This is a genomic window from Candidatus Falkowbacteria bacterium (assembly GCA_018674305.1).
GTDB lineage: Bacteria > Patescibacteriota > Patescibacteriia > UBA11705 > JABHMO01 > JABMRF01.
Window position 1 is genome coordinate 1 of record JABHAL010000001.1, and the last position, 57,671, is coordinate 57,671.

At 36.5% G+C, this 57,671-nt stretch carries 62 protein-coding genes and 1 other annotated feature; of the genes, 1 reads left to right on the forward strand and 61 read right to left on the reverse strand.

All coding sequences use genetic code 11. From position 1 onward, the window contains the following. The 25 genes from HN643_00005 to HN643_00125 all read right to left on the reverse strand — a co-directional run. Nucleotides 1–214, reverse strand: a 214-nt coding sequence (locus tag HN643_00005) for a hypothetical protein (protein ID MBT7500038.1), incomplete at its 3' end; no start/stop codon positions are given. 191 nt (nucleotides 215–405) lie between these two features. Next, on the reverse strand, nucleotides 406–1,098 hold the full coding sequence (locus tag HN643_00010) for a hypothetical protein (protein MBT7500039.1): 693 nt from the start codon (nucleotides 1,096–1,098) through the stop codon (nucleotides 406–408). 97 nt (nucleotides 1,099–1,195) lie between these two features. Further along, nucleotides 1,196–2,461, reverse strand: coding sequence for a hypothetical protein (locus HN643_00015; GenBank protein MBT7500040.1), 1,266 nt, complete (start codon nucleotides 2,459–2,461; stop codon nucleotides 1,196–1,198). A gap of 109 nt (nucleotides 2,462–2,570) precedes the next feature. Continuing rightward, nucleotides 2,571–4,529 carry a penicillin-binding protein 2 gene (locus HN643_00020; protein MBT7500041.1) on the reverse strand — a complete coding sequence of 653 codons (1,959 nt, stop codon included), beginning with the start codon at nucleotides 4,527–4,529 and terminating at the stop codon, nucleotides 2,571–2,573. A gap of 115 nt (nucleotides 4,530–4,644) precedes the next feature. After that, nucleotides 4,645–5,403, reverse strand: a complete 759-nt coding sequence (locus tag HN643_00025) for a slipin family protein (GenBank protein ID MBT7500042.1) — start codon at nucleotides 5,401–5,403, stop codon at nucleotides 4,645–4,647. A 42-nt stretch (nucleotides 5,404–5,445) separates the two neighbouring features. Further along, entirely contained in the window at nucleotides 5,446–6,516 is a 1,071-nt protein-coding gene (locus HN643_00030; protein MBT7500043.1) for a hypothetical protein, read from the reverse strand. Between the two features lie 78 nt (nucleotides 6,517–6,594). Then, nucleotides 6,595–6,972: a four helix bundle protein gene (locus tag HN643_00035; protein MBT7500044.1), complete on the reverse strand. Its 378-nt coding sequence runs from the start codon at nucleotides 6,970–6,972 to the stop codon at nucleotides 6,595–6,597. 56 nt (nucleotides 6,973–7,028) lie between these two features. After that, entirely contained in the window at nucleotides 7,029–7,349 is a 321-nt protein-coding gene (locus HN643_00040; protein MBT7500045.1) for a hypothetical protein, read from the reverse strand. A gap of 264 nt (nucleotides 7,350–7,613) precedes the next feature. After that, a complete protein-coding gene (locus HN643_00045) occupies nucleotides 7,614–8,045 on the reverse strand; it encodes a hypothetical protein (protein MBT7500046.1) in 432 nt (143 codons plus the stop codon). A gap of 150 nt (nucleotides 8,046–8,195) precedes the next feature. Continuing rightward, complete coding sequence (tgt, locus tag HN643_00050) at nucleotides 8,196–9,314, reverse strand: tRNA guanosine(34) transglycosylase Tgt (GenBank protein ID MBT7500047.1); 1,119 nt, start codon at nucleotides 9,312–9,314, stop codon at nucleotides 8,196–8,198. A gap of 88 nt (nucleotides 9,315–9,402) precedes the next feature. Continuing rightward, nucleotides 9,403–9,735 carry a hypothetical protein gene (locus HN643_00055; GenBank protein MBT7500048.1) on the reverse strand — a complete coding sequence of 111 codons (333 nt, stop codon included), beginning with the start codon at nucleotides 9,733–9,735 and terminating at the stop codon, nucleotides 9,403–9,405. Nucleotides 9,736–9,775: 40 nt separating this feature from the next. Then, the gene (locus HN643_00060) at nucleotides 9,776–10,096 is read right to left on the reverse strand and encodes a hypothetical protein (GenBank protein MBT7500049.1); all 321 of its coding nucleotides are present in this window, start codon (nucleotides 10,094–10,096) and stop codon (nucleotides 9,776–9,778) included. A 14-nt stretch (nucleotides 10,097–10,110) separates the two neighbouring features. Continuing rightward, the gene (locus HN643_00065) at nucleotides 10,111–10,431 is read right to left on the reverse strand and encodes a hypothetical protein (GenBank protein MBT7500050.1); all 321 of its coding nucleotides are present in this window, start codon (nucleotides 10,429–10,431) and stop codon (nucleotides 10,111–10,113) included. Nucleotides 10,432–10,551: 120 nt separating this feature from the next. Beyond that, complete coding sequence (locus HN643_00070) at nucleotides 10,552–11,184, reverse strand: HD domain-containing protein (GenBank protein ID MBT7500051.1); 633 nt, start codon at nucleotides 11,182–11,184, stop codon at nucleotides 10,552–10,554. Between the two features lie 265 nt (nucleotides 11,185–11,449). Beyond that, a complete protein-coding gene (locus tag HN643_00075; protein MBT7500052.1) occupies nucleotides 11,450–11,797 on the reverse strand; it encodes a hypothetical protein in 348 nt (115 codons plus the stop codon). A 21-nt stretch (nucleotides 11,798–11,818) separates the two neighbouring features. Beyond that, nucleotides 11,819–12,724 (reverse strand): 16S rRNA (cytosine(1402)-N(4))-methyltransferase RsmH, encoded by a 906-nt coding sequence (gene rsmH, locus HN643_00080; GenBank protein MBT7500053.1) that lies wholly within the window; start codon nucleotides 12,722–12,724, stop codon nucleotides 11,819–11,821. A gap of 109 nt (nucleotides 12,725–12,833) precedes the next feature. Next, nucleotides 12,834–13,265, reverse strand: a complete 432-nt coding sequence (gene mraZ / locus HN643_00085) for a division/cell wall cluster transcriptional repressor MraZ (protein ID MBT7500054.1) — start codon at nucleotides 13,263–13,265, stop codon at nucleotides 12,834–12,836. A gap of 260 nt (nucleotides 13,266–13,525) precedes the next feature. Then, nucleotides 13,526–14,014: a hypothetical protein gene (locus HN643_00090; GenBank protein MBT7500055.1), complete on the reverse strand. Its 489-nt coding sequence runs from the start codon at nucleotides 14,012–14,014 to the stop codon at nucleotides 13,526–13,528. An 86-nt stretch (nucleotides 14,015–14,100) separates the two neighbouring features. Beyond that, nucleotides 14,101–15,540 carry a hypothetical protein gene (locus HN643_00095; protein MBT7500056.1) on the reverse strand — a complete coding sequence of 480 codons (1,440 nt, stop codon included), beginning with the start codon at nucleotides 15,538–15,540 and terminating at the stop codon, nucleotides 14,101–14,103. Between the two features lie 66 nt (nucleotides 15,541–15,606). Beyond that, a complete protein-coding gene (locus tag HN643_00100) occupies nucleotides 15,607–15,744 on the reverse strand; it encodes a hypothetical protein (protein MBT7500057.1) in 138 nt (45 codons plus the stop codon). Nucleotides 15,745–15,844: 100 nt separating this feature from the next. Next, nucleotides 15,845–16,570 (reverse strand): hypothetical protein, encoded by a 726-nt coding sequence (locus HN643_00105; GenBank protein ID MBT7500058.1) that lies wholly within the window; start codon nucleotides 16,568–16,570, stop codon nucleotides 15,845–15,847. After that, a complete protein-coding gene (locus tag HN643_00110) occupies nucleotides 16,567–17,250 on the reverse strand; it encodes a hypothetical protein (protein MBT7500059.1) in 684 nt (227 codons plus the stop codon). The genes HN643_00105 and HN643_00110 overlap by 4 nt, the downstream gene beginning before the upstream one ends. Nucleotides 17,251–17,355: 105 nt before the next feature. Next, on the reverse strand, nucleotides 17,356–18,060 hold the full coding sequence (locus tag HN643_00115) for a hypothetical protein (GenBank protein MBT7500060.1): 705 nt from the start codon (nucleotides 18,058–18,060) through the stop codon (nucleotides 17,356–17,358). Nucleotides 18,061–18,140: 80 nt separating this feature from the next. Next, nucleotides 18,141–19,532 (reverse strand): L,D-transpeptidase, encoded by a 1,392-nt coding sequence (locus HN643_00120; protein MBT7500061.1) that lies wholly within the window; start codon nucleotides 19,530–19,532, stop codon nucleotides 18,141–18,143. A 28-nt stretch (nucleotides 19,533–19,560) separates the two neighbouring features. Then, nucleotides 19,561–20,202 (reverse strand): hypothetical protein, encoded by a 642-nt coding sequence (locus HN643_00125; protein ID MBT7500062.1) that lies wholly within the window; start codon nucleotides 20,200–20,202, stop codon nucleotides 19,561–19,563. Between the two features lie 152 nt (nucleotides 20,203–20,354). On the opposite strand from HN643_00125, the gene HN643_00130 reads away from it, so the two are divergent. Then, entirely contained in the window at nucleotides 20,355–22,556 is a 2,202-nt protein-coding gene (locus tag HN643_00130; protein ID MBT7500063.1) for a hypothetical protein, read from the forward strand. A gap of 73 nt (nucleotides 22,557–22,629) precedes the next feature. On the opposite strand, the gene HN643_00135 is transcribed toward HN643_00130, so the two are convergent. The 36 genes from HN643_00135 to HN643_00310 all read right to left on the reverse strand — a co-directional run bounded on the left by HN643_00135 (nucleotide 22,630) and on the right by HN643_00310 (nucleotide 57,531). Then, entirely contained in the window at nucleotides 22,630–22,953 is a 324-nt protein-coding gene (locus tag HN643_00135; GenBank protein ID MBT7500064.1) for a hypothetical protein, read from the reverse strand. 115 nt (nucleotides 22,954–23,068) lie between these two features. Then, the gene (locus tag HN643_00140) at nucleotides 23,069–23,434 is read right to left on the reverse strand and encodes a hypothetical protein (protein ID MBT7500065.1); all 366 of its coding nucleotides are present in this window, start codon (nucleotides 23,432–23,434) and stop codon (nucleotides 23,069–23,071) included. 177 nt (nucleotides 23,435–23,611) lie between these two features. Continuing rightward, on the reverse strand, nucleotides 23,612–24,079 hold the full coding sequence (gene rplL / locus HN643_00145) for a 50S ribosomal protein L7/L12 (protein MBT7500066.1): 468 nt from the start codon (nucleotides 24,077–24,079) through the stop codon (nucleotides 23,612–23,614). Between the two features lie 72 nt (nucleotides 24,080–24,151). After that, nucleotides 24,152–24,673: a 50S ribosomal protein L10 gene (locus HN643_00150; protein ID MBT7500067.1), complete on the reverse strand. Its 522-nt coding sequence runs from the start codon at nucleotides 24,671–24,673 to the stop codon at nucleotides 24,152–24,154. Between the two features lie 91 nt (nucleotides 24,674–24,764). Then, nucleotides 24,765–24,891, reverse strand: a sequence feature (ribosomal protein L10 leader region). A 114-nt stretch (nucleotides 24,892–25,005) separates the two neighbouring features. Next, a complete protein-coding gene (locus HN643_00155) occupies nucleotides 25,006–26,325 on the reverse strand; it encodes a hypothetical protein (GenBank protein ID MBT7500068.1) in 1,320 nt (439 codons plus the stop codon). Nucleotides 26,326–26,431: 106 nt separating this feature from the next. Next, on the reverse strand, nucleotides 26,432–28,834 hold the full coding sequence (locus tag HN643_00160; protein MBT7500069.1) for an ATP-binding protein: 2,403 nt from the start codon (nucleotides 28,832–28,834) through the stop codon (nucleotides 26,432–26,434). A 15-nt stretch (nucleotides 28,835–28,849) separates the two neighbouring features. Continuing rightward, a complete protein-coding gene (locus HN643_00165; protein ID MBT7500070.1) occupies nucleotides 28,850–29,041 on the reverse strand; it encodes a hypothetical protein in 192 nt (63 codons plus the stop codon). Further along, complete coding sequence (locus HN643_00170) at nucleotides 29,016–29,240, reverse strand: hypothetical protein (GenBank protein ID MBT7500071.1); 225 nt, start codon at nucleotides 29,238–29,240, stop codon at nucleotides 29,016–29,018. Before HN643_00170 ends, HN643_00165 begins: the two co-directional genes overlap by 26 nt. Next, nucleotides 29,237–29,752, reverse strand: coding sequence for a hypothetical protein (locus tag HN643_00175; protein MBT7500072.1), 516 nt, complete (start codon nucleotides 29,750–29,752; stop codon nucleotides 29,237–29,239). Before HN643_00175 ends, HN643_00170 begins: the two co-directional genes overlap by 4 nt. A gap of 189 nt (nucleotides 29,753–29,941) precedes the next feature. Beyond that, nucleotides 29,942–30,616: a UMP kinase gene (locus HN643_00180; GenBank protein ID MBT7500073.1), complete on the reverse strand. Its 675-nt coding sequence runs from the start codon at nucleotides 30,614–30,616 to the stop codon at nucleotides 29,942–29,944. 17 nt (nucleotides 30,617–30,633) lie between these two features. Then, nucleotides 30,634–31,914: a hypothetical protein gene (locus HN643_00185; GenBank protein MBT7500074.1), complete on the reverse strand. Its 1,281-nt coding sequence runs from the start codon at nucleotides 31,912–31,914 to the stop codon at nucleotides 30,634–30,636. A gap of 1 nt (nucleotide 31,915) precedes the next feature. After that, complete coding sequence (locus HN643_00190; GenBank protein ID MBT7500075.1) at nucleotides 31,916–33,052, reverse strand: glycosyltransferase family 4 protein; 1,137 nt, start codon at nucleotides 33,050–33,052, stop codon at nucleotides 31,916–31,918. 49 nt (nucleotides 33,053–33,101) lie between these two features. After that, nucleotides 33,102–33,839, reverse strand: a complete 738-nt coding sequence (locus HN643_00195) for a polyphenol oxidase family protein (protein ID MBT7500076.1) — start codon at nucleotides 33,837–33,839, stop codon at nucleotides 33,102–33,104. Next, nucleotides 33,832–35,277, reverse strand: a complete 1,446-nt coding sequence (locus tag HN643_00200) for a flippase (GenBank protein ID MBT7500077.1) — start codon at nucleotides 35,275–35,277, stop codon at nucleotides 33,832–33,834. Before HN643_00200 ends, HN643_00195 begins: the two co-directional genes overlap by 8 nt. 135 nt (nucleotides 35,278–35,412) lie before the next feature. Beyond that, entirely contained in the window at nucleotides 35,413–35,586 is a 174-nt protein-coding gene (locus HN643_00205; protein MBT7500078.1) for a hypothetical protein, read from the reverse strand. Between the two features lie 139 nt (nucleotides 35,587–35,725). Continuing rightward, nucleotides 35,726–36,136, reverse strand: coding sequence for a 30S ribosomal protein S9 (gene rpsI / locus HN643_00210; protein MBT7500079.1), 411 nt, complete (start codon nucleotides 36,134–36,136; stop codon nucleotides 35,726–35,728). A gap of 212 nt (nucleotides 36,137–36,348) precedes the next feature. Further along, the gene (gene rplM / locus HN643_00215; GenBank protein ID MBT7500080.1) at nucleotides 36,349–36,702 is read right to left on the reverse strand and encodes a 50S ribosomal protein L13; all 354 of its coding nucleotides are present in this window, start codon (nucleotides 36,700–36,702) and stop codon (nucleotides 36,349–36,351) included. A 1-nt stretch (nucleotide 36,703) separates the two neighbouring features. Further along, on the reverse strand, nucleotides 36,704–37,054 hold the full coding sequence (gene rplQ, locus HN643_00220; protein ID MBT7500081.1) for a 50S ribosomal protein L17: 351 nt from the start codon (nucleotides 37,052–37,054) through the stop codon (nucleotides 36,704–36,706). Nucleotides 37,055–37,073: 19 nt separating this feature from the next. Next, nucleotides 37,074–37,763 (reverse strand): DNA-directed RNA polymerase subunit alpha, encoded by a 690-nt coding sequence (gene rpoA, locus HN643_00225; GenBank protein ID MBT7500082.1) that lies wholly within the window; start codon nucleotides 37,761–37,763, stop codon nucleotides 37,074–37,076. A 129-nt stretch (nucleotides 37,764–37,892) separates the two neighbouring features. Then, complete coding sequence (gene rpsD, locus HN643_00230; protein MBT7500083.1) at nucleotides 37,893–38,528, reverse strand: 30S ribosomal protein S4; 636 nt, start codon at nucleotides 38,526–38,528, stop codon at nucleotides 37,893–37,895. Nucleotides 38,529–38,539: 11 nt separating this feature from the next. Beyond that, complete coding sequence (gene rpsK, locus HN643_00235) at nucleotides 38,540–38,968, reverse strand: 30S ribosomal protein S11 (protein MBT7500084.1); 429 nt, start codon at nucleotides 38,966–38,968, stop codon at nucleotides 38,540–38,542. Nucleotides 38,969–39,106: 138 nt separating this feature from the next. After that, nucleotides 39,107–39,493, reverse strand: a complete 387-nt coding sequence (gene rpsM, locus HN643_00240; protein ID MBT7500085.1) for a 30S ribosomal protein S13 — start codon at nucleotides 39,491–39,493, stop codon at nucleotides 39,107–39,109. A gap of 89 nt (nucleotides 39,494–39,582) precedes the next feature. Next, nucleotides 39,583–39,696, reverse strand: coding sequence for a 50S ribosomal protein L36 (gene rpmJ, locus HN643_00245; GenBank protein MBT7500086.1), 114 nt, complete (start codon nucleotides 39,694–39,696; stop codon nucleotides 39,583–39,585). Between the two features lie 61 nt (nucleotides 39,697–39,757). Continuing rightward, complete coding sequence (gene infA / locus HN643_00250; protein MBT7500087.1) at nucleotides 39,758–39,973, reverse strand: translation initiation factor IF-1; 216 nt, start codon at nucleotides 39,971–39,973, stop codon at nucleotides 39,758–39,760. Between the two features lie 219 nt (nucleotides 39,974–40,192). Then, the gene (mutL, locus tag HN643_00255) at nucleotides 40,193–42,019 is read right to left on the reverse strand and encodes a DNA mismatch repair endonuclease MutL (protein ID MBT7500088.1); all 1,827 of its coding nucleotides are present in this window, start codon (nucleotides 42,017–42,019) and stop codon (nucleotides 40,193–40,195) included. A 72-nt stretch (nucleotides 42,020–42,091) separates the two neighbouring features. Continuing rightward, entirely contained in the window at nucleotides 42,092–42,535 is a 444-nt protein-coding gene (locus HN643_00260; protein ID MBT7500089.1) for a hypothetical protein, read from the reverse strand. 125 nt (nucleotides 42,536–42,660) lie between these two features. Further along, entirely contained in the window at nucleotides 42,661–43,272 is a 612-nt protein-coding gene (locus HN643_00265) for a hypothetical protein (GenBank protein MBT7500090.1), read from the reverse strand. 110 nt (nucleotides 43,273–43,382) lie between these two features. Beyond that, on the reverse strand, nucleotides 43,383–44,114 hold the full coding sequence (locus HN643_00270) for a hypothetical protein (GenBank protein MBT7500091.1): 732 nt from the start codon (nucleotides 44,112–44,114) through the stop codon (nucleotides 43,383–43,385). Nucleotides 44,115–44,152: 38 nt separating this feature from the next. Then, a complete protein-coding gene (locus tag HN643_00275; GenBank protein ID MBT7500092.1) occupies nucleotides 44,153–44,296 on the reverse strand; it encodes a hypothetical protein in 144 nt (47 codons plus the stop codon). A gap of 52 nt (nucleotides 44,297–44,348) precedes the next feature. After that, on the reverse strand, nucleotides 44,349–46,919 hold the full coding sequence (gene mutS / locus HN643_00280; GenBank protein MBT7500093.1) for a DNA mismatch repair protein MutS: 2,571 nt from the start codon (nucleotides 46,917–46,919) through the stop codon (nucleotides 44,349–44,351). Between the two features lie 163 nt (nucleotides 46,920–47,082). Then, nucleotides 47,083–47,478 (reverse strand): hypothetical protein, encoded by a 396-nt coding sequence (locus HN643_00285; protein ID MBT7500094.1) that lies wholly within the window; start codon nucleotides 47,476–47,478, stop codon nucleotides 47,083–47,085. A 114-nt stretch (nucleotides 47,479–47,592) separates the two neighbouring features. Beyond that, on the reverse strand, nucleotides 47,593–53,139 hold the full coding sequence (locus tag HN643_00290; protein ID MBT7500095.1) for a hypothetical protein: 5,547 nt from the start codon (nucleotides 53,137–53,139) through the stop codon (nucleotides 47,593–47,595). 3 nt (nucleotides 53,140–53,142) lie between these two features. Continuing rightward, nucleotides 53,143–53,676 (reverse strand): sigma-70 family RNA polymerase sigma factor, encoded by a 534-nt coding sequence (locus HN643_00295; protein ID MBT7500096.1) that lies wholly within the window; start codon nucleotides 53,674–53,676, stop codon nucleotides 53,143–53,145. Between the two features lie 58 nt (nucleotides 53,677–53,734). Then, nucleotides 53,735–55,195, reverse strand: a complete 1,461-nt coding sequence (locus HN643_00300) for a hypothetical protein (protein MBT7500097.1) — start codon at nucleotides 55,193–55,195, stop codon at nucleotides 53,735–53,737. 159 nt (nucleotides 55,196–55,354) lie between these two features. Beyond that, nucleotides 55,355–55,690, reverse strand: a complete 336-nt coding sequence (locus tag HN643_00305) for a hypothetical protein (protein MBT7500098.1) — start codon at nucleotides 55,688–55,690, stop codon at nucleotides 55,355–55,357. A gap of 11 nt (nucleotides 55,691–55,701) precedes the next feature. Further along, nucleotides 55,702–57,531 (reverse strand): alanine--tRNA ligase, encoded by a 1,830-nt coding sequence (locus HN643_00310; protein ID MBT7500099.1) that lies wholly within the window; start codon nucleotides 57,529–57,531, stop codon nucleotides 55,702–55,704. Between the last annotated feature and the right edge of the window lie 140 nt (nucleotides 57,532–57,671).

Consider the following 57,671-nt stretch of genomic DNA (forward strand, 5'->3'; position numbering starts at 1 on the left):
CCACAATTTGTTCTTTCTTCGCAATATAATCGCGCATCACTTGAAGCGCTTCTTTATCACCAGCTTCAGCTTTTACTTTAAGTTCAGCAAAGCCTAAGCCACCTGAAAGCACTTCCAACTCAGACATTAATTTATCAAAATAACGTTGCTGAACTTCAGTGAAGTTAGCGTGCAAAGATCTCTCATTTAGTTGTACCATCTCTGGAATTTTCATAAAATCTAATTTAATTTACCCCCATCTCTTTCTTCCCCCTAAGGAGGAAGACGATCCTGACTCACTATAAATATTTTTTTTATTCACAACAATCAATTCATGCCATGTATTTCCTGATTACCAATTAATGATTACCTGCCTGCCAGTGAGGTATGCAGTCAAGCGCGATATGCGATACGCGATTCACGATATTATTCTTTTCTCTCGTATTTTCTTATAAACTCCTGAAATGGCAGTCTGAGGATACCTTGAGTTTCTTCCCCCTCAAAGGCGACACGTAACACTGGATCATTTTTCCGGCGATCCCTTGGTGTAAGAACATCAAACTCAATAATAACAACTTCTTGTCTTGGGTTATCTTGACTCTTATAAAGATCGCCCCATTTGACGCCATAATATTCATTTAAATCTAGTAATCCTACACTTCCCTCGGTTATATCTAGTGATGTGTCAACTGCGGCCACTTGATCACCATTAACTATTTCAGCGCCTGCTTTTGTCCTTATTACATAACTCTCTAATTCAGTTCCCTCACCTATAATTTCCTCAATAGTCACTGCTTTCCCAAAAGACTTCCTAATAATAAATTGGGACCTACTTAAACAGATTACCACATCACCGACTTTCAACGGCTTCTCCCTTAATTTGTACTCAAATTCCCTTGTTTCAATAAACTCAACAATCTCTTCTTTTTTGGTAATGTACTCTCGCATCATCTGAAGTGCTTCTTTACTTCCCGCCTCAGCTTCTACTTTCAATTCAGCAAAACCTAAACCACCTGAAATAACTTCCAACTCAGACATTAGTTTATCGAAATGTACCTGCTGACGTTCAGTGAAGTCAGCTTCGAGCGCTTTTTCATTAATTTGTTCAAATGATTTCATATTAGAATATTAAGTATTAAGTATTAAGTATTAAGTATTAAGTATTAAGTATTGTGTATTAGGTATTTATTATGTTGTTGTTCTGGGTTAATCATATTTATTTTTCACCAAAAATCTTCGTGTTCCCATTTTTATATGTAACAACTAGTTTACCATCATTCATAACTGAAAGCGTTGAAGCTCCGTCACCAACCTTGACACATTTACTTGTTTTAACAAGCTTATTCTCAATGATAAAAAAAATCTCTACTACCCCATCTTTAGACAAGGTCAAAACTTCACCAGTTGGAGCTACTAAAATGTCTATAAATTTGTTGGAAACGTCATAAACTATCCGATTAACCTCCTTACCAGTTTGCGCATCAAGCAATACCAACCCAAAATGTTCCTCTATGCCATTTATTTTTATATCATCCAAAAAACTCCAACTTACCATTGCTACAACATGCTCTTCATTAACACAAGCCAGTCTATCAACCATTTGAATTAATTCCTTAACATCAGAAGCTTTAATTCCATCATCCGAAATAGAACTATACCATTTCTTTTCTTTTGGATTACTTTTATCAACACAAACAACATCTCCCTGATGAAGCAAGTCACTAAAAACAACTTGACTGTCGTTTAAGCGACCTGCATCTGTAACATCTGCAATTTCTAAGCCCTCGGTTACAACTGATTCCTTACCAGAGAAATCAGCAATATTGAGCCTAGAAACCTCGTTCATCTTATTACCAAAAAGTACCAAGCAATCCTGACTTATACTAACACCTTTACGATGTCTCAACTGTTTCAGCGGATCATCCCAATCTTTACCCAACCAACGAGAGCTATAACTTTTCTTTGACCAGCTTGAATAGTATAATGTAAGATCGTCCATTATTGAAAAGTACTCTTGTGGCCCAATTGGAATTATATCTTTGACAAAAGTCATGTCTGTTTCTGTAATTTCATATAATTCATTATCCTCTGGTTGAATTACACTAAATGTAGTAAGCTCGCTTTCTGAATCATGAGTTACTACGAGCATTTCTGAACTTGGTATCTTAAAAGTCCGCGCATTAGAGCCGGCTGTTCCATAATCCTTCAATTCTTTAAAACCCTCCCAATTTATTTCCTTTTCCCCGAATATTTTTTTGGTCTCAATAAATATAACGATCTGCTCTTTTTTGGCGATATAATCACGCAAAACCTGAAGTGCTTCTTTACTTCCTGCCTCAGCTTTTGCTTTAATCTCAACAAAACCAAGTCCATCTGAAATCACTTCCAACTCAGACATTAGTCTATCAAAATGTGCCTGCTGAACTTCGGTGAAGTTAGCTTTGAGTGCGTTTTCTTGTAGTTGTTGTTCTGGGTTAATCATGTAATACGAATAAACTTAGATGCGAATGATGCTAATATGCGAATAAAACACTTTGTGCTAATTCGTAGCATTCGAATATTCGCGGCATTCGCATAAGAATATATTCGTATTATTTAACCTCAGGCGGTACCTCATAATAGTTTAATATAAATTTAGCAATTTTACCAAATAGTGGCGCGGCGGAATCAGATGAAAATTGGACAGCGGTTGGTTGCTCAAGTTTAACTACCATCGCAAAACGCGGATTATTATACGGCGCAAACCCTACAAAAGTGTGAATAGTCTTGTCGCTATAACCACCTTTTTCAAAGTCTGGCACTTGAGCAGTTCCAGTTTTACCAGCAACTAAATAACCTGGCACACCTGCTTTTGTAGCATGTCCATTCTTTACAACCGAAACTAGCATGCCACCAAGTAACTTTGCTGTTTGTGGAGAAATTACCTGACTAACAACTTGCGGAGTTGTTTTCTGAACAACCTCACCTTGTTGATTTACTATCTGTTCAACAATATACGGTTTAACAAGCTTACCATCATTAGCAATTGCAGCAAAAGCGTGTACTAACTGCATCGGAGTAACTGTAATTCCTTGACCAAACGAAGCAGTGGCTAAATAAATATCATTTTTACTATCCAGAGATTTTAGATTACCACTATGCTCCTGACATAAATCAATATCAGTTTGCTTACCAAAACCAAACTCCTGCACATAATATTTAAATTGTTCCAAACCAACTTTTCGAGCCGCAAAAACTGCACCCGTGTTTAATGATTTTTCCAAAACCTGCGTCATTGTTTGCCAACCGTTAGCCTTTAAATCTGAATTTTTAATTACATGCCCGGAAATATGCAACTCGCCATTGTCCTGATAACCCGTAAAAGGATCTACCTGCCCAGAGTTTAGAGCTGCGGCCATGGTTATTGGTTTAAACACAGACCCCGGCTCATAACTTTCTGATAAAATTGGATTATTAAAAACATTAATATCTTCAACCTTGTTGTATTCATTAGGATCAAAATCAGGATTATTACACATTGCCATTACTTCACCTGTTTGTGGGTCCATAACAACTACACTACCACCAATCGCATCATATTGTTCAACTGCCTTATTAAGCTGGTCGCAAACATAATATTGCACTGATTTATCAATTGTTAAGATTAAATCACTTCCATTGTCTGCTTTTCGAAAATCCTTGCCAGCCACAGCAATCCATCGCCCAAAAGTATCCAATTCACTTCGTAGAAATCCAGACTCGCCAGCTAATTGACTATTATAACAACCCTCAATTCCGTAATAACCTTTTAGCATATTATCTTCGGCTTGCTTCCCGACAAAACCCAGCAAGCTGGAACTAATATTTTTTTCCGGATAGAACCTAGTCATTTCTGCAGTCCAATGAAATCCCTCTAACCCGTAGGCTTCTAATGCATTAATTTCCTGCTCAGAAACCAAATGTTTTAGAGGTTCGTAAGGATCATCTTTTTTATTTAATTTCATTTTCCAATTTTCAACTAATTGCTTGTTTAATTCTTCAAGCTCTGCTTTATCCAAGGCAACTGAATCTGCTGTTGTATTTAATTTTCCAGAATCATCCTCTGGATTATCTTCATCTTCAATCGTTGAATCATTTGATTCAGAGTCAAGAGACGTTTCTTGAAACGTCTCTATTTCAATATTGAAAGTTTCTTTTAATACCTGCAACGCAGCCTCAGGATCCTGTATATCTTTTGGAATAGCATATAATAAATACATGGTTTTGTTTGTGGCAACTGGATAAAAACTTTGGTCATCGCGCACCACTTCGCCCTGTTTATCTTTTACTAAAATACTACCACGTGATGGATATAAATGTTTAAAAATCTCATGTTGACCAGACGCTAAAGCAATATAATATTTATGATCAATAATTTGTAATTTGAACAAACGAAAAACTATTATTAAACTAAACACTACAAAGAAAACCATCAAAACGCCAATTCTAAAATCCCGTTTATTACGGTTCTGTTCAACATAACTACCTGAGTATATTCTAACCTTTTTCTTTTTCTTTTCTAAAATAGCCATAAAATCAAAAATAAACAGACTCCTGATCTGCAACTCTATTATAGCAAAAATTATTCAATAAAAAAACACCCGTAAAAAATTGGACTGGGGTGTTTTTTTATCTTAATATATTGATTTACTCGCCTGATTCTTTCTTCATTTTACCTGTAAATCCTTCAAAAGCTCTTAAAATTTCAATTGGCAAAGCAAAGACTACTGTATTTGACTGATCTGAACTTAAGTCATTGAGTGATTGCAAAGTCCTCAAATGAAGAGCTCCCGTTGAACCAGCTAACATTTTTGCAGCCTGAGCCATATTTGCTGACGCCTGAACTTCACCTTCGGCCTTGATAATAACTGCTCTTTTTTCTCTTTCCGCTTCAGCTTGCTTGGCAATGGTTCGTTCCATGTTTTCTGGTAAAGACACATCCTTTAGTTCCACATTTTCAACTTTTACTCCCCATGGATCGGTAGCTTTATCAACAATAACTTTAATTTTCTCAGAAATCTTATCGCGCTGACTCAATAATTCATCCAACTCAACCTCACCAACAATATTTCTCATCGTTGTTTGAGCTAATTGAGAAACAGCATAATAGAAATTTTCCACTTCCAAAATTGCCTTACCGGCATCTGTTATTTTGTAATAAATAACGGCATTAACACCAACTGAGATGTTATCCTTGGTAATTGCTTTTTGATCAGGAACGTCAACGGCTTTTGTTCGCATATCCACTTTGGTCATCTGTTGAAAGACTGGCAACACAATTCTCCAGCCAGCATTTTTTACTCCTGTAAATCGTCCCATAGTAAACATCACACCTCTTTGGAATGCATTGATCTGCCGCAAACTAATCACAATAAGAAAAATGATAACTCCAATAATATAATACATATGAATGGCAAAACTCGAATTTTAAAATTTGAGTTTTTATTATTAATTATTTATTTCTTCAAGTTGTTTTTTTAAATCTTCTAGCTGTTTTTCCAATTCAGCAGGATCAACACCTTCAATTTGCTTGAGTTGCTCTTCGAAATCAAGTGTAGCACCATCTTCACTGTCCAATCCCATCAAATCCAAATCCATACCGGGCATAAATACTTCTGCCATGTTGAAATCACGGACATTAGCAGGTTCCTTGATTTCAAATTCCTGATCATAATCTGAAAAACTTAATGAGATATCATATTTCATGGAACCACGCTCTTCAGTTTCGGTCAACCACCCTAGCTCTGCTTTGTATATTAGATAATCATCCACACCAATCCATAGATTACCAGTTACACTAGATAGAGCCTGAACTGATTCATCTAAATCAGTTTTTTCCTGAGCTGTTAAATTACGATCCTCCATGATCTCTGTAGCTTTTTGTAAAAACATTTTTAGATCCTTTTGATTCAAATTAGTTTGAAAGTTATATACTTCCTTGCCATCAAGATCCTTGATACCATTATTGGTAACAACATCAAAAAAATCTGTATTCTTGATCAATTTACGCAATTCTTTATTTTTCTTTTCATCAATCTTTTTTTGTTTACTTGATAAATCTTGTCCAAAACCAAGAGAACTAAAATCAAACTTGTACCAATTCCCTTTCAACTTAGATAAATCAGCAATTTGCAAATTAGGTACCTCTGACAATGAAAAGTATAAAGTTTCCGATAAGTAACGGATTACTCCACTGAAAGATAGTTCTGATTCATCCAACCGATATTTAATATCGCCCGCCAAATCATAAGCCAAGTCCTTGCGCACATCAATCGGCCCATTAAGTTTAACTATCAACGCGCCCGGCACTAATGCCGCATTTGTAGACCCAAGATTTTCCAACTGTGGAAACTGGCCATGTACTCCGATACTGATTTCAGTATTATATGATTGCACACCAGACATCGCCAAAACCATTTTTTTCAAAACCTTTTCTGGACTTGGAGTACAAGCAGTTACACTAACCAAGACGACCACACACATTAAAATCATCCCTCCTATTTTCATTGTTCGCTGCATATAAACAAGTTTCGAATATTACGCGAATATTACACTAATATTACACGAATATTGTATTCACATTAATTAAACATTCTCTTAAGAATCTCTAGAAGAATAAGTTGTTTTAATCCATTTATTTAACTGGTAATGGACTTGTTGTGCTCTCTCCACAAATAATTTATACTTTTCCTGAGTAATTTTTTCTCTCTTATACATTAGATCACACCAATGTTTTGACTCCATTAATGATGCCCTTGCATTATAATAAAATTTAATTCGATCAAGATAGTGAAAACGACCATAACCTTCAACAATATTTGCAGCGTTAGAATCAACTGAGCGAATAAATTGATCGCCAAGTATTTTTCTGTCTTGCCAACTTAAAAACTCATACAGCTGCCAACCCAAATCGCACAACTCTAGGGATATTTTATAAACAAAAACATCTTCAATTGGAATATACTTACTTTCCATTTTGTTATAATATTTGTTTAATATTTGCGCAATATCTGTTCAATATCTGTTCAAATTTAAAATTCTAATGAAGCTTCTTGCCAAGCGTCTTGTGAACCATTCCATTTGAAAATTTCTAAATTGTTTACAAACTCAGTGGCTGAATAATCATATTTCACGGACATATCACTACCAGATCGACTAGAATAAAAAGTTTTTTTATCCAATACTTTAGGAGTAGTTGTCCGTATTAATTTAATTCTTCCCATAGGTGAATCAAAGACCACGGTTTCGATAATGCCACTCTCAATTTCAGGATGATCCTCAGTCAATTCTTCCTCCAACTGAAAATTTTCCTTAATTTTGAGCATCGCATCTTCCCATTTTTCATCATTCATATTATTAATAGTAAAACAAGCTAAACAAGTAAAACTAGCAAGACAAGTTATGTTAACTTGTTTTACTTGCTTTCCCTGAACTTAACGAGCTTTGCGAGTTATAGTTTAGGGTCTCGCCCGCCTGCCAGAAAGCAGGCTAGTCTAGCTAGTCTTGCTCGTTCTAGTATATCAAAACAGTAGATTTTAGCAAATAATTTCCAACTAAACAAAAAACGTGACTAAAGTAGTCACGTGTAATTTTAGACAACTCACAGTTGAGTGTTGTCATTTACTTTTCTTTCCTTTGCCCTTTCTTTCCCTGGCAGCTTGTTTCCTTTTTTCGAACTCATACAATCGATGAGCTTCTTTGAGATATATTCCTCGATAATACCGGAGCATGCTCTTGGTAGTTTCAAGTGTCAACCCATATCTTTTAGCTACCTGGTCACGAACATTCGCGTTACTAGATCTATCCTTCTCAGGAACTTTGGTGTTAATATAAAGATGAAGTCGGCCTGCTGTCGGCCATAATCTCTTCCACTTGGGATCCTTTTGGCTCAAACTGTGAATAATTTCGGCCATTCGCTGACATTCAGCTTTTTGATCATGATTTTTTTGTCCGGACTTCAACCACTCACTAACGTTTCGCCTGAACACAATCAACAAAATTAGCAGAACAAGAACAACTGCCAAAAACATATAAGTGGGAGTCAACATTTAAGACCTCCAATCTTTAAATGAACTAATTGTATATTCCATATTAACTCTTTTGTAGTGCTCTGTCAAGGCTAACTTAAAAACCCTCCTTTCTAAATTCTGAACACAGTTCAGGGCAACAGAAAGGAGGGTTTTTATATTTCTATACTTTTATAATTCCGAACGAATCTTTTCCATCAAGCTTAAATAAAACTCAAGGTTATTTAACGTTGCCAACCTCTGCGCTAATGGCTCATCAGTATTAAACATATGCCGTAAATATGCCTTGGAATAATTTCTTAACTCTGCAAACTGAGACTCAGCGTTGATTGGACTTTGATCGAACTTAAATTTCTCGTTCTTTATATTTATTGTTGAATAAAACTCTTTTCCTGCCTCTAAAATATTATCTACTTGATTCTTATCACTTGAAGATTGAAACTTGTATAAACGTCCATGTCGCGCTTCCCGAGTTGGAATCACGCAATCAAACATATCAATTCCACGCTTGACTGCCTCCACAATCTGATGTGGATAGCCAACTCCCATTAAGTAACGTGGTTTGTCCTCAGGCAGGTGTGGGCAGGTCATTTCTAGAGCTGAATACATTTCTTGCTCAGACTCTCCTACTGCCAATCCACCAACTGCATAACCATCAAACCCAATTTTAATCAAATCCTTTGCACTCTTTTCTCGCAAATCAGGTTCCAAGCCACCCTGAACTATCCCGAATAATAGAGGTTGCTTGGTTAATTGGTTAATTAGGTGATTATTTAAAAAAGCTTTACACCGCTTAGCCCAAGCTGTAGTTAATTCAACTGATCTTTCCAAGTAATCACGCTCAGCTGGCAATTTCACACATTCATCTAGTACCATCATAATATCTGAACCAATGTTAATTTGGATTTTGATTGATTCTTCAGGTGTCATGAAAAACTTTTTACCATCTAGATGTGAATTGAATTCAACTCCATCTGGGGTGATCTTACTAATCTTGGACAAAGAAAAAACCTGAAAACCACCAGAATCTGTCAAGATCGGTTTTCCCCAATTCATAAATTTATGTAAACCACCCAGCTTCTTGATTTCCTCTGACCCAGGTCGGAGCATTAGATGATAAGTATTACCCAGAATAACATCTGGACCTAGCTTCTCAACCTCCTGATAACTCAAAGTTTTAATCGCACCCTTGGTAGCAATCGGCATAAAACAAGGGGTTTGGATTTTACCCTTGCGTGTAGTTAACTCACCTCGGCGAGCCTTACCTTTAGTTGTTTTTAGATTAAACATATTGTTCTAAACGATTATACTACAAAATTAAACCTTTTTCAAGACTAAAAAAGCTCCGCATAAGATGCAGAGCTTTATTTTTCACTTGCTAAATAACTGGAATCACCAGTTGCTTCAGTTCAGTTACAACATAGGCTCTGAGCTTCTCACCATGATCAAGCATTCGAATAACCATTTCTTCTTCAAGAACAAACGGGTACCAATAACTGACCAAATTGTGATGAAGGGTTGCTTTTCCAGGAACTCCTACTAAACCTTTGAATTCGTATTTCCTCAAACCGATTTTCTCTGCTGCCTGTTCCACAGACTCAGCATCCACATAACCCATCTTTTGCCTGGCATCATGACAAAAAATCGGCGTTGAGTTAGGTTTGTCCGGAATAACTTCAAAAAATTCCACAAGAAAAACTTCATTCGCCATCAGATTTCTCCTCGAGTTCAACAAAAAGAATTTTTTCTGATCAGTTCAACTGACCAGCATCTTCCAATTTCTCAACCTGTCGCAAGCGAAAGCCTTTGACAATTTCACCATTACTGAGTTTTCTCAAAACTTCACCTAGGTCATCTTCCTTGTACCAATAGGATTCAAACTGACCACGGAACCAAACTGCTTTAACTTCAGAAAAATCTAATTTCCCTAGACCGAAGAGAACTGCTGCTTGGTTGGGATCTGTGCAACCCTCAAAATCAACTACACCAAGAACATTTTCGTTCTCATCAAAAATAGGTTGTTGTGGATTGCTATCCGGGTGAATATTAAACTCACCAATCAAATATTCCATTATTCTCCTGTAAATCAGTCCTCTTCAGGGCCATCAACTTCAGTGATTTTGTATCCGTAAATAGCTGAGCCATCCTTCATTGTCACATCACAACCTAGTGTGATTACCAATTTCCCATCCACTTCTTCGACTTTAGTTCCTTCAGGCAAATAGAGCGGCTCATCAGTTAGAGGGTCAGAAATCAAAGACTCTTTTCCTAACCCATGCTTTTTGAAAATCGCATCAACTTTTTCAGCACCAATTGCACCGAAAGATGTAGAAAAAGTCCGTTCCTCAATTTTTCCGTCTTTCAGAATATACTTCTGCCTGGTAACCAAAAACCATTTTTCAGACATAATTACCTCCCATTAAATTAAAGAACAATTCAATAATTAATCCTACCTTAATTCCAACAGTTTGTCAATACAAAAAAAGACCCCGCAATTTACGGGGTCAAAGCATTTCGTAAGATCGAATTACTCGCTATACTGCTTTTTTTTATTTTCTTCGAGAGCTGCATCAATCAAGAGCCTATCTTCCGGATACTTTCCCAAAAGCATTTCACGAAGAGTCGGGCCAGCCTCGTCAGATCCATCTTTGATCTTTGTATCTCGATGAGAATATGCGTCCACAAAGTCACAAATAGAAATGATCGTGGAAATGTTCAATACCTTCTTAATAGTGGCAGGATTCCAATGCTTTGGAAAATCCTCAACTGTCAGACCATAGCCAGCCTTGTAAACTGCGTGATGCAAACCAGCGCAAAGCGCAGTAAATTCATGAAAATCTTTCAGTGCTTCTACTCCTGCGACAGCATGTCTTTTTACTTCAGCATACTCCTCGGCAGTAATATTGCGTCCGTCAAAAAGGTAATAAGGCAAGACAATCTTGCCAATGTCGTGCAGTAAGCCAGCGAAAAATGCCGCTTTTCCATCCTTGTGAAGCTTCAGGGCCACAGCTTCGCTAAGTAATGCCACGCGCTCCAGATGTACCTTTACTTCTGGATGCTGTACTCCACTCAAAGCCAGGAAGATTTTTGCAGTTTGATCCAGGCTACCTTGGGGCTGATATTTTTCAATCTTCCTCTTAACCAAGGTTGATATCTTCATCTGAACCTCCTATTATACAAAGAACTATTTAATAATTAAGCCTACCTTAATTTAAACAGTTTGTCAAGAATACCCCCGATCCTTGTCATCCCGGACACTGATCCGGGATCTAGTAAATTTCAGGGGATTCCGGATTAAATCCGGAATGACGAAAAGGGGATGAATAAAAAATCCACCTAACCTAAAGGCGGATATGTTAAGTGTTAAGTGTTAAGTAATTATAAAATAACAACCCTCGAGCTGTTATTTTTATACTTTTATATTTTTATCTTTGGGCCACCAACTGACCAGCAGAATCATAATAGGTTATACAATCAATTGGAACCATATTTAATTGGCTAACTTTTTCGGACAAATCTGTCATGGATCTCATCTCAATAGCTTGCAGTTGTAATTTTTCATTAGATTCCTGTAATGCAGTAATTTGTTTTTCAATATCACGAACTTGAAAACCCTTAGCAGCAATGTAATTGACCTCAACTAAATACACAACAATCGAACCAACAAACAAAAGACCTACCATCACCAAAAATACTGGCTTAGTCAATTTAGCCAAACGACGGTGCAAGTGGCTACTTCTTTTTGGCTTTAATGATTGTGAATATTTAGTCATAGAAATAATTAAAGGGAATAATTAGATCTTTTCAGCAACTCTGAGTTTAGCACTTCGACAACGAAAGTTCTGAATAATTTCTTCTTCTGATGGAACGATTGGTTTTTTGGTTATTATTTTGTACTGAGATCTATGTTCACAACGACAGACTGGAATCTCTTTTGGACAATGACACTGCGTTGCTTCATGACGAAAAAACTCTTTTATAATACGGTCTTCAATTGAATGAAAAGCGATTACTGCCACTCTGGCCCCTGGCTCCAACAACTGTGTAATATCTTTCAATACCATGCGAATATTGGCTAATTCATTATTAACCTCCATTCGCAAAGCCTGAAAAACTTTTGTTGCTGGATGAATTCTTGATTTTTTACGTGGTAAAGTTCTAACGATTAGACCGACCAACTCCAAAGTTGTTTTAAGTCTATCTTGTTTTCTGGTTTCACAAATAGCTGTGGCAATTTTCCTAGCTGATTCTTCCTCAGCATTTTCCCTGAAAATATTAGTTAACTTATCTAACGGATACGTATTGACAATGTGCTCGGCTGTTAAAGGATTACTTTCTGCATCATAACGCATGTCTAGCGGTTCATTAACCTGAAAAGAAAATCCACGTCCTGAATCTTGCAATTGATCTGAAGAAAGGCCAAGATCAAAAAGGATCCCGTCAATTTTATTAAATTTTTTATCATACACTGCTTGTTTTATTTCTATATAAGATTCATTTACTAAAACCAATCGGCTGGCATATTTTGCTAATCGTTCTCTGGTTCTAGTAATTGCCTGCTTGTCCCAGTCTAAGCCTAGGACTTTCCCGTTTGGTCCAGTTAGAGACAAGATCGCCTCTGCGTGCCCTCCACCTCCAATGGTACAGTCAACAAAATTTTGATTTTTATGAGGATTTAACGCCTCAATGACCTCTTTCATGAGGACCGGTTTATGTACTGTCATCACATTTTTTGGATCTATTACCAAATAAAGATTAGTTCTAAAATTTTTAATAATTGCTTAGCCATACTATTTATTTTTATTTTATTTAAACACCTAACTCACCTAATTGTTCAGCAATATCATTGCTATCCTTCTCTGTCTGATTTTTGTATGTATTCCATTTACCTTCATCCCAAATTTCCAAACGATTATAAAGACCGGTAATAACAACCTTCTTTTTTACACTTGAATACTGACGCAGATAATCTGGCAACATAATTCGGCCTTGAGAATCTAATTTAACGTCCATAGCGCCAGCTAACATAAGCCGAGAAAAAGCCCGGCTATTCGCCTGGCTAATTGGAAGGGTTGCTAATTTTTGGGCAAGAACTGTCCATTCAGTTTTGGTATACACAAAAAGACAGTTATCTAATCCCCGTGTAACGACTGCCCCTGACTTTAATGCAGCTCGAAATTTGGCAGGGATTGCTAGTCTGCCTTTGGAATCAACTGAATAATTGTATTCACCGATGAACATAATTGAACGTTTAAACAAAAATGAAGAAAAGAGTTGTGAAAGTAATTCCACAATTCCCCACTTTTCTTCACTCTGCAGTCATTATACCCCACCAAATACCATTGAGCAACACTTTTCTTGTGGATAACTTCTTGTGTAAAATTAAACAATCTAGACCTTTCCTAAATAAATTATTGCGCTGTGGATAACTATTTCTCTAAATTAAATAAAAAAACAGCCGTAGGTACAAGTCTCGACGTATCCCTACGGCTGTTTTTTTTCTACGTAATATTCGGCTCCTTACCGTAAACAGGTATTACTAATTGTTTTCTTGTTTTTTTGCTTTCTTGCCCGCCTTGACCGCCGTCAGGCGAGGCAGGCTTTCGTGCTTCTGCCCAAACTTTTTCCAACTTTTCCTTTTCAGGCAAGTCCAACCACGATTTTTTCAACTGAACTCCAACAATCGGAATATTCAAACTGTGAGCCAAAGTATTGGCCGTAACAATTCCAATTCGCAAAGCTGAAAACTGTCCCGGCCCCTGAACGACGATAATGCCCTTTAGTTGTTCTTTAATTTTTGCTCCTTGCCCCTTAACCCTTCCTTGCCCTTTGCTCCTTAACCCTTGCCCCTCAAACAATCTATCGATTGTTTTCAACAACAACTCGGACTGTTTATACGGGTTTTCAACAGTTTTTATTTTCTCAATTTTATCTTCGCCAATGGCCAAAGAAAATCGAGCATTGCTTTCAGTTGAGATTAGTAAGTACATAAATAATTAGTGATGAGTAATAAGTGGTGAGTTGCCAATCAACAAAACCAACAAGAAGACCTTGGTCTACTAATAGCTGTTCTGGATTAATCATAATAATTAATAATTTTCCCCATTACCACAACACCTTCAACATCACCTTCAAAGAAAAATCTTCCACATACTTTACCTCCAACATTATGAACGTTCCTACAGTTTTTTATTTTCCTTCCTTCAATTTCAGTTATAATTTCTCCATTAATAACTGGGTAATAATCACCAGGGAGATCCTCAAATCTGGCGCTACAATTCAGTTTACCTTCAATAACCTCCACAGATTCTGTTTGCTTAATCTTATGCCCGTCAATCTCGCGGATTACTCGCCCTTCAACTATTGGATATTCTAGTACATACCCAGCCATTTGCCCAGGTCGTTTATATGAAACTTTTGCTCTACCGTTTATAGAGTTTTCCGTATATTCAATATAATCAACATCATGTGAAACTGGATTATCATCTGGCAAATCATCAAGTTGTACTTCTTCACCACGGTTGACCACGACAACACCTTTGGATACTATTGATAGTCTTGCACAAAGTTTATTATCGATATTTTTAACATAACGACAATCAATTATTTCGTTGCCCTTAAACTCAACTATGTCCTTTCCGTCTATGACCGGAGTGTGTTTCCTTTGTTCAGTAAAACCTTTCGTGGTAATATAACCATTTAACTCACCATTAATAAATTCTAATTCCTTAATATAATTAAGAGGGTGGCCATCCACTTGGTCAACTTCTGTCATCTTACCATTTTCCACATAAACTGGAATTCTTTTTGCTCTCCATTCTTGCGTTTTCGGATCAATATATTTATCATTCATGGAAAAACCAAAACTTCCAGTTGTTTGATCAAAATGGATATCCTCTGGATGAGCATAAACAGGGTCAGCAACTTCAAATTTATTATCTCCACATGCACCGACCTGTTCTAAAATCCTACCAGAATCATCAATCACAGCAATAGTCTTCCCAGATTCTAAATTGAAATGAGCCAGAATCTTCCCATTCTGAAAGCTCATGTCATAAACACTTTTTACTGAATATTTATTGCCGTCAGCATCAACCAACTCTCTGATAATTTCTCCTTTGATTATCGGTAGCCAGACATCGTCTATACAAATACGGCCATACAACTTACCATTCATTTCAGCATAGCTGTTCCATTTATCCAACTTAACACTTAAGGCCTCTAGGTCATCTACAAAAGATTCAATCAAACCTGGATCAACCAGCTCCTTGTTAGCAAATGGTATTTTCTTAGTTTCAATAAACTCTACGATCCGCTCTTTCTTGGCGATATAATTCCTCATCACTTGCAGTGTTTCTTTATCACCTGCCTCAGCCTTTGCTTTGAGCTCAGCAAAACCCAAACCTCCCGAAATCCTTTCCAGTTCAGACATTAATCTATCAAAATGTTGCTGCTGAAATTCGGTGAAGTTAGCTTTAAGTGCGTTTTCTTGTAATTGTTTTTCTGGATTTATCATATTTAATGTGTATTATGTGTCAGATGTTACTCGTTATGTGTTACGTGTTACGTGCTACGTGCCTAGCTATTCTTTCTCAACCAACGTAAAACTCTCTTTAAATCCTGCTATTCCATTTGATAAATCAGCATATTCTTCTACGTTTTCGTAAGCTACCCTTATCTCAGCTTCCTTTGTGTTTAATTCTTTTGATCGTTTGACCAAGTTTTAGTTTTCCTTTTTCTAGTAGGAATTTGTAAAAATCTAATTAAAATTCGCCCCAAAGGGACCACTTCGTGGTAGATTCGGATTATATTGTTCAGATTTATTTCATAATTAAAGTTAAAAATCTTTTTTTTAATGATTTCGGGGTATGAATCATAGTCCTGTATAGCCCGCTTCCCAAATCAAACTCAATAGTTACATTATATCTACCAAACTTATAGTCAAAACAGATTACTTCAACAGATTCAATATCCTCAAGGCCTATTCCTGCTGGCAAATCCTTAATTGACGGTGAGGAAGCACGAAATTCCAATTTTTGGCCAATGTAAATTCCCTCATATTTATTTAAGTCCAATTCGCCAGTCGCTTTATCAATAATTCTTGCAACATGCTCATTTGTGGTAGAAACCACCTTACCATTCTTTAATTTAACATCTAAATACAAATATGATTCACCAGTTTCAGTAGAAGTATCAGACCTTTCTCCAACGTACTCTCCCTGCTTGGCTCCATCACCAAAAAAGTCCACTGCCACTAAGTCACCTACTCTAAGTTCTTTATCCCGTAATGGAATAGTATCATAGTCGATTTCAATCTCTTTCGTTTCAATAAACTCAACTATCTGTTCTTTCTTAGCAACATAATCACGCAGCACTTGAAGTGCATCTTTATCACCGGCTTCTGCTTTTACTTTCAGCTCAGTAAAACCCAAGCCACCTGAAATTTGTTCTAACTCAGACATTAACCTATCAAAATGCTCCTGCTGAACTTCAGTGAAGTTAACTTTTAATGCCCTTTCTTGTAACTGTTGTTCTGGGTTAATCATACATCCTCATATAATAGTTTAAACTCGGGTATTGATAAACAAGGGAACCTTTTTTCTCCCTCATGATCACGATACAAATACTTCACATTAACTTGATGACTGTTATCAGTCCAACCAAACTCCAAAACCGTTACTTCCTTGGAGCCTAACATTTGCTTATCTTTACATTTATATTTTTTCCCTCTTTCTAAACCACTCATAGCATTTCGAGCAATCAATTCTAAACTTGTACCACCTTCAGCTTGAGTTGTTGTGCCAACTAACTTGATAACATCACTTTGTAAAACCCTCTCATTAGAACCATACTGGCGCCTTACTAAAATTATATTACCACTTCTGGCTCTTTCAATCCTAAGCACCTCTGCAACAATTGGGAACGAAGAATGATAACGTACTACCACTTGATCCCCAACATGAATTTCTTCATCATATTTTTCAAAATGCTCAGGGTCCTTTTTCTTTTCAATAAACTCCACAATCTGCTCTTTCTTCGCAATGTAATCTCGAAGCACCTGCAACGCTTCTTTGTCACCGGTTTCAGCTTTTTCTTTAAGCTCATCAAAACCCAAGCCACCTGAAACCACTTCCAATTCAGACATTAACCTATCAAAATGCTCTTGCTGAACTTCGGTAAAGCTAGCTTTGAGTGCGTTTTCAGTTAGTTGTTCTATACTTTTCATGTTTGATATTCTTTATTAAATATTGGATACTGTGTATTAGATATTTTACTCGTTATTGTTCTCGTCCCGCATAGCGGGATCCCGTTTGCGGGAGATTTAACATAATTAAACTTTCTCATATAATTTTTCTAAATCTTTTGGTGAATATAAAACAGAGGATGCTGAGCTACCATCTTTATACAAAATATCCAAACTTATTTTTAATCCATTAAATACATGCCAAAACCCCACAACTAAAATTGAATCAATTTGCTCAATATTAAGTGGTATACCCTGAGCTTCCGGCAACGGACTTTTTATTTTTAACTTTTGACCCGTAAAAAACCCTCCGTATTTATTCAAATCCAACTTACCACTTTGTTCATTAACAATCTCTGCCACTATATGAGGCCTAACCACGTGGCGCTTATCCCCAAAATCAACAGAATAATATACGGTGCCATCGTCATATCGACTTATTGAAGCAATTACTCCTTTTGATCCAGCGGGGATACCGGGATTATAATACCGTAAAACAATCACCTCGTCACCACGCTGTAACTCTTTATTTCTAAATGGTATATCATTATAAGAAACAGGTGTTTCTTTAGTTTCAATAAAAACCACAATTTGCTCTTTTTTGACGATGTAATCCCTCATCACTTGAAGTGCTTCTTTGTCACCAGCCTCAGCCTTCTCTTTTAATTCAGCGAAGCCTAAGCCACCTGAGATCACTTCTAATTCCGACATCAGTTTATCAAAATGCGCCTGCTGAACTTCGGTGAAGCTAGCGTGGAGTGCGTTTTGTTGTAGTTGCTCTAAGTTTTTCATAGAAAAACGTTCTTGTTTAAGGGTCAAAGTATATTCTTCAATAATTACTTTTCCTTTTTACCTTTGAACTTTTAACTAATTTATTCATGTATAATCACTGGCGTGCTAATCGGTGCCCACTTGTAAAGTGCTTCTGCTGGACCAACACCAAGTCGAACGCAACCATGCGAAACTGCCTTCCCTAAATGATCTTCACCTTCTTTATAACCATTCGGCCATTCTGGCAACTCGTGTAACCCATAGCGGGGTTTAAACGACATCCACCAAGGCATATATAAACCATATGTTGCAGAATAGGCTCGTGGTGATTTTTGAAAAATTTTAAATTCGCCGAGAGGCGTGGGCATAGACTTCAATCCACTGGAAATTATATATTGGTCAACTAATTTTCCATTTTGATAATATTTTAGTTTTTGTTCTGAAATATCAATATCAATATATTTATGTAAAAACCCCTTTCCACCATCTCCAAGTTGTTGTGGCATGGTTATCAATTCTAATTGATCATCATTATTAATGTCAGAATAGTCAACGTTTACTCCCCCGCGAAAATCCTCGTCGTAGGCAAAAAAAGATGGCTTGTCTATCAATTCGCCAAATGAATCAAAGAAACGAACATGAGGACCACCACTGTAGCCAGCTCCAGTTACAATTATGTTTCGCTCCAAAGTTTTGGCAACTGAAAAATTAACACCTCCACCAAAGCCAGGATGATAAGCAAAAAACTCTTTGATCATCGAACCGTCTCGACGAAAAATTTTAACCTTAGGAGAATTACCAGACCCTAAACCGACAATTACTTCTTCAATGCCGTCACTCCCCAAATCAACAGCTTCAATTTTTACTGGCTCAAAATTATTTTCCAATTCAATTTCAATCGGCTGACCAATCTCCTCACCAAACCTAGTAAAAAATTTGATCCAACCACGAGAACCTTCTATCACGCTAACAATAATTTCTTTTTGTGAATCGCCATCCACATCACCAGCCGTCACTTCCACTCCACCGCGATAATCCTTGTTATGAGCCCAGAAACCAAATGTATATAGTGGCTGGCCCTGGCCGTTGAATATTCGTATTTGTGGCCCACCGCCCGCGCCAGGGCCAGCAATGATCTCTTCACGCCCATCTCCATCCAGATCTGCTACAGCTAATGAAATTTCACCTGTAAAACCTGGGGCATATGGTTGCCATTGATTTTGCAAGTTGCCCTCAAAATCAAAAATCTGAATTGTTGGCTGATCTTGATTACCCAAAGCAACTGCCAACTGCTTATTACCAGATCCCTGTAAATCAATAGTTTGAAACCGCAAGCTACCTGAAAAATCATTAGGCATGATGTCCAACGTCTTTTCTAGCTTCAAGTCTTGATCGTAAACCATTAAGTCCGGCAAATCGCTTGCCAAAGAAGTTTGGACAAATAAAAAAAGCCCCCCGCAAAGGACTAAAACAAAAATCACTTGACTTTTCATATATTTAAGCATGGTTCTTGGCTAATTATTAACTGATTATTTCAGTGTATTGAGAATCAATCTTTTTCTTGGCCAAATTATTAATAATAACGATATGACCATCATTATCCATTATACTCTCTAAAAAATTATCTGCAATGTCTTTCCTTAAATTATACTCTGCTAATGTCAATAAAGTATAACGAATCTCCTTGCCTAATTCTTTTTCAAATTTCCTAAAACTCTCTTTTGCTTTCACTATGTCAAAGTCTCCGATAATAACAACGTCTGTTTCATCCTTATCCTTGTCAACAAACAATCCCCCAAAAGCCATATAATGAATATCACCCAATCGCTTGATCTTTTCTACTAATTTCTTTTCCAGGAGTATCTTACCCTTGTTAAACAAATTAGTTAAATCTTGCAAAAATAGATTCTTGGTGTTCAAGGAATAAAACTTTTTTACATTCAAACCTTTTTTTAGAGGCTTTTCATTTTCTGAATTATCAACAGCTTCCTCAGCCTGAATTATCTTCAAATTTACGAGATTATCAAGCTCTCTCCGAATAGAATTAATCAAAGAATCAGTTAAACGTGTTAGTTCCCGAACAAAAAATTTCTTTTCTGGATTATCCAGAAAAACCTTTATCAACTTCACGCGCGTCTTTGAACCAAATAATTGTTCAAACATATTTTATTACCATCTTGCCATTATCCCCCTTTTGTGGCTCAAATAGTTGATTATTTCTTTGCAAGTATAGTATAATATATATGTTGTTAAAACGTCAAATTAATAAGGGCTAAAATCACAACTATCTATTAACGTTAAATCTAATTTTTCCCATGGAACCAAATCACGATATTACCATCGAGGAACTGTATATCCCTTCAAAGCACGAAAAAAACACATACTTATGTGAAGATTTTATTATTTATCCAGAAGGCAAAGAAAAAAACGGTGGCTATTTAATGGGTATTATTGAAATCAGGGCAACAAACATTGATGAAAGTGAAAAAATTGTTCAAACCATAATCAACAATCTCAAAGAGCATTATTACAATCAAATCAATTCATCACCCGAGCCACATAAACTCAATCTAGAAACAGTTTTCGAACACGCACTACAAAAGACTAATGCTGCGCTAGTAGAAATGATACAAATCGGTCATATAAATCTAGTACTGGAAAATCTTCATTATGTTATCGCTGTAGCAAAGCCAAATCAAGTCAAAAAAGAAATTGATTTTGTGTTTGCACATCAAGGGTTGATTCAAGTCTATTTATTACACAAAACCAAACAAAACAATTACAAGGTTTTAAACATAGTTGACAATACACCTCGAATCAAAGAGGAACAGTCTGACAAGCTAAAGATTTTTTCATCAACAATCAATGGAAAGATTTTTCACCACAATGCACTATACCTATGCTCAGAAATTTTCAGCAACTATATCCCTGCCCACAAAGTAAACAAAATCCTTTCCAGCAATGACTTATCAACAGCAATTGATTATTTCAAGAACCTAATCAACAATGTAAAAAACAACTCCCACCTCACCTACTGCTCACTATTCATAAAAATGGAAGAAAAACGCAGCATATCTGATCAACCAATCTCCCAACGATCAATTAACAAACTAATTGACACCAAGGACATTACTGAAAAATATTTATCACCCAATGTTGCTTTAAACATCTGGGGCACGTTGGGCAAAGTAATTGGCTGGGTCAAGAGTAAAAAAAGCAAGAAAACACTCCACTCTCCAAAAAATGAAAAGAAAATGAAATTTGGTATTCTAAAGTACATACTTAATGTAATAAAAATATTTGGCAGCTCTATTACTAAAATCGGAAAATCTATTGTAAATATATTTACTGGAAAAAGAAAACCAAAAACCGAAAAAACAGGTTCCCTAACTGCTCGCGCTGGAAAAAAATTATTCAGTTTACCAAAATTCAACAAAGCTCTTTTAATTTCTATTATTGTATTGATAGTAATATTTATATCTGGCATCTTTTGGATGAATCACAATAAACAAGTCAAAGCTGATCAAGCTGCTTATACAACTGAAATACAAAAAGCAAAAAACTTTATTAACAATGCCCAAGTTAATTTAATCTATAAAAATGAAAGCAAAAGCTTGGAGTTAATAAAACAGGCTGAGCAAATAATTCAGTACCTACCCCAAGCCTCAACTGTACAAAAAGCTAATCACACTGAACTAACACGCCAAACTGAAAATATTAAAAATAAATTACTACACATTACTACACTTACACCACAATTAATTACAGAAATAAAAAAAGACGATCAACCAGTACAACTAGCAAGCCTAAAAAAGATTGGGCAATCACTTTACACAAATAACCATAATAACAATTTATACTCAGTCAATTTGGACAACAAACAAACCACGTCCCTGAGCACCAGTACAGCTGGAGACTTTAATTTGAGCTTGCAGGAAGATGACAATCTGTACTTTATTACAAACCAAAACAAATTAATCAGATTTAATTCCGAATCTAATGACTACAACACCTTATCTATTGACTGGGGAGAAAGTACAAATATTACAGCTGTTCAACTTTACAGTAAAAATATCTACGTATTAGACAAAGCCAAAGAACAAATCATCAAATGGAAAGCTAATGGCGATGACTTTGGCACAAGTACAAACTGGATAAAAGACAAAGGTGATGCTGTTTTAACTAAAGCTACCAGCCTGACAATTGATGGTAATATCTATATTGCCACAGAGCAAGGACAAATTTATAAATTCTTCACAGGAAGCAAGCAAGACTTTAACCTAACGACCATTGAACCTAGTCTTAACGGTATCACAAAATTGTACACTTCACTTGACTTGGACCGTATTTACATCTTGGAAAGTAACAGTAAACGTATTGTGGTAATTAACAAGGAAGGTGCATTTGTAGCTCAATACTTATTTGACCTACTAGATCAAAACATTTCTGACTTTATTATCGAAGGCAAAACTCTATATTTAACTGTTGGCGGTAAACTATACCAAGCTGAATTATAGTTATAATAAAAAACAGGCTATGAAGGCGAAGATGCGTATCTTTGCCTTCATAGCCTGTTTTATTTTCAAAAAATTAAAGCAAAAACAAGAAAACAATCACAGTCAGTATCAATAACCAGCCCAGATTGTAGGCTAACTGCTTTACTGCTTGCGACCAATCCTTCTTTAGCAACAAATATACGGGCTTCCCAAACAATAAACTTCCGACAGTCGCTACTGACAGCACAAGCAACAATAAGACTGCAACAAATGTTAAATAGCCACCTTCATTACCATTACCAAACAATTCTTCACCTCGGCTCATCAACAAGGAAACTAAACCAACATACGCAACGGTACAGGCTGCATACAAAAACCCCCAGGATAGATCATTGCACTTACATTTACATTTAAACATACGAATATTTTATTTATATTTTCATTATAACAAACATAGGACAAAACATAAAACGCCCTGAATTAGATTCAGGACGTTAAGCTTATCCAATTGCCCACTCTGGGACAGCCCATCCTTACACTTCTTGACCTGAGGTCTCAACAAGCTCCACAGTTGGATTCGCACTTTTAACAAAATTCAGTTCGTATTTTCTTGGCGACGATTGAGGGGGATCAGTAAACTCAGTCAAAACTACAGTTACTTGAACTTCTAGTTCTTTATTAACTCCACATAACGCAGTCAATTTATACGTGTGGCCATTCATATCCATGCAGATTGCTACAACATAGTACTCTCCGGGAGCATCTGCTTCCCTTAATGTTACATCTGACAACAGGATCTTTCCAAAACCTGGATTAATTTCATCAGCACAAACCTCTATCCCTTCTGGCAAATACCGTAATATAGCGATTTGAGCTATATTTAAAGTAACTTCTCCCATATCTGACTCCTATTTTTTCTGTTTCAAATTTAAGAAAGACTATCTCGTCCTTTCAAAGAACTATATATAATAACAAAAAATGATACTCTTGTCAAATGACTAACCACCAGCTTAAGCTGGTGGTTTTTATCAGAACAAAAAACCCGCATTAATGCGGGTTTTCTTATTCAAGAAGTTTTATTTTAAGTTAACTGTTCCACCTGCTTCCATTAATTTCTTTTTCATTTCTTCAGCTTCTTCTTTCTTAACAGCTTCTTTGATGACCTTAGGTGCAGCATCAACTAAATCTTTGGCATCTTTTAGACCTAAACCTGTAATTTCTTTTACTACCTTGATCACAGCGATTTTGTTTTCACCACAACTAGCTAATTCAACATCAAATTCACTTTTTTCTTCAACTGCAGCTTCTGCTCCAGGAGCAGCGGCCATAGCCATCATAGGTGCAGCAGCGCTAACACCAAACTTATCTTCTAGGATCTCAACTAATTCAGCTAGATCCATAACAGTCATTTTTTCAATTTCTTCTACCAATGACTTAAATTTTGCAGGAACTGCAACTTCTTTTTTTTCCTCCACAGTTGCTGGAGCTTCAGTTGCCACGTCCTTTGTCTCCTCTACTGGAGCTGTTGTTTTTTCGTCTGCCATATTTAGTATATTGTTATATTGCTATATTGTTATATTGTTATATACAATTTAACAATTTAACAGTTTAACAGTTTATTTATTTTCTTTTATTGCATTTAATACATTAACTAAACCACGAAGGTTACCGCTCAGCACATTAACAAATCCAGTAACTGGTGCTTTGATCGAACCAACGACTTTGGCCAGTAATTCTAGTTTGCTTGGTAGATCTGCTAACTTGCCAACTTGCTCAGCTGAAACAAGTGTTCCTTCTAATACTCCGCCACAAAAAACTACCTGGCTGTGAGTCTTAGCAAAATCTTTCAGAATTTTTGCTGGAGCTACTTCATCCTCTCCACTAATCGCAATTGCTAATCCACCAGTCATAGACTTTGTATCAGCATCTTTAATACCTGCTGACTCCAATGCCAATTTCAATAATGTTTTCTTCACTGCAACAAATTCCACATTTTGTTCTTTGCATTTTTCACGCAAGACTTGTGAATCATTCACAGTTAGACCTTCATGATTGGCAATTACTAGACCTTTTGCGTCTTTAATTTTTGCAACTATTTGATCAATAGCTTCTTGTTTTTGTTGTTTTGTCTTCGCCATATATTAAAGGAGGGATAAGGAGGCTATAGGAGATAACTATGAATTATTAGATTTTAGTTATCCTCTTGCCCCTCTATATCTTCTTTATCTTATAATAATTAAAAAATCTGCGTTAAATTCCGCAGACATATCTAAAAAAGGATATATTCCTCGACAGGTAATTAAGCCCCTGATAAAATAAGGACACCCGTTGTCTACGGAGATTAATTTAATTGTTATAGATATTATAAAGTAAATTTTAGATTACGTCAACCCCACTAAATTCACCTAAAATTACTACAACGTGAGCACTTTGCGAAACAAAAAAGAGGCTCCCCTTGCCTCTTGTGTTTTTATTCCAATTGAATCATTACTTCTGGAGCAATTGGATTTTGCTTGAATTTTTCCACAAAAATCTTTTTTACAATCGATTCCCTTTCAAAAGTTAGGAGCGTCGGATCATGCAAGACTTTTGACTGTCTAAGTTCTTTTTCGACATCAAAGGATAAACCTGTTACATGTTGATCAATTGATGATTGCAATACATCAGTTCGTGCCCATTTATCCAAAGCTACATGAAACTCAATATCATCATTGATATCAAGTACATATTGGATCCTACTTTCAAATATAAAATTCTGTTCATTAGGTAAAACAGCATTCAACCGAAAATGCATTTTGAACTCTCCATTTAACCGTAGTCCGGGCTCAATGGAATAGTATAAAGGACTGACTGACGCCTCTGTCCACTGCATAAAAGTATCTGTTTCATCCTGACTTAAACGGGCTATTGGTCTATTTAGCTGTCGATCAATAACCACAAAACTTTTTTCCTGACCATTACTATCTTTATTAACATGAGTCCAATCGAAGCACCTACCAGCAGAAAACAGAACCAAGCTCGTCAAGATGAAACTTATCACCGTTATAGACAAGTGACGCCATTGCCAATGCATTTTTGTTCTTAATCCATAACTAGTATAGTGTAGAAATAAGAAACCAGTGATATACACAATCCAAATCATAGCCATCAGTGGGATTGGAAAAAACTGGTACGCATGAACAGAAAATAACACCAAAGCACCAATAGCACACACTTGGCTAAGTAAAAAAGCACTTCCGAAAACTGCTATAAAAACTAAATCACCAACAAATTCTAATTTACCGCCCCAAGATCGAACAATACCCATATATTCAACTTTAACATTACCATTGACCAAGGTTATTTTCTCCTCGGTCCTATTGTGAATTCGATTACGCAGTTGATTCCAACGGTCACTAACATCTGCACGCCACAGTTCAAACTTACTCAATCTTTTTTTAATATATTGCAAGTCTTGAGCTGAGCCTTCAAGCATGAACTTGAGCACTGGCCAGTGAATAGACTTAATTGGTCGAGTAGAATACCCATCAAATCGGAAACTTTCCTTATTGTACTCAGACTCACCCGTTAGTAAATGGTAAACAGAAACACCAAGACTCTGCAAAGATACCGACACATCGCCAACTCTGTGCATTACTTCAAACTTCACCCTACCGACACTGGAAATCATGAGCCGAGTTGGAGTGAATAATGGAAACTCTCCCTTTTTCTCACCTTTGACTACTTCCTTAAATAACACTCGAAGCAACAAAAGCACTCTGTCATCATATTGTGATGATTCTTTTTCCATGTGATATTCCTCCTAGATTTTAATGTACAATTTTCATCAGAAAAGTCATTTTCAAAATCACTACTCTGATGAAAGCAGCACTATGTTTCGTGCTGCTTGTGTTTTTTTAGTTCATTGTTGGGTCACTTGGTACCGGTGTCGAATTAGACTGACTTCCACTTCCTGGATAAACAGCAGATTTTCTACTGATTCCCAGTCTTTCTTCGGCTTCAGACAAAGTCTGCTCCCAGCCCGTTGGTCTAAAGCGCTTAGAACTACATCGAAGTGCCATCACAGTTTGCCGATCCATATCAATAGGGTCTGTTTGCATTTCCCAATCTGCAACTGCCTGGATCAAGTGTTTGGCTTCAACTATTTCCTTACCATTATCTTCTGCAATTAGATCAGCTTCACGTACCATCCAGTCGATGTCAGCCCCCGTAATATAGAGCCTGTCTTTAGCGGCTTTGGCGAACCGGGTAAAGTCTGACAGTTGAGTTGGAATATCGTATTCGTTGAACTTAACTGCAAAAATCTGAGCCATGTCTTCTACCGTAGGCAGAACAAAGGGAATAACTTCATCGGTCCGGCCTTTTCGCCGGTAAGCAGAATCCAGTAAATCCTGCCTATTGGTTAACCTAACCCAAATCACTCTACCCCGTCTCCTTGGATCAGAACAAAACTCAAACTTTTTCTTACGCATCCGGTTTGACACTCCAGCATCGCCACTTGCCGAATCGCGAGACCCCTCCGATTGATCAGCTTCATCTTCAATCACCACCACCGGCGACATGTCATCAATAATTCCTAGAATTTCATCTGTATTTTGTTCAGAGATGCCTTGCCACATGGATCGGAGTGTTCCAATACTCAAGCAGTTAAGGCCGGTCTCATGAGCAAAACACATCCAACAGGTTGTTTTGCCAGTACCTGGTGGACCAGGTGACAAAATGCCAACTGGCACGCGTCGGTAAATCCCGTTTAGCATGTAGTACTGCAACTTTTGCAAATACTCAATCAGTTCAGGTCGACCACCAAAATGATCATACCCGTATTCAGGATTTAACACATTAATTCGACCACCAAATTCATTCTGCAGTAAAGCTCTTTTTCGCTTGCGAATACTAGCTAAACTGATCCCCTGTCTTCGCACTACACTCAAACGATAAACCTCATCGATTTGCCGTAAAGACAAACCATTAGTCGCTCGACTAAGCATAGCAGGGGCTAGGCCCTCTTCCATTTCAACAGCTGTCTTGGTGGTCAAAAATCCCCAACGATCAGCTCGTTGCTCCTGCGTTGGTTTGGCAACTCGAATTGGCACAATTTCTGTATGCCCCTCGCGAATAGCCGGGTCCAACCGGGAAAGTTGCGGTGTGATCAGAAAGACTAGTGTGCCCGAATCTCTTACTCGATGATCCATTGCCCAACGCTGAAGAGTTTCTGATACAATTCGGTCTCCCCGACCTTGCCCTTGGCTAGCATTGTAAGGAAACACATTATCCGCAAAGTTAATAACTAACACCTTGGGAGATGGTTTACGCTCTTTTCTTTCCCTTTTTGAATCACCAATCAAGGCTTTTTCCAAAAGCGGGAAAACTTTTTCTGGCATAGTACCAATCAAATCCTGCAAGGGCGTATTTTGCCGACTGGTGTTAAATGCATCAGCCAACTTTTGTTCACCACCTGAACCTGATCGTCTAGATCTACCACCATGACTTTCAGGTGGCGGCTGAGCTTCAGATTTTGGCATATATAAGTCACGAAAAGTATCTTCCATTTCTTCGTCAGCAAATTGCAGACCAGCTGAAAGACAATAATACATAATCAGCTTGCGCTGACTAAATATTTCTTCCAGATACTGCTGCAAAGTCAGATAAACACCTTTTTGATTTTGCTGCAAATCAGCAACATTACCCCACAGCGCAAACACATGGCCAAACTTAGCTCGTCTTTTTTCATCAAGCTCAGTTAACCAATCAGCCATTGGAGTAAATTCATGTGTTCCTTCAACAGCAAATTCCTTAGCAGGTGATTCATTGACTTTGAGCTTTTGTTTGGCTTCTGGTGTAAAAACACTCAGTTCGCACCAAACATAGCGCTTACCATCATACTTGAACTGCTTAGGGAACCAGGGCTTTTTCTTGTCCTTATTAGAAATTTCCTGCCCATCTTTAAAGGTTGCAAACTCAACCAACAAAGCATTGGTATAAGGGTTTATTGCGCGAACAATTCCATTCAGATGTTTCGCCTTGCCACGTTGTGGTGTTACTCCATCACTTATCTTGTACAACAAGTCTGGCCGCTCAAATAAGATCAAGCCTTCCGCAGAAACTGGGGTTACCATTTTCTTTGTGGTCATGTTTTCTAACCACAGATTTTCCGTACCCTCAACTCCCTTGACTAGAAACTTGGCAATTTTTGAACGTCCCTGCTGAAAAGAAACTTGCACCACAATATCGTTCGCTCGAAACCCCCACAAAACTTTTTCTGTATCGATAGTTGAATTGCCTTCACGAAAACTTACCATTGGCTACCTCCCCTTCTATCCGCAAGGGCTGTCGGTCGTAACATCGACCCTAAAACCCGCTTTTTGAAGTAGCACTAGGAACAACTGACTTCCTTTATGACCGTCCTGGGAAAAGTCCTGCAAAACTAGTCGACCGTCGATAAAGTCAATCACAACGTCATAATGACGTCTTACTTTTGGATCAAGTTTTTTGACGTTTTTTGACATGGACTTCCTCCACTTGAGCCTCAGGACGACGACTACCCCCTTCTTCCTCAGTATCAACCCTAAATCCCATTTTACCAGCCAACACCTTAAAAAGGGCCATCTTGGCTTGACAACGTTTTCCTCCGGGATCACCAGGACAATGAACATCCATGATCAACTTACCATCTTCGACTTTAACGTCTACAATGTCCTTGCTCATGATACGCTCACCCCCTGAAAACTGATCGACTCAATTTTCCCAGTGCTCGAATTTTGTCGCGTTGACAACTCTGAAACCTCATGACCAGTTGCTCTCATCAAAGCCAACAGAGTTTCACTCAACATCAGGTTGACAAACTCTTGTTCCAGCAAATCCGCAGCCTTAGCTGTTTCACCCTCGGCGCGATAGAATTGAACCTGACCATTGTAATTATGGACACCCACGGCCAAGCCGTAAGTCAACCCACTTGGCTTAACAACTCCACGAAATTGCGTGTTGTTATAGCTTCTGATTCTTTCACCACGATCCATCAGAGCAAGCTCAACGGTTGTGTCTACTTCATCTCGATAACGATTCAAGACTCGATCAAGGCATTCCATGATCAAGTCAGCAGAATCAAAATCTCTGGCAACTACGGCTAACTGCTCATCAAGAGCAGCTAACTCTTCCATGGCTTCTTCCACAACTTGTGGCACGTCAATACAGACACCTGCAATCAACACTCTACTCATTGGAACCTCCTTCTCGTTGGGTTACACAAATGTAAAGAACACACTAACTACCTATACTTTTATTATAACTTGTCAAATTTTAAATAGCTAGCATTTGACTCTATATCTTAAAACTTTTTTTTAGTTAAATCAATAAAAAACTCATGCTATACCATTTAACATGAGTTTTAGTCAAATTTACTTATTTTTTTAGGCAATTGTGGTGCCAATAAAATCATTTCCATTTAAAAAAGCCGCAAAGTTTTCTACATTTGTACCATTCATAAAAACAACTTTAAGACCAATCTCCTCAGCCAACTTGCAGGCCAATGGATCAAGCGGAGTGTTGGCTCCAGGAATCCATTCGTCTCCAACAATGGCCTTTAAATCTGCCCAAGTCATTTTTTCAATTGGTTTAGCATCATCAAACTTGCGAGGATCTTTGTCGTACACATAATCAACATTAGTTAAAATAACTAAAGTTGAAATCTCTTGTTTTGCTGCAACCTTTACTGCCACATAGTCAGTAGAGTTACCCGGCTTCCAACCACCACCAACCACAATATTTTCTTTGACTTCAGGTAAACTGGTCGGGTCAGTGAAAATTGTTTTGCTAGCGGCTTCACCCAAAAGAGTAGCCAGGAAAAATGCATTCAAGTGTGTAACCTTAATTCCCAGCCAATCCAGAGATTCAGAACTGAGCTTAGTAACCTGCTCAGCCCGACGATTAAATTCACGACATGGCCAACCTCCGCCTACCACAATGTAGAATTTTTTGTCTTTGGCTTGTTCAATTAAAAGAGTTCTTAACTTCTGAAGAAACTCTGATTGAAAATCTTTAGGCATAACAATTGAACCACCTAAATCAATAACAAATTTTTGCATATAGAAAACCACCTTAGTTATTTAAATATTAAAAACTCAGCATATAAAACAATGGTTACAATTATAACAAATGGTACAGTCGCGATTATTCCATATTTTGTAAAATCCCACAAACTAATTTTATGTTTCTTCTTTTTAATTAAATGAAACCACATTATCCCAGCCAAAGAACCGAGAATCGTAATATTGGCACCAACATTAGAACCAATAATAATTGCATAAGCAATAATATCTTGTTCAACCGACTTTACATTATACAGAATTGAAGAAAGTAAAGCGGTTGACGGAATATTATTAAAAATTCCACAAATTAAAGTTACCAGAAACGACACAGCAAGAAAAACATAATAAGAAGCTCCAACTACTACGGAATCCAATCGCTGAATAATGTCATAAAGTAAGCCGGTACTAATGAAACCATATAAAAGGATAAACAATCCTGTAACCAAAACAACTACGTTCCAAGGTAAATCTTTCAACAGTTGTTTAATTTTTATTTGTGAAACAAAAATTGCCAACAAGGCACATATTGCAGAAACTATCCATAATTCCAATTTTATTAATGGAGCGACCGCAAAAAATAGCATTAGAACTAAAAGCATCACCACAAAAATTCGACACTGATATTTGTTTTTTATTATTTTACTAAGATCAGTTTTTTTCTCTTTGTATTTAAGGTTAAATTCTTTATAAAAAACTTTTTTCAAAATAAAATATATTGCGATTAAACCTAAAATTGTTGGCAAAAACATGTAAAGCAAATTTTCTAAAAAAGCAATGTCAAAAACCATAGACACGATAAAATTTGTGGGATTGGAAGTAATCTGTCCAATCGAGGCTGTATTAGCCACAACAAACATGGAAATCAAATATCCCCGAGCTTTTATTTTAGTGTACTTAGTAAAATATAAAATAAATGGAGTCAAAGTCAAGATAACAATATCATTTGCAGCAACATAACTAACTACAGCCGACAACACAAAAAGATATTTATACAATTTCAAGCCATCATGCTTAGCCAATTGAATAGCTTTTATTGATAGATACTCAAAAAAACCAAGTTCATCAAGGCCGGTTGATAAAATAGCAAATGTTATAAAAAATACCAAAACAGCATAAGGCTTGACTACATCAAATGATATCAAGGCTTGACCTAAATCCGTAAATCTAAGTATCCCAGTAATTAACAAAAATATTATTGCGATAAAAACATAAATACTTTCTGGAACATTCAAAGGACGAAAAAAAATTGCCAAAAATGTTACAACGATAACGATTAGAAAAATCCCCTCCAACATATTAATTTAATAACTTTATTAACTTTTTCGATTGTTCAGACCAATTAAACTTTTGTTCTACTCGCAACTTTCCTCGCTGACCCAACTCTTGTGCACGACGTGGGTTTTGCAGCAATAAAAATATAGCCTTGGCTATTTCACTCTCACTAAGTGGATTCACTAATAAGCCATTAACTCCCTCCTCGACAGCTTCAACTGCTCCACCTGCACGTCCAGCAATTACCGGCTTGCCATAACAATTAGCTTCCAAGTAAACAATTCCAAAACCCTCAATGTCACCATCGTCCAGTTGCCGGCTTGGCATTATAAAAATATCTGACAAATGATAAAACAACGGCACTTCTTTATTCATAACATCCGAAAAGAACAAGACACTTTCTCCCAAATTAGCTCCTTTTACCTGATTCTTCAATTTGTCTAATTCTGGACCTTGACCAACAATTAAATAAACCACATTGGGGAATTTTTGGATTACTCTTTGCATAGCTGCAATAACTTTATCATGTCCCTTGCGCTCAACCAATCGTCCAACCGTCAAAAGAATTTTTTTGTTATGAAGTTTAAATGATTTCTTAAATTCTTCAAGCCTGTCTGAATCAATATTTTCATAAACAAAATTTGGGCAAGGATAAACCGTACTTACTGGTTGAGAAATTGAACAAATCGAATTTAATAATTCATGTGTGTATTTACTGTTGGTCACAACACCTGAAGCATTACGACAAATTAAACGTAGTAACCATCTTTTTCGTGGACGAACTTGGGTCATAGCAACATCCAAACCATGAACAGAAATCAAATATGGAATTTTAAATATTTTTTTCATCAAATACGCTACTGTTCCAGTTGGTAAAACATGAGCTACAATTAATCGTTGAATCTTTTCTTGACGAACTAATCGCCAAGTATGCCAGAAAAGTGGTAACCATTTAGGCCACATCCACTTTAAATTTGAAATTATATTTTTCCGATATATTAGATAGTTTTGTTTAATGTCAAAATCCAAGGTGTTATTATATTCAGAAGCCAAAACGACAAAATTATCCGCAGGTAACTGCCGACATAAATTAGACCAATAATTAGCCACTCCGCCAAACATCGGAGGGAAATCAATTGTAATTAATAGTGTTCTCTTCATTTATAAACTTTATGTGTACAAACGCGATTAATCGCGTCTCTACTTTTACTTAAGATTTATCCATCAACCAAATCAAACCTAGCATTCCCCCATCACAACTTTGTTTTTCTCTTCGAAATGAGTGAAAATTTAATTCACAACAAGTACACCTCTCAGAAATTTTAATATTTATTAAATCAACGTTTCTAATAATCAACTGTCTTTTTACAATATCAGCCAAATTTATATAATGTTTACCTTGTTCAATTTTAATAGAATCCGGATAATCCTGAAATTGTTCAACCACATCTGACTGGACCTCAAAACAACATTGCTGAATATGCGGTCCTATAGCCACTTCTATATTACCAACTTCAGCGCCTTGGTCAAGCATTTTGTCAAATAAAGCTACAACCGCATTATTTTTCACCCCACGCCAACCAGCATGAACAATTCCAATTACTTGAGCTTTTGGATCAAATGCATAAATCAAAAGGCAATCTGAAGCTTCCGCTCCTAAAACAATTCCCGGAGCCTTGGTTACCAAGCCCTCAACCCCTTCTAACCAATCATTTTTCAAAGCGCCTCGCCCCTGCAAGTCATTTGTTATTACCTTGATAATTTTACCATGAACTTGCTCAGGCATCACCAGTTTATTCAAATTTAAATTTAAACTAGCAAAAAGCTTCTGTCTATGTTCCAAAACTTTTTCACCTGGCCACTTGAACGACAAATTACCCCAACTTTTGTCAGCAAAACAAGCCTGAACATTCTTGCTTTCTGGAAAATATTTTATAACCTTAGGCATGTTTTTTCTTGATTAATACTTCAATGAAATATTTTATATCTTTTTGAGTTAAACCTCTAGTGATGAACATAGTAGTGATATATACTACCCCACCGACTAAAATCAGAATAGTGAAATGTAATTGGGCCATTAAATAATAAATAACCGCGGCCATAACCAAAACACTAATAAATGATTGGAAAATAGTTTTTAAAAGTAAAAACTTACTGTATGGGATAATCTTTCTAGCTACTACCATGCTTATGAAAAATAAAAAAGTATGACTGATTAAAAAAGCAATTGCTGCGCCAGTAAAACTATATCGTGGAATTATAAAAATATTAATTATTACATTAAAAACCATGGTAATACCAACCAACACTGTATTCGCAACTTGCCGATCACAACCATTTAACAAAGAACCCAAGGGGAAATTTAGAAACACAAAAATTAATCCCAGCATCAAAATCTGCAAAGGCAAAACCGAAGGCAAGTATTCATTGCCATAGAAAAACAAAATTATTGGTCGAGCCAAAAGTGCAACTCCAATTGAAATTGGCACAACGATTATAACTAAAAATTTCATCACTCGATCAAAGGTGAATTTGAGTTGTTTTTTATCATGTAAATAATAACGAGAAAAAGCTGGAAAAATAGCTGCCGCCAAAGCTGCAGGGATGAATTGCAAAGCAAAAGGGATCTTCATCGCCACACTATACCAACCAACCGCCTTATCACCAATCAACTTGGACAACATTATTGAATCAATATAACCATAAACCCGACTAAAAATTGCAATTAATGCAAATGGAATACCTATCTTAAAAAGAAACTTCAAAACTTCCTTGCTAAGCATTACAGAAAAATCTATTTTCAAAGCTTTTCTCACACTAATTCCAGCAAACAACAAACTAAATAAACTGCCACAAATAAATGGCAGCATCAAATAAATTAATGGGAGCTTTAAATATATAACAACCACACCAACGGCCACAATAATTACCTGATTAATAGCAATGCTAATAGCTTCGTATTTTAGGTTTTGAAAACCACGAAACACACCCCAAAAGCTCGCAGTAAATTGGTCAAAGATCATAGCAATACCAGCCACATAAACTAGATTTTTGGTAACTTCTGGATAACCCATCAAATTTACCAACACAACAACCAAGGCATAAACTAAACCAGAAAATATCAATTTCATTCCCAGAACTGATGAAATAAACTCTTTGGCTTTTTCTTTTCTTTTGGCTGCCTCCCGAATTAGTGACTGAGTTAAGCCAATATCCACGAATACAGCAAATAGCGTCACATAAGACAAAGCAAATGTATATTTACCTAGATCTTCAACTCCAATGAATCTAGCGATTAAAACAAAATAAAAAAATGACAATATTTTTTGCCAAATATAGGATCCGGTTAAGTAAGTAGTGTTTTTGGTTACTGTTTCACCTTGCATAAAAGTAGTTAAATTGTAACAAAACCAAGAGAAAAAATCAATTATAACCGTTAACCTCCGACAAGCAGAACAAAACGTTAGCGGTTTAATTTTAACTACAAAAAGACCAAACTAAATTAGTTCGGTCTTTATTTTTCATCTTTCTTCTTCTGGTCGATACGGTGGATCTTTATGCACTGGCGGTAACTTACTCCGCTCTTCACGTGCCTTTTTTGCAAAGGCTTCAGCATAATCAATGTTTTTGATTGCTTCGTCAACCTGTTTTCTAAGCTCATCACCACGTGGTGGCATACCTTGTCGCTTTCCCATTGAACCCTCCCGGGGTTAAAGAATCGATTTTTATAAGTTTAACACATCAACTAAAAACCAGCAAGACAACAAAAAACCGCTCAAACAAGAGCGGTTCTTTTTATATATTGTTACGTGATATGTGTTATATGCTACGTGATTAACGCTTCTTCCATTGTGGTGCTTTTCGAGCTCGTTTCAATCCTGGTTTCTTTCTTTCCTTCTTTCTTGGATCTCGAGTTAAATAACCTGCTTTTTTTAATGGCTTTCTAAAATTAGCATTTAATAATAATAGTGCTCTGGCAATACCATGACGAACAGCTTCAGCTTGAGCAGTAGAACCACCGCCTTTGACTTTGGCTGAAACATCTAATTTATCCTGTTGGCCAACAATCTTTAATGGAGATACAACCTTTTCTGCCAAACTTGGAGTTGCACAATATTCTTTAACTGTTTTTTCATTGATTATAATCTTTCCATCTCCCTTTTTGAAAACTCTAACCTGAGCAATAGCAGTTTTACGTTTACCCACACCATACAGATATTCTGCCTTTTTCTTGCCTGCAACCATTTCACTATCTTCGACGTCTTTCACAATCGGTGTGGATTCAACAGTATCAACCTTTTTATCTGAAACTGGCTTTTTGACAGCTGTTTTTTCTACCTTAACCTTCTTAACAGTGTCTTTGTCAACTTTAGGCTTTGTTACTTTTGCAACAGTCTTTTTTGTAGCAGTTGTTGTTTTCTTTTTTTCTACCATATTGGATGAAACACTGAATTAACTTATTTTTTTATAAATCTTAACCGTTTAATCATTTCTTTACGTAATTTATTACTTGGCAACATATGAACAACTGCATTACGTAAAACAAAATGCGGCTCTTCTGCCATTTTCTTTTTTAAACCAGTTTCTTTCAAACCACCAGGATAACCTGAGTGACGGTAATACTTTTTTTGCTCCATTTTGTTGCCAGTGAATTTAAGTTTATCAACATTACTGACTTCAACTATATCACCACCGTCCACATTAGGCTGAAAAGTAACTTTGTGTTTTCCACGGATCAAAATAGCAATTTCGGTAGCTAATCGTCCCAAAACTCTATCTGTAGCATCAATTTTATGTAATTTTCTTTCCATATTATACTAATTCTATTAAGGCCATTGGTGCATTGTCACCTTTTCTTTCATTTAACTTTATAATTCTAGTGTATCCACCTTTTCGATCTTTATATTTAGGGCCAATTTTATCTATTAATTTTTTAACTGCCTTTTCGTCATAAAAATACTCTAACAATTGCCGTCTTGTAGCAAGATCACTTTTTTTACTAAGAGTAATGTATTTTTCAACAACTGGTCGCAACGCTTTAGCTCTTGTAGCAGTTGTTTTAATTTTTTCCTTCATCACAAAACTCGTTGCTAATCCTCGAAGCAATGCTTTTCGTGGGCCAACTTTCAGCCCTAATTTTGCAATTGTTTTCTTATGTCGCATAAAATATATCTAATTTACGTTATTCCTTGTTTGAAAATAAAGAAAAGTGATCAATTAAAATTTTTGATGCTTGTTCGACTGCTTCCTGTGGAGTAAATGTACCATCAGTTTCAATCTCCATAACAAGCTTATCATAGTTAGTAATATCTCCCACACGAGTAGGAACAACTTTGTAACCAACTTTTCTAACAGGTGTAAATACTGAATCAAGTAAAATTGTACCAATTTCAATATCTTCCTTTGTTCTTTCTTCTGTTGGCCAATAACCACGACCTTGCTGAACAGTAATTTCCATATTCAACTCTGCCTTTTTGTCAGTTAATTCTGTAATAACCAATGATGGATTAACAATTTCAACATCACTATTTTTTTCAAAATCTTCAGCTGTAACTGGCTTTGCGCCCTTAGTATTCAGCTTGAGTTTTACTGGTTCTTCACTATGAACCTTTAGTCTCAACTCTTTTAATTTTAAACAAATTTTCAAAATATCATCTTTTACATTTTCTAGTGCAGAAAATTCTTGATCAACACCATCAATTTTTACAGCTGTAACAGCTGCGCCTGGCAAAGATGATAGTAAAACTCTACGTAGAGCATTTCCCAAGGTTGTACCATAACCAAAATAACATGGTTCAATGGTCAATACTGCCTTGTTGGGCTCTTTGGTTTCCTCATAAGAAATGTTTGAGGGCAAAAGTAGATTTTCCATATTTTTTTGTTCTTGATCTTGAATTAATACTTAATTATTAGTTCAACACCAATCCCCTGTTGGGGTTTATACTGTCTTCGGACTTTTTTTGTCCAGCAACAGTGATTTATTATTTTAATATCCTTAAACTTATTTTGAATAAAACTCAATTATCAATTTTAGATCAAATCCAGGAGTACTCTTTTCAAGATTCGGTTCATCAATCATGGTTATTTGCATTTCTTTTGCATCAATACTTAACCATTCAGGTGCTTCAAAGTTTTTTAATTTCTCAGGTAGTGCGATAAACTCTTGCATTTTTTGACTCTTTGGTTTAACGGTAATTTTATCTTTAACTTTTACTTGAAATGATGGAATATTAACCTTTTTTCCATTTACCAAGAAATGATAATGACTGATCAATTGTCTTGCCGCATCACGACTATTACCAAAGCCAGCTTTGTAAATAACATTATCTAACCTGGTTTCTAGCAAATTGAATAAATTATCACCCGTTTCACCAGTTTTATGAATTGCTTTATCAAAATAATTTCTGAATTGTTTTTCTAAAATTCTATACATTCTCTTGGCTTTTTGTTTTTCTCTCAATTGAATTCCATAACCAGTTAAACGGCCACCACGACCAAGTTTAATACCATGTATTCCTGGAATATAGTTTCTTTTTACCATTGCACACTTTGAGCTATTACAACGCTCACCTTTAATAAAAAGTTTAACGCCTTCTCTTCTACATTGTTTACATTTTGCATTCAGATCCCTTGCCATATATATATTTTTTAAACTCTTCTTGGTTTACGTTTGCGACAACCATTATGAGGAATCGGAGTCACATCCTTAATTGCTAAAATATTTAAACCGTTAGCATTTAGCCCACGAACTGCTGATTCCCGGCCCATGCCAACACCCTTAACAAACACATTAACATCCTTTAATCCATAAGGTCGTGCTTTTTCTACTGCGTTACGAACAATAATTGTAGCTGCAAATGGAGTGGCCTTTTTAGGTCCCTTGAAACCATTAGCGCCCGCGCTAGAAAAAGATATTACATTACCAGCCTGATCAGTCAAGGTTACAATTGTATTATTATATGTAGCTTTAACGTAAGCATTACCTATTGGAACACTACGATATACTTTCTTCTTGCTTCTTTTGCCTTTTACCTTTTTTCCACCTTTCTTTTTTTGTTCTCCTGCTTCTAAAGGCATATCAGGCAATCCATCGACTGGCGCTTGTTCAACCTGAACATCGCCCTCAGTTAGATTAACCGGTTCTTCAACTTTCTTATCTTCAATTGGTTGTTTGTTTTCTTCTGCCATATGTAAATATAATGCTAATACGTAATTTTAGGTTTTTTGTGCTGCCCCTTTACGACCACTTCCCATGGTTCTCCGAGTATTACCACGCACAGTTCGACTATTAGTTTTTGATCGTTGGCCTCGAGCAGGTAATCCTTTGGAGTGACGAGTCCCTCTATAACTTTTAATTTCTTTTAGTCTTTTAATATTTGCTAACATTTCCCGTCTAAGAGTTCCTTCTACATTGTCCTTTTCAATTTCTTTACGTAAAGTATTTACTTGTTCTTCCGTTAGCTCCTTTACTCTAATTGATTTATCAATATCCAGCTGCTTTAATAGCTTTTCTGACTTGGTTATACCAATACCATAAATATAAGTTAGTGCAATTACTACTCTTTTATCTTTTGGAATGTTTACACCTGCAATTCGTGCCATAGTTTATCATGAATCATGAATCCTGTATCATGTATCACCACGAAAGATAGTGAGTGCTACATGTTACATGTTACATGCTATATGTTTATTTAACCTTGTCTTTGTTTATGTTTAGGATTTTTGCAGACAACCCAAACTCTTCGTTTACGACGAATGGTTTTACAATCTTTACAGATTTTTTTGACTGATGTTCTTACTTTCATAAGTAGTTAAACACTAGCCACTCCACTACGGAAGCGGTTATCAACAAAATTAGAAAATTAATTAATATCTATAGACTATTCTTCCCTTGGTCAAGTCATACGGAGTCATCTCTATCTTTACTTTATCTCCAACTAGAATTCTAATCCGATTCATACGCATTCTTCCTGCCAAATGCGCTCTAATAGAATGACCATTCTCAAGGGTAACCTGAAAAGATCCTGCCGGGAACAGTTCTTCAACCATGCCCGTCATTTCAATCACATCTTTTTTTCCCATGCAAAAGTTAACTTAATTATAATGATTTTAAAAAATATGTCAATATGGATGCTTTTAATATGCGATTCCTGACATACTTTTGGTAAAATTAAATAAAATTAAAACTTATATAATTTTTTAATAAATTTCAAATGGCTAAATTTAGTCATATCAATTACTTATATATACTAATGTATAATTAATATTTTGTCAAATGGTTTATTAACATATCACAAACAATTACTTCTTTCGCTTAAACAACTTTTCAAGTTCACCAAATCTATATTCCAAAAAGCAAGGTCTACCATGGACACAGGTATATTGATTTTCAAGACACTCAAGATCATTAATTAGGGCTGTCATTCCCAACTCGTTAAGCTGATCACCAAACTTGATTGCGCTTTTGCAAGCCATCATTTTTAAAATAGTGTCAACGGGTTTACTAATTTTATCCTCAACTACAACTGGTTCAATTAACTCCCCAACAATTTGAAAAACTAATTCTTTTAGATCTACCCTAGCCAAAACCTGAGGCACCGCTGAAATCGCAAAAGTATTGTTGCCAAAATTTTCAACCTCAAAACCCAGCTTATTCAAAAGTGAAAAATTACTATCCAATAGTTGCGCTTCCGCAGGAACTAATTCAATGTTTTGTGGCAATAACATTTTCTGACTAGCTAATTTACCAATTTGCCACTCACGCTTAAGTTTTTCATATTGCACACGCTCTGAAGTTGCATGTTGATCATAGATTTTCAGACTCTCCGCACATTCAACAATAATATATGAATTTTGCACTTGACCTAATATTTTAAAATCTTTATCCGGTTCACGAGATATTCCTTCTTCGCTATTGCTAAGAAGTACAGGCTCTGACTCGCCTCCTTCACGTAATCCTTCTACATCTGCGGTCTGTTGCATTATCTTATTAAAATCGGCTGAAGCCTTTTTAAATTCAGGACTTGGTTGAATAAAATCTTTTTTAATTCGAATATTACTTACCGGAAACCTTGATTGTACTGAACTTAATACTTGTTTAACTGGTATGAATTTTTTCATATCCTCAACTGGCACCTGCCGGCCAAGATCATTGTCGTCTAATGCCTTTGCAACCACTTGATAAACTGTTTTATAGATAATATGCGGCTCTGAAAATCGCACCTCAAGTTTACGAGGATGGACGTTAACATCAATTTTCTCATTTTCAATTTTTAAGTTTAAAATATAGACGGGGTGCAACTCCTTGGACAAAAGGGTTGTATATGCCTGTTTAATTTGTTTAGCCACGATATATTCATTTACCGGTCGTTGGTTAACAAACAAATATTGTAACTTTCTATTATTACGAGCGATCTGTGGTTTACCAATAAACCCTTTAACAGAAACATTATTTAATTTTAAATCAACCTCTATTAAGTTCCCTGCAACCTCGTCGCCCAAGCAATCAGCAATGCGCTGAAACTGTCTTGCTGACGGGAATTGATAAACTACTTTGTTATTATGAATAAGTTTCCAGGTAACCTCAGGGTAAGCCAAACAATAATTCAAAAACAAATCAACCACATGATTAAATTCAGTAACCGCAGTTTTTAAATACTTTTGCCGGGCAGGTACATTATAAAAAATATTTCTTATTTCCACACTGGTACCGTCTGCTGCTCCCGATTGTTCAGTTTTGACCTGTCCATTTTCAACTGTAACCTTCGTGCCCGCGACAGAATCACTGGTTTTACTAATTAAACAAAATTCACTGACCGAAGAAATACTTGCCAATGCTTCGCCACGAAAACCTAAGCTACCAATATTGAATAAATCTTCCTGGCTGCCAATTTTACTAGTGGCATGCTGAACAATACTAAGCTCGGCATCCTCTTTATTCATGCCTGAACCATCGTCTGTGATTTTAATTAAGTTGATTCCTCCATTTTCTATTTCAACCTGAACATTAGTCGCTCCAGCATCAAGCGAATTTTCCACTAACTCCTTCACAACAGAAGCTGGTCGTTCAACTACTTCTCCAGCTGCGATTTTGTTGATTAGATCTTGAGGTAAAACTTTTATATTCATAAACAAACCTTAACATATTTTATTTAAAAAACAAAAGGGTATATTCACGTTGTGAATATACCCTTGTTAAAACTACTGCAACCAACGGTAACCGTTAAATTCGTCACCATCTTCTTCGTCCTCGGCGACATCACCAAAATATGACATTCGCCGACGTACATCTTGCTTGATTCTTTCTTCCGGAATCCGAGCAAGCACTGCCTCATGAGCTCGCTCCGACAGGCGCTTCTTGTCATCTTCTGACAAAATCACTTCCGTCTCGACGACCAGGGATTCCATGAATGCCAATCGCAAGGCTTCCGCGACACGTCTGTCGACATGGTCAAATCTCGACAACCGATCTTCAATCGCCTGAATCGCGAACCTGACCAAGTCCGGTCGCTTGTCCATGAGAGTGTCTCGTACATCCCTCAATTGCTGTACAGAACCGATTTTAAACAAATGTTCATACATAGAAGTACAACCACTTCTTCGCCGACTCTCGCAATTCTCACACTTCTTTCGCATTTCGATCATCCCTTTCCTCCATCATTATAATAATTTATCAATATAGCACTATAGCACATATCCAGACTATTGTCAACATCAAGTAAAGTTAAACAAAAAAAGCACCGTATATTTACGATGCTTAGGTAATTTAACTAATGAACAAACGGTGAACCACCTCCCGAAGAACCAGGACAAGCCCCACCATCAAACATGATCTCAGCGTCACAACCTTCTCGTTTTAGGATTCTGAGTAGTTCTTCATTAACTTTTTGACCAAGCCTTCTGATAAAATCAAAAACGGCGGCGTTATACAGAACTTCAATATGCTCAGCTCTATCAGTCAAACACTTGGCAACTTCCATTCCAAGCTCAGGTCTGTCAAACTCACACAGCAACTCAATAAATGAATGCATATGCTCATAGTCTTTTTTCATCTCCACGTAGAGCTGTTCTGCATCTGCGCCAGACAAAAAAATCTTTTTCAGACGTGCCTTAACAGCAGAGCACGTTTTCGGGGTTTCAATGAACGTTTTCATTTGATACCGTAAACTGTCAAAGGCTGACGCATTACTCCTATCTGCCAAAGCTCTATCTTCAAGCGCCAGAATCGCCACCTTTTGCAAATCCGTACGCATGAGTAAAATAACCAACAAGGAACTTAGCATATCGTCAGGTTCAGCCATATTTACCACAGCCTGCAGTCTTGCCGTACAGTTTGCTCTGTCATTGCAATCTTTGCAAGATTCACTCATTTCTTCCCCCATATTAGAATGAACAAATTACAGTTTATTATATTCATCTTTTCAAAATTTGTCAATATAATTAAAAAAACGCCCCCGCATTACGAGGGCACTGAATTCAATAAAAACTTCTCTTAATATTCGCTTTCTCTAAACGCCTTGGCTTTTTCAGTCGGGCCGGAATAACGTTCCTTGATTTCATCCACGCAAACATAGCTGAGCGTCCACATTTTGGCTGCCTGTTCAACAGTATAATCCGCAAAAGACTTGTCCTCTATCAATTCTCTCGTGTCTTGCTTGAAAGTGCCAACAGATCTCAAATACACATTGACACCATTGACCGAACTGCCACATTCCTGTGTTACTGATTCCGAAACAAAACCCAACCGCAAATAATACTTTTTTCCGTCAGCCTTATCCCTAAACAGACAAAGCACGTCCGATAAATCAGTCAAGGCAGGTTGATACATCCATCCCATAAATTCAACTTTCGACCATGGAACAAATGCTGACACCAAGTTCATCTTATCTGGAACTTCAGTCCTAAGAGATTTTACTTCCTCAAGCGAAAATCCCGGCAAACAACGACGAGCAACAACAGGATCCAATTCCGAATTGTTCGCACGGTCATACGCGACCTCGAAGGTCTTGGAAGTATCAATGGCTTTCCTGTACGAAGGATTCTTTTCCTGAAGTAATTCAAGGTCCTGAACGCCTTGCTCAAAAGCAAGGACAATAGGATTCTTTTTTGTTTGTTCAACAACTACGGCTGACGGTGTATCAGCTTGTTTTTTTTCGACCAAGTCACAACCGTTAATCAAGAAAACTAAAAAGCAAGAAAATAACAAAACAATACATTTTCTCATCTTTCCCTCCATAAGAAAATAAATAACTGCTATTAATATTAACGAGAACGCCACGAATACATATTTTCGCCTCTTGCGGCTGCGCGGCGAATACGCCACCTCTTGATAATTCGCGCCATAAAAGCGACAAATAAACCAAGAAAAAATACTGGCACAAACAACCAAAAATAAGCACCAAACATTTTGACTCCTCACTAGTTGTTAAATTTCATGTTTCGGTTTATTTTAATACAATTACTTGCTACCGTCAAGTTTAACCTTCAACTCCGCAATCTTTTGAAGTGCTTCAAGCGGTGTCATTTTATTAACATCAATTTTATCTAAAGCTTTGGTGACTTTTTCTTCTTGTGGACTAATAGATAACGGCAAACTGCTTTGTTCAGCTTTTTTGCTAACTTTAATCTCAGTCTTTTTTTCCAGACCATTCAAAATATCAGTTGCCCTGCTAATCATTTCATCAGGCAAACCTGCCAACTTAGCAACTTCAATACCATAACTTTCAGATGTAGCGCCTTTTACAATTTTATGTAAGAAAACTACGTTACCCGCTTCTTCACTAACCGCCACACAATAATTTTCTGCGCGTTCTAATTTTTCAATAATATCTGTCAACTCATGGTAATGTGTAGCAAAAATTGTTTTAGCGCCAAGTTTATCGTGAATGTGTTCAATAATTGCCCAGGCAATACTAACGCCGTCGTAAGTGGAAGTACCACGTCCGAGTTCATCCAAGATTATTAATGATTTCTTAGTTGCATTATTTAAAATGTTAGCAGCTTCCTGCATTTCTGCCATAAAAGTGGAAACACCTTGAGTAATATTATCTGAAGCGCCAACTCGAGTAAAAATTCGATCAACAATACCTAACTGAGCTGAATCAACTGGTACAAAGCTACCAATTTGTGCTAATAAACAAATCAGAGCCGACTGACGCAAATAACTGGACTTACCACTCATATTCGGACCGGTCAAAAGAAGAAACTCATTTTTTTTGTGGTCCATCTGCAAATCGTTAGGAACATAACGCTCAGTTTGAATTGCCTCAATTACTGAATGCCGACCAGCCTTAATATTAATTTCACCATTGCTGGTTATTTCAGGCTGATTATAATTATTTGAATTAGCCAGTAAAGCAAAACCGGTTAACACATCCAACTTAGCAATAATCGAAGCTACACCTAACACATCAGAAAAATATTTAATAATCTTTTCAACAGTTTCCTGAAAAATCTGCAACTCCATGGTTTTGATTTTATCTTCAGCAGTTAAAATCTTTTCTTCGTATTCTTTTAGTTCAGGTGTAATGAATCGTTCAGCATTAACTAGAGTTTGCTTACGAGTATAATCTTCTGGAACTTGATTCAAATTGGAATTACTAACTTCAATATAATATCCAAACACTCGATTGAATTTTACTTTTAAAGATGAAATCTTAGTGCGTTCAACCTGCTTGGCCTGAAACTCTAATAACCAATCTTTACCACCACGTGAAATTTTTCTCAACTCATCCAAATCAGGACTATAACCATCTTTGATCATCCCACCTTCAGTAATAAGAGCAGGTGGTTCCTCAATAATTATTTTATCAATAAATTCAACTACTTCTTTTAGCGGATCCAAGTTTTTATGATATTTTTGTAACAATTCTGCTTTTTTATCTTGCAATAATAGTTTTAATTCAGGAACGATCTGTAAACTTTTTTTCAAAGAAACTAAATCACGAGCACTGCCTCGCCCACAACCCAACCGACCAATTAATCTTTCTAAATCCGCGATTTGTTTTAATTTTTCTTGAATACTTTTTATTACAGTTGTCTGTTCTTTGATTTCGGCCACAGCCTGCAGTCGACGGTTTATTTTATCTTCGTCCAAAAGTGGCAATATCAGCCAGCGCCGTAAACGTCGCCCACCCATACTGGTTACAGTTTTATCAATAACTGAAAGTAAGCTTCCCTCATATCCAGCGGTGTTGGCAGTTTGAAATAATTCCAAGTTCCGGACGGTCGCTTCGTCCAAAACCATATAATTTTGAAAACTAAATCTTTGTATACGGGTAATATGACTTAAATCACTTTTTTGAGTATCTTTTAAATAACCCAGCAACAATCCTGCCGCTTCAATACCAATTGGTAATTCTTCAACACCGAAACTTTGTAAATTTTTTACTTTAAACTGTTTAATCAAAAGTGCATATGCCTTTTGAAAAACTGACAATTGAAAAACATTAACATTGGACAAAGAACTTATAAATTCTTTATACCGAGTATCATTGAATAACTCTTGGTTAATTATTATTTCCGAAAAATCAAACCGGTAAATTTCATTCTTCAATAAACTTAAATCCAATACTTCTGCCACTCGAAATTCACCTGTAGTCAAATCTGCAATCGCCAAACCCCAAGTATTTTTCTGAAAAGTCAAAGCGGCAATAAAATTATTACTTTTATTATTTAAAGTTGAGTTAACTAAAGTCGTACCAGGTGTAACGACCTGCACAACTTCCCTCTTTACAATACCCGGTAAGCTTGCGTCACCAACTTGATCACAAATAGCCACTCGCTGACCAGCTCTTAATAATTTAGCTAAATAATTTTCTAAAGCATGATGAGGAATTCCACACATGGGCATTTCATTTGAAGAACCCTTGTGCCTAGCAGTCAAAACAATATCCAAAATAGCTGAAGCTTTTTTTGCATCCTCTCCAAACAATTCATAAAAATCACCTAACCTAAAAAACAACAACTCATTCGGATGCTTTTCTTTTATTTCATTGTATTGCCTTAACATTGGAGTTAATTCGGCCATGAGCGACTAGAAGGAAGAAGAAGGGATAAGAAGATAACAAAAATGCTAACATTATCTTTTTTCGCCTTATTTCGACCAATTCATCATTTTGTAATATTTTAACAAAGAATCACTATTATCGCAAATAAAAATACACTGATAAAAGCAGTGTATTTTAAAGTATTTAAGCTTGTTCTTTTTTTCCTTGGTCTTCCGTAGCTTCAAGCGAAGGAAGGTCTTCCTCAACAGGAGTTTCTTCAAGTGGGATAGCTTCAATCTGCTCTTCCTTTAACTCTTCAGCCCATTCTTCTTGTTTATCTTCATCCTTAGAAACCGCAGGTTCTTCAACTTTCTCTGCAGGGGCACTCTCTGCTACTGCTGATGTTGGAATAGTTGGTGCAGTTGGTCTAGCAGTCTCTTTACCACTATCAAGATCCTTGACTGATTCTTCCCCAATCTTATCTTCACATTTATTACAATAATCTGGATTTTTTGCAGATTTTTTTACTCCAGCAAGACCTGAAATCTTTGCCCAAAATCCTTCAATTGGAGCACTACAGGCTTTACATTTTTTAGACATAAACTCTTTTTTATTAGTAATTTAACTACAAATTGAATGTAGCATGAAATAAATGATTATTCAAGTAAAAACCACCCTTTTTCAAGAGCGGTTTTTACTATTAAACTTTATAAATTATTTGATCTGCACACTATCAGCCTTGGAATAATTAATTATTGATGGACTATTACTAGATTGAATAGTTACCGGCTCAGCTCGGTATTCACCAAGAGCAGCTACTCGAGCATAGTACTTAAAGTAGTTTAGACCTTTACACGGTTGCCAATTCTTATTCATACCAAACTTTATCTTCTGATCATTAATTTCGTAAGGATAACGTAGACCACACCAACTCCTAATACCAATTGAGTAAGGTCTAGTTACGCCTTTCAAACCACTTGGTAAAATATCGGTTATTTGATAATAACCATCGACCGAATCAACAGAAATCTGAGGATATAAACGAACCTCAATTATATCTCCAGCTGAAAAATGATTAACCTGCTGACCATCCACATAATATTGACGGTCAACTGACACATACTGACTAAATGCCTGATCAGTTACTTTTTCTTGATAAATACTGGTTACGCCAATATCACCTTGTACGTCCTCAATTTTTAGCCTAGCCAACTGTTCAGGTAATAAGTCTAGCTTGAAGTTTTGACCATTTTCTAATTCTTTTTTGTATTTTTTCCCATCAACGTTAACAGTGAAACTAACTGGCCCAACATTCAAGGTTGGCAGACGCTTTGTCAAATAATTAACTTCTTCTAAATTGATCAAGACATCTTTAGTCCGGTGATCTGCCAGATAAGACCAAAGCCCTTTATGATATGGGTCATTCAGACCAGCTGCCAACACAGCAGCTAAACTTGTTGCCTGCAAAACATCATCTTGATCTTTGCCAGTTTTAATTCGGACATAAGAATCTAATTCTTCAGCATTTTCTTTCATTACCTCTAGATAAAGTTTACGACCAAGTTCACGATCACCGATCTCAAATGCTGCCAATGCAATATATAATTTTTCTTTAACAGTAACATCTTCAAGTGTCGCAATATTTTGAATTGGCAAAAGCACAGGCTCTCCCAATCCAGCTAATCCGTAAAGGGAAATAATTACTTCCTCCTGACTAGACTCTTCTGAATTTAGTTTTGTGTAAAAATACTTTGACAAAGAAACTTTATCAAATTCAGCCCCTGCAATTGAAGCAACTTTGGCACTCAATTCAAAGTCACTTGAACTATAAGGCAATAAAGTCAAACCACCTTTACTCTCCTGATAAGTAGCTGAATTAAAGTTATCTACTTTGTATTCCTTACTGAAATACTGCTTAAATAACTTTTGAGCGGCAACTTTGGAAACTCTCTGGTCCAACCGATCTCCGTACTGCCAACTTAATCGAAGTAGTCGATGATAAAGCTGTCCAATACTCTCGTCCATAAAAACTAGAGTTGTTCTGTCCGTTGCCGAACCAGAAATTTCCACGCCTGACTCATACTTATAATAATCCTGCACTTCTTTGGTCAACAAACTTTCAGCCACAGCAAATTTATTTATCAAGGTATCTTCAAGTTCACCCTTTTTGGCAGTTGAACTAATTTCATACTGTCCAACGCCAACTTCCCCTAGCGCTACGCTTAAAGCATCAAAAGCTTCCGTTTGTTTAACTATTTTATTCAAGTCTAATGCTTCAGAACTAATTTCATAATCAATCACATCACCTGAAGTTAAAGTTTCACCATATGTTCGTAACTGCATAACAGGAGAATCCCCTTCCAAAAACTTATCTGGTAAAGTTGAGTTTATAAACAAAGGAAGACTAACCGGCAAGGCTGTTACCTCTCTACCAGCGTAAATATCCTTATTAATTGCCTGCGTAGTAATTCGCCATGAGGTTATATTATCAGGTAATTCAAATCTAACAGTTGCGCGACCAAATAAATCAGTCTTGGCCATTTTGAATAAAGCAGTATCCTGAAAGTCTTCTCGCGCTCCACCTTTGTCATTGTGAACAAAGAAACCTTCTGCGAAATATGTGTGATATTTTTCAATATGTAAATTATAAACATCAACCATTTGACCGAATCTCTCAATGCTCTCAATTTTAACTCTTTGACCAAATTCATCTAATAAATAATCACCTACTTTAGACTGACCAATCATCTGCCAACCATTATTAACAAATACTCTATGCTCAGGAGTAACCCGCAACTTCCCATTAATTAGGTAATAGCCATAAACTGTATGCTCAAAAGTGTTTAACACTTTAGCTCTAACTAATTTCTTCGATAGCGGATCACTAAAAGTTAAGATCTCATCACCAATCTGAATTTCTTCAATATTCTTGTATGAGCCGTCAGCCATCTTGATCTGGGTACCAGCCACAAAACAACCGCCCATACCACTCGCATCAGGCGCCAAAGACAATGCTTCATGGGAAGCATAAGTCGTTTTTAGTCCAGCACTTTCCAACTGATATACACTGGCCAAAATATCTGCCCAATCTTCGCTCAGCTGAAAAAAGGCTTCATCAACCAAACTTAAATTCAAAGTTGCTGCAACCGGATTTCCTTTTTGATTAGTAACTTTAACTTCTAATTCCACATCCTCACCTGGTGCATACTCCTCCTTATTTGAAGTAACTTCAACATTTAATTCTTTTTCTGAATAATCATATCTGATTGATGTTCCACTGCTAGAACTATACCAATTGTTACTTCCGCTCTGATGATATTTCTCACCATCAAACCAAACTCCACTAACATAAATATTTGGAATATAGCTATCCTTGAAGTTAAATTCGTAAACTGGTTCAGTTGACAATGAATAGTCAACTAGACCACGTCGCATCTTGTAGTACAAATAATCTTTCTTTTCCTGAGAAGATAAAATATCATTATTTTTTGTGAATTCCAAAATCACACTCTCGTCTACCTTAAACTTAACTTTATCACCCTTAATTGCCAACTTATAATATTCGTAATTATTGGAACTATATGGATTGCCATAATATGAAGAGCCATACATTTGAGTGGATAAATAATTATTCCCTTGCTCATCAATGGCAATCAAGCGAATTTGGTAATAACTCTTTTCTTCAGTTTCAAATTCATAAGTAAACTCACCTGCGGCATCAGTTAAACCTGACATCTCATGAATAACTTTTTCTTCTTTTTCGTACTTGTATTTTTTATTAACGACCTTATTAATATAATCATACTCTTCACCAATTTCATTCTTGTGCCAAATTATTTGGATAATTTTACCTTTAATAGCTGTATTTGGCGCCACTTCTTCCTCATCAACAACACTCCAAAGACTCCCTTTGGCCCTTTTCTCTAAATCGTATTTTTTCACTGTGGCCTTTATTTTTGCTGTTAATGAATTCTTTTCTTTTGGCGCAACTTCCATCTTGGTATAAACACGAGAGTTATAAGTATAGACATAAGCTGTTTGATTAATCTGTGCCACTTCCGGTTGCGTTGAATTCAAATTTAAGTATACTGTTTGCATGTTGGAACAATATGTTTTTTCTAAAGTACACTTAGTCGCGACTGATGGCACCTCGATACGCGCCTCACCAGCTAAGTCAACCTCGACTTCTCCTTTCACAGACTTATTACTGGAACTATAATCTAAAACTAAATCTGACACGGGAGTACCTTCAAAAAATTCCGCATTAACATCAAAAACTGCAGTTTCTCCGGACCAAATCACTTTATTCTCTGGCTCAACCTTGATTTGATATGCTGGTTTATCGTAAGTCTGAATATTAATGTACTTAGTAGACAAAATCTCATCACCAAGTCTAACGTCCACATAATAATAACCCGGGACTAACTTTTCAAGCTTCAACTCACCAGAATAAACAAAATCAGGAGACACTTCAAGTTCTTGTTCTGCCAAACTTATTTCTTCATTATAATAATTATAATAACGAGCATAACTATTTTGCCGCAAAGCAACTGTAACTTTTTCATCAATCCCCTTTGAATCCTTGGGTTTTACAAATCCCCAAAATTTAATAGTATCGTCAGGTTGAAATAAATTTCGATCAGTGTAAAAATATTTCCAATACTCTTTTTGCTCTTGTTTAGAAAAACTAACAGGAACAATAGTTACATCACCATCTTTTCGAACCCTCAAGTAGTCAGTCTCATATCGATCTTCCTCGCTAAAAACAAAAGCTGTGTCGGTATTAAATTTAGTAATTCCTTGACCGTCAGTACTTTTAGTAATTCCACTGGAAATTATTTTAACCTCAGCATTTTGAACTGACCCTTTATCCACAATACTATTAACCCAAACTAGGCTTTCACTGGTAGACACCATAGAAAATACTGCTAATTCACTAACTGAGAAAAAAGTCTGTCTTTTCACGTCCTGAACAGTTGATTCAATGACATAAAACCCCGGTTCATATACTTCTGGAAAAACTATAAACTTATTGTAATTAACTTCTCGAACTTCCAATTCATAGTCAGTTATATGACTAAGGGTATTAGTGTCAACCAAAGAAGACTCGCGATTATAGCTTGCCCAAGCAGGATAATCATATCTACTTTTCAGCGCCTCTAAATAAGCTGTATCATTGGCCAAGGAATAAACATTTAACTTAATTTTACTATCAAGTAAATTTCGTTCGTAAACTTTGAAGGCTGGCTCTCTAGTTGGAGAAAATTCTAGATAATCACCGATAATCATGAAGTAAGGTTTATTATTTGAACCTCGCTTATAATTTACCAATGGACTGGTCTCAAATTGCAGGGTGTAATCTTTTACCATTTTTTCATCTGACTCCGACAAAGGTAACTCCTTGTCTACAATTATTCTGTAAATAGTACCAGGCATTAAATTCTTGGGTACAAAAACCCAAGTTCTTTTATGCTTTTCGAAACTTCCATCAACCTTTGGTTCAATTGTAAAATGTTTAGCAAACTCTTCCACATTGTCATGACTGAAAGTAAATTCAATTCCTGTATCAAGTGGTACCCCAGAACTTTTATCACGAGGCAAAGAGCCGATAATTTTGAATTGGTCTTTAGTTTGAAACGCCCAAGAATAATCTTGTTCAAATGTTAAACCGCTTTCTGCCATAATAGAGGCCGAAATTACAACACTATAAACAACTCGTGGTTGCAATGGTTCACTTGGAATAATCTTAAACTCATGATCATTTACTTTTTTAAAACTAAACTCTAATTCAGGTTTGATCTGAATATTCTCTTCCAATAATTCTGAATCTACGACTTCTTTACTTTTAATAACAAAAGCAGTGTCCGACTCAACGCCAATACTATCACTAACTGTCGCCTCAACTGTAAAATTATCCTGCGCGTATGCTGGACTAATTATAAGTCGAGAAAATTCACTGAAAGGTGAATCTTGGCCAGGCCAGTAATGACTAGCTGTTACAAGTAAAGCAAAAATCACCAGAACAGCTAGAACTGGAGATAAGCGCCTGACAGTAAAAAGTGAAGAAAATCCTTTTACAAAATTTAGCATATGTTTTTTTTGCTGCCGTTTTTCTAGGATCTTCGATTTTAATGCATAACGAAAATCATCAGAAGCAGGCTCATTTTTAAATTGTGCTTTTTTTAGCATACTCTCTGCTTCCTGTAACGGATGATTTTCACTTTTATTACGTTTTTTATTGTTATTGTTGTAATTTTGCATAAATTATTTATGTAAACTTTTGAATTTATTTAAGGCTCGATAAAGTAAAACTCCCACATTATTTGCTGAAATATGCATCGTTTCGGCAATCTCCTGATTGGACAATTCAGCGAAATACTTCAAATTTACCACCTGTTGATAACGGCCGGACATTTTCTGAATAATCTGCATAACCTTTTTCTTATCTTCTAAACTCATTAAATATTCTTCTGTAGTTTGTTTAATTTCCGCTGGTTCAGTTATGTCTTCAATATCCACCTTTGTATTTTTTAATTCTTTGCGATAATAATCAATTAAATTATTAGTGGCAATTTTATAAACCCAGGACTTAAATGATCCTTTACGTGGATTAAAATTCTTTAAACCACAAAAAACCTTGGTAAAGGTTTCTGAAACAATATCCTCAGCAATTTCACGTTTACCACAACGCTTAAATACATAGCCGTAAATTTTATCAAAATAAAAATCATACAAGACACCAAAAGCCTGGTGATCATGTACTGCATCTTTGACCAGTTGTTTTTCATTTTCCAACATTAATCTAATTATAGCACAAAAAAAGACGCTCTTGAATCAAGAACGTCTTGTGTTTAACTTAACGTTGGAATGGCCGGCAAGATTTACCTTTCTTAGCCCACATACCAACTCGGAACCTTTGAACAATCCGGTGAGTTCTGGATCCGTAAACCGGTGGCGGCTTGGTCAGGTCAACCTTGTCCGGTACTTGGTCCATGGAATAGTTAGAAGCAAGGAACTCTTGATGCGCCTGGCGGGCTACCTCCTCCCTTTCTCTCTCAATCTGCCATTTGGATTTTGGCGGCATTTTGACCACCTTGGCTTTTTTCTTTTTCTCAGGCTTTTTCCCGTCAACTTCTTTTCTGGTTGCTGTCTTCCTGGCAACATTGTTTTTTCTTTGTTCACGAGATTTTCGTCTTTGTACAGCCATAGCTCGAAAAAACTTCTTAACCAAGTTAGTATACTTGCTCCACTTTTGTAGAGCACGAGAACGAAAACGAACAGACCATTGCATTTTGCAGTTGATCAAGAAATAGGTAAAACCAAGAGCACCTGCTCCTGAAGCAAAATTTCCTAACCAGTATAAACCCTCCCCATGAGTGGGCACCTGCACAAAAGACCAAACAGCCAGAGTCATAATCCCGACCCAGACTAAAAAACCAATTGGAGAAAACGGTAGATATTGACGTTTTTCATAAGGATATCCGCTCTTACTCCATAGCAGTCGAATTTCTGGATGCACTCTCCAATAAGCTTTCAACCATCCATCTCGACCACGAAGAACATTCCACACTTCCCGTCGAATAGAGATCGTTCGCCAACCGGCCATAAAAAATGCTGCACAGCCAAAGATAATTAACAAACTGCGAAACAACTTGGCAATCACTTCTGTGAACAGTAAATACAGCAAATAGCAAGGAACAGCTAAGACCTTAGGTATTGAAAGAATCTTGCGCCGTCTATACTGACACTCATCACGAGGCGGCTCTGAATGCAACCAATTTACATAGTGCCAAACCAACTTGCTAAACTTAGTTTCTGGCTCTTTAGCAAATAAAGCTTCTGGCACCTCCACTTCAACAAGCTTAGAAGCAACTGACCTCCGAGGAAGATCATATAATCGATAAAACTCCAGACCCTGCCAAGAAATGCACTGATAAAAGCGGCCATTACGATCACGCTCTAAAAGCCCCTTTATATACTCTTGGTCATCGTCACGAAAAGAAAAAACAAGCACACCAAGACGATGCTTGCCAGCACGCAGAAATTGCAGAAACTGCAGACCATCAGCAATTCGAAACAGCTGACGACGACCATAATCCCGATCATTCCTCCAATAATCACGATCCACCTTATCGGATTTTTCCAAGCACTGTTCAATCAATAAAATATGAGTAGGGTTCTTGGCTAACAATTCTTCACCCAGTCCAATCTGAACTGGAATTGTAGCAGAATCCATCTCCTCTTTACCACCATTGAATACTACTTTAAACTCTGGACTCAATGACTCATTTTCCGCAGCGGCTTGTAAATCTGACATGCTTAACCTCCATTTAAATAGTCAAAGTTCAATATAACTAATTATAATATCAACTAATTACAAAAATGTCAACCCCGCCGCTCGCGAACAGCTGGGTCAAGGACTTAAGTAAAATAACCTAAAAGCCCCCTAATGGGGGCTTCTTCTTAAATTCTTATTTTAATCATCAAAACGTGCCTCTCTCTCTTGCCTATCCCTTTCATCTTGGTCAACATTGGGTTCTCCTTCAATTTTCCTAGTTACTCTTTCATCCAGAGTTTCTGGAGCTTCTAAATCTTTTTCCTTATTACGAATGCGTCGTTTCATTTCCTCAATTAATCGGAGCAATCTTTGTTTTTCTTGTTCTAATTTTTCCACATCCCCCTCGCCTTTTCTAATTTTCTCCTCAATTCTTGATAAACTACTTTGCAAAGATCGCAACTCATCTTTTAGGTGCTCTAGATCTTCTTGGATGCTGGGTCTTTGTGGTGAGCGCTCCCCAAAACCTTTAAACATAATATTATAAGTTATTCTAAAATCGCTTTTATTCTACGAACACCAGCTGAACTGGATTCTTCTTTTCTAATTTTAAAATGGCCCAAGTCACCAGTTTGTTCAACATGCGGACCGCCACACATTTCAGCACTCACATCACCGATGGAGAAAACTTTTACCACATCGCCATATTTATCTTCAAACAAACCAACCACACCACGTTCTTTTGCGTCCATATAGGGGATTTCTTCACACACAATCTGCAAGTCTTGTTTAATCCAATCATTAACTAAATCTTCAACTTGTTTTTTTTGTTCATCTGTCATCTTCTCTTCATGGGTAAAGTCAAAACGTAAACGATCAGGAGTAATGTTACTTCCCTTTTGTTTAATATGTTCGCCTAAAACTTGTTGTAATGCTGCTTGCAGTAAATGAGTGGCAGTATGCAACTTCGTGGTTGATTCACCCTGATCAGCTAGACCACCTTTGAACTTTTGTTCAGCACCCGCGCGGGATAACTCTTGATGTTTTACAAATTCTTTTTCAAATTCTACTTCATCAACTGTAAGCCCTTGCTCGCCGGCTAATTCTTTAGTCATTTCCAAAGGAAATCCATAAGTAGAAAATAAATCAAATGCTTCTTCCCCAGTAATTTTGCTTTCTTGCTTTTTTTCTTTTTTACTTTCTTGCAATTTCCCAAGTTGCTTTAATCCATTCTCAAGTGTATGGGCAAACTTTTCTTCTTCCAAAACCAATTGATTGATAATGAAATCTTTATTATTTTTCAATTCAGGATAAACATCTGCCATTTGTTTAATCACAACTTCAGCAATTTTAGATGTAAACACTTCTTCAATTCCTAGCTGTTTACCATAACGAACTGCGCGACGAATTAAACGCCGAAGAATGTAGCCTTGATCAACATTTGAGGGTTGAACTCCCTTTTCATCACCTAAAATGAAAGCTGCAGCTCGAACATGATCAGCAACAATGCGAAAAGCTGATTTATTGTCCTCATACTTTTTATCACAAAGCTCACTTATTTTTTCAAATAAAACGGCAAACTCTTCAATATCAAATACTTCTTTTTCGCCATTCAAAACCGCTACCGTGCGTTCCAATCCCATGCCAGTGTCCACATTTTTCTTTTCTAGTGGAGTTAACTTACCAGCCGCATCTTTATCGAATTCCATAAACACGTCATTCCAAACTTCAAAAAACTTACCGTTATCTACCAGTTCATCAAAAGTTAATTCAGTGAACCCTTCTTCTGGTCGGGTGTCATAAAACATTTCTGAACATGGTCCGCAAGGTCCAATATTTAAGCCCCACCAATTATCTTCTGCTGGCAAAGCAAAAATGCGCACATTTTCACTTGTCCATTTACCTTCTTTATCTAATTCGGCGGTAATATTAACTTTAGCAAACTGCTCTTGCCAAAGTTTAACGGATTCTTCGTCCAAAGGGGCTGAATCATCACCTTGAAAAACCGTAATATAAATTCGTTTAGGGTCTAAACCTAACCAATCTTTGGAAGTTAAAAATTCCCAACTCCATTCAATAGCTTCTTTTTTAAAATAATCACCTAAACTCCAATTGCCCAACATTTCAAAAAATGTTAAATGCCGATTATCTCCAACATCTTCAATATCGCCTGTACGAATACATTTTTGTGAATCAACTAAACGAGTTCCACTAGCATGTTTTTCGCCCATTAAAAATGGTACTAATGGGTGCATTCCCGCCATAGTAAATAAAACTGTAGCATCATTTTCTGGAATTAATGAAGCTGATGGAATAATTTCATGTCCTTTACTTTTGAAAAAATCTAAGTATTTTTGTCTAAGTTCCTTCGTTGTCATATTAGAAAATTAACTATAATTAGCTATTTAAAATAATACAGCAAATTGCTATTTTTCGCAATGGTATTGACAAATCCATCAATATTTGCTATAGTAAATGCACAAAGACGGTGTGTCGCTGACACAAGCCTTAGGGCGTC

Excerpts from the sequence above, each read along its gene's own strand:
- HN643_00010 (MBT7500039.1), bottom strand. The coding sequence starts at position 1,098 with ATGAAATCATTTGAACAAATTAATGAAAAAGCGCTCGAAGCTGACTTC.
- HN643_00015 (MBT7500040.1), bottom strand. The coding sequence starts at position 2,461 with ATGATTAACCCAGAACAACAACTACAAGAAAACGCACTCAAAGCTAAC.
- HN643_00020 (MBT7500041.1), bottom strand. The coding sequence starts at position 4,529 with ATGGCTATTTTAGAAAAGAAAAAGAAAAAGGTTAGAATATACTCAGGT.
- HN643_00025 (MBT7500042.1), bottom strand. The coding sequence starts at position 5,403 with ATGTATTATATTATTGGAGTTATCATTTTTCTTATTGTGATTAGTTTG.
- HN643_00030 (MBT7500043.1), bottom strand. The coding sequence starts at position 6,516 with ATGCAGCGAACAATGAAAATAGGAGGGATGATTTTAATGTGTGTGGTC.
- HN643_00035 (MBT7500044.1), bottom strand. The coding sequence starts at position 6,972 with ATGGAAAGTAAGTATATTCCAATTGAAGATGTTTTTGTTTATAAAATA.
- HN643_00040 (MBT7500045.1), bottom strand. The coding sequence starts at position 7,349 with ATGAATGATGAAAAATGGGAAGATGCGATGCTCAAAATTAAGGAAAAT.
- HN643_00045 (MBT7500046.1), bottom strand. The coding sequence starts at position 8,045 with ATGTTGACTCCCACTTATATGTTTTTGGCAGTTGTTCTTGTTCTGCTA.
- tgt (MBT7500047.1), bottom strand. The coding sequence starts at position 9,314 with ATGTTTAATCTAAAAACAACTAAAGGTAAGGCTCGCCGAGGTGAGTTA.
- HN643_00055 (MBT7500048.1), bottom strand. The coding sequence starts at position 9,735 with ATGGCGAATGAAGTTTTTCTTGTGGAATTTTTTGAAGTTATTCCGGAC.
- HN643_00060 (MBT7500049.1), bottom strand. The coding sequence starts at position 10,096 with ATGGAATATTTGATTGGTGAGTTTAATATTCACCCGGATAGCAATCCA.
- HN643_00065 (MBT7500050.1), bottom strand. The coding sequence starts at position 10,431 with ATGTCTGAAAAATGGTTTTTGGTTACCAGGCAGAAGTATATTCTGAAA.
- HN643_00070 (MBT7500051.1), bottom strand. The coding sequence starts at position 11,184 with ATGAAGATATCAACCTTGGTTAAGAGGAAGATTGAAAAATATCAGCCC.
- HN643_00075 (MBT7500052.1), bottom strand. The coding sequence starts at position 11,797 with ATGACTAAATATTCACAATCATTAAAGCCAAAAAGAAGTAGCCACTTG.
- rsmH (MBT7500053.1), bottom strand. The coding sequence starts at position 12,724 with ATGAAAGAGGTCATTGAGGCGTTAAATCCTCATAAAAATCAAAATTTT.
- mraZ (MBT7500054.1), bottom strand. The coding sequence starts at position 13,265 with ATGTTCATCGGTGAATACAATTATTCAGTTGATTCCAAAGGCAGACTA.
- HN643_00090 (MBT7500055.1), bottom strand. The coding sequence starts at position 14,014 with ATGTACTTACTAATCTCAACTGAAAGCAATGCTCGATTTTCTTTGGCC.
- HN643_00095 (MBT7500056.1), bottom strand. The coding sequence starts at position 15,540 with ATGATAAATCCAGAAAAACAATTACAAGAAAACGCACTTAAAGCTAAC.
- HN643_00105 (MBT7500058.1), bottom strand. The coding sequence starts at position 16,570 with ATGATTAACCCAGAACAACAGTTACAAGAAAGGGCATTAAAAGTTAAC.
- HN643_00110 (MBT7500059.1), bottom strand. The coding sequence starts at position 17,250 with ATGAAAAGTATAGAACAACTAACTGAAAACGCACTCAAAGCTAGCTTT.
- HN643_00115 (MBT7500060.1), bottom strand. The coding sequence starts at position 18,060 with ATGAAAAACTTAGAGCAACTACAACAAAACGCACTCCACGCTAGCTTC.
- HN643_00120 (MBT7500061.1), bottom strand. The coding sequence starts at position 19,532 with ATGAAAAGTCAAGTGATTTTTGTTTTAGTCCTTTGCGGGGGGCTTTTT.
- HN643_00125 (MBT7500062.1), bottom strand. The coding sequence starts at position 20,202 with ATGTTTGAACAATTATTTGGTTCAAAGACGCGCGTGAAGTTGATAAAG.
- HN643_00130 (MBT7500063.1), top strand. The coding sequence starts at position 20,355 with ATGGAACCAAATCACGATATTACCATCGAGGAACTGTATATCCCTTCA.
- HN643_00135 (MBT7500064.1), bottom strand. The coding sequence starts at position 22,953 with ATGTTTAAATGTAAATGTAAGTGCAATGATCTATCCTGGGGGTTTTTG.
- HN643_00140 (MBT7500065.1), bottom strand. The coding sequence starts at position 23,434 with ATGGGAGAAGTTACTTTAAATATAGCTCAAATCGCTATATTACGGTAT.
- rplL (MBT7500066.1), bottom strand. The coding sequence starts at position 24,079 with ATGGCAGACGAAAAAACAACAGCTCCAGTAGAGGAGACAAAGGACGTG.
- HN643_00150 (MBT7500067.1), bottom strand. The coding sequence starts at position 24,673 with ATGGCGAAGACAAAACAACAAAAACAAGAAGCTATTGATCAAATAGTT.
- HN643_00155 (MBT7500068.1), bottom strand. The coding sequence starts at position 26,325 with ATGGAAAAAGAATCATCACAATATGATGACAGAGTGCTTTTGTTGCTT.
- HN643_00160 (MBT7500069.1), bottom strand. The coding sequence starts at position 28,834 with ATGGTAAGTTTTCGTGAAGGCAATTCAACTATCGATACAGAAAAAGTT.
- HN643_00165 (MBT7500070.1), bottom strand. The coding sequence starts at position 29,041 with ATGTCAAAAAACGTCAAAAAACTTGATCCAAAAGTAAGACGTCATTAT.
- HN643_00170 (MBT7500071.1), bottom strand. The coding sequence starts at position 29,240 with ATGAGCAAGGACATTGTAGACGTTAAAGTCGAAGATGGTAAGTTGATC.
- HN643_00175 (MBT7500072.1), bottom strand. The coding sequence starts at position 29,752 with ATGAGTAGAGTGTTGATTGCAGGTGTCTGTATTGACGTGCCACAAGTT.
- HN643_00180 (MBT7500073.1), bottom strand. The coding sequence starts at position 30,616 with ATGCAAAAATTTGTTATTGATTTAGGTGGTTCAATTGTTATGCCTAAA.
- HN643_00185 (MBT7500074.1), bottom strand. The coding sequence starts at position 31,914 with ATGTTGGAGGGGATTTTTCTAATCGTTATCGTTGTAACATTTTTGGCA.
- HN643_00190 (MBT7500075.1), bottom strand. The coding sequence starts at position 33,052 with ATGAAGAGAACACTATTAATTACAATTGATTTCCCTCCGATGTTTGGC.
- HN643_00195 (MBT7500076.1), bottom strand. The coding sequence starts at position 33,839 with ATGCCTAAGGTTATAAAATATTTTCCAGAAAGCAAGAATGTTCAGGCT.
- HN643_00200 (MBT7500077.1), bottom strand. The coding sequence starts at position 35,277 with ATGCAAGGTGAAACAGTAACCAAAAACACTACTTACTTAACCGGATCC.
- HN643_00205 (MBT7500078.1), bottom strand. The coding sequence starts at position 35,586 with ATGGGAAAGCGACAAGGTATGCCACCACGTGGTGATGAGCTTAGAAAA.
- rpsI (MBT7500079.1), bottom strand. The coding sequence starts at position 36,136 with ATGGTTGCAGGCAAGAAAAAGGCAGAATATCTGTATGGTGTGGGTAAA.
- rplM (MBT7500080.1), bottom strand. The coding sequence starts at position 36,702 with ATGGAAAGAAAATTACATAAAATTGATGCTACAGATAGAGTTTTGGGA.
- rplQ (MBT7500081.1), bottom strand. The coding sequence starts at position 37,054 with ATGCGACATAAGAAAACAATTGCAAAATTAGGGCTGAAAGTTGGCCCA.
- rpoA (MBT7500082.1), bottom strand. The coding sequence starts at position 37,763 with ATGGAAAATCTACTTTTGCCCTCAAACATTTCTTATGAGGAAACCAAA.
- rpsD (MBT7500083.1), bottom strand. The coding sequence starts at position 38,528 with ATGGCAAGGGATCTGAATGCAAAATGTAAACAATGTAGAAGAGAAGGC.
- rpsK (MBT7500084.1), bottom strand. The coding sequence starts at position 38,968 with ATGCCTTTAGAAGCAGGAGAACAAAAAAAGAAAGGTGGAAAAAAGGTA.
- rpsM (MBT7500085.1), bottom strand. The coding sequence starts at position 39,493 with ATGGCACGAATTGCAGGTGTAAACATTCCAAAAGATAAAAGAGTAGTA.
- rpmJ (MBT7500086.1), bottom strand. The coding sequence starts at position 39,696 with ATGAAAGTAAGAACATCAGTCAAAAAAATCTGTAAAGATTGTAAAACC.
- infA (MBT7500087.1), bottom strand. The coding sequence starts at position 39,973 with ATGGGAAAAAAAGATGTGATTGAAATGACGGGCATGGTTGAAGAACTG.
- mutL (MBT7500088.1), bottom strand. The coding sequence starts at position 42,019 with ATGAATATAAAAGTTTTACCTCAAGATCTAATCAACAAAATCGCAGCT.
- HN643_00260 (MBT7500089.1), bottom strand. The coding sequence starts at position 42,535 with ATGATCGAAATGCGAAAGAAGTGTGAGAATTGCGAGAGTCGGCGAAGA.
- HN643_00265 (MBT7500090.1), bottom strand. The coding sequence starts at position 43,272 with ATGGGGGAAGAAATGAGTGAATCTTGCAAAGATTGCAATGACAGAGCA.
- HN643_00270 (MBT7500091.1), bottom strand. The coding sequence starts at position 44,114 with ATGAGAAAATGTATTGTTTTGTTATTTTCTTGCTTTTTAGTTTTCTTG.
- HN643_00275 (MBT7500092.1), bottom strand. The coding sequence starts at position 44,296 with ATGTTTGGTGCTTATTTTTGGTTGTTTGTGCCAGTATTTTTTCTTGGT.
- mutS (MBT7500093.1), bottom strand. The coding sequence starts at position 46,919 with ATGGCCGAATTAACTCCAATGTTAAGGCAATACAATGAAATAAAAGAA.
- HN643_00285 (MBT7500094.1), bottom strand. The coding sequence starts at position 47,478 with ATGTCTAAAAAATGTAAAGCCTGTAGTGCTCCAATTGAAGGATTTTGG.
- HN643_00290 (MBT7500095.1), bottom strand. The coding sequence starts at position 53,139 with ATGCAAAATTACAACAATAACAATAAAAAACGTAATAAAAGTGAAAAT.
- HN643_00295 (MBT7500096.1), bottom strand. The coding sequence starts at position 53,676 with ATGTTGGAAAATGAAAAACAACTGGTCAAAGATGCAGTACATGATCAC.
- HN643_00300 (MBT7500097.1), bottom strand. The coding sequence starts at position 55,195 with ATGTCAGATTTACAAGCCGCTGCGGAAAATGAGTCATTGAGTCCAGAG.
- HN643_00305 (MBT7500098.1), bottom strand. The coding sequence starts at position 55,690 with ATGTTTAAAGGTTTTGGGGAGCGCTCACCACAAAGACCCAGCATCCAA.
- HN643_00310 (MBT7500099.1), bottom strand. The coding sequence starts at position 57,531 with ATGACAACGAAGGAACTTAGACAAAAATACTTAGATTTTTTCAAAAGT.